Source organism: Pseudomonas sp. AC070 (assembly GCF_979258635.1).
Window position 1 is genome coordinate 1 of the sequence record NZ_OZ409871.1, and the last position, 57,671, is coordinate 57,671.

Below are 57,671 nucleotides of genomic sequence, written 5' to 3' on the forward strand. Positions count from 1 at the left end.
GGGCGGTGTTCACCTCCGGTCTGCAATCCCATGGCACTGGTGGCATCAACTTCCAGTGGGGCGGCCAGCTCGCCGACAACCCTGGCCTTTCGCTAGACAGCCTTAAAGTCCAAAGCGCGTTCGCCTCGCCCAGCTGCGGCAGCAAAAACTGCACGGCCAGCGGCCAGGCAGCCGGTGATTTGCTTACCCTGAAATTGCCCACCGTTAGCGGCCAATACGATCTGCGCCTGGGCTACTTGGGCAACGGCGAAGCCGGCGGCGACGAAGTAAACCGCTACCGCACCATCGAGCTGGAAAGCGCCGCCACCCTCAGCTTTAACCCGCGTCATCAGGCCTATTACATCGAGCGCCTGAGCCTTGGCTATGGCGCCAAGGTTACCCTGGCACCGGGCCGTTACTGGATCGGTCAGCTGGACATGGCCAGCAACAGCCAACTGCGCGTGGCCAGCGGCACCGCAAAAATCATGGTCGGCAGCGCCGTGAACCTGCCGTATCAGGCGCGCCTCAACGCGGGTGACGACGGCAGCGGGCGCCCGGAAGGCCTGCAACTGTTTGTGCGTGGCAACGTGGTGCAGGAATCGGCCAGCGTTATCAACGGCCTGGTGTATGCCGAGGGCGAATACCGCTCGGCCTTTGCCGCACGGCTGACCGGCGCCCTGAATGCCCGCAGCGTTGACGTTGGCAGTGCCGCGCGCATCGAAACGCGCATGGCCGCCATCAACAGCGCCAGCTGGAATACCCAGTGCCAGGAACGCGCGGACCTCGACGGCGACGGCATCCTCGACCTGCTCGACGACGACACTGACGGCGACAGCTACGACGACGAACGCGAGCGCGTCGCCGGCAGTAACCCGCTCAATGCGCAAAGCATCCCCACCGTGGCGCCGCCGGCCGTGCAGCCGAGCCTGTGCGTGGCCTCCTTTGCCAAAGGCCTGCAAACCCACGGCAGCGGCGGGCGTATCAGCTTTGCCCTGAACGCCCAATTGCGCGATGCGCCGTCGGCGTACCTGGCCACCAACCGCGTCGATAACAGCTTCGCCTCCAGCGTGCGCAGCTGCGGCACGCAAGATTGCCAAGCGAGCTTCAGCCCCGCGCCAGTGCCGGCCATGCCGAGCTTCCGCGCCACCAGCAGCACCTTCAAACAAGACGTCGCCTACGCCGGCAACCTGACCCTCGACGGCAGCCGCAAAGAGTGGCAACGCCTTAACGTCAACGGCACGGCCAAGGTGCGTTTCAACGTGGCCGGCGAATACCTGCTCAAAGAACTGGAACTGGGTTACCGCAGCACCCTGGAACTGGCACCTGGCGATTACTGGATCGACAAACTGACCCTGGGCAGCGAGTCGAAAATTACGCCCATTGGTAACGGCACCGTGCGCCTGCACGTGCTGAAGAACCTCGAACTGCCGTGGCTGGCGTTGATGAACGCCACGGCTTACGAAACCCCCGGCGATGCCTCGCGCCTGCTGGTGCTGGCCGAAGGCAACGTCACCCTTGGCTCCAACGCTACCCTGGCCGGTTTCGTCTACGCCAAGGGCAGCGTCACCCAGCAATACGCTTCGCGGCTTTATGGCGGCGCGGTCGCCAGCACTGTCACGCTCGACACCCTGGCGCGCACCACCCATAACGCGGCGCAACTGAGCCAGGTCGACTTCGGCTTGCTGTGCGACCTGGACGGCGACGGTATCGGCGATAACACCGATCCGGACCGCGACGGCGACGGCATTTCCAACGACTACGAAGAGCAGGTCGGCACCAACCCCAACGACGCCAGCAGCGTGCCGCCCGACATGGACCGCGACGGCATTCCCGACGCCGTGGACAGCGACCGTGACGGCGACGGCGCGGCGAATGACGTTGACGCCTTCCCGAATGACCCCAGCGAAAGCAAAGACCTCGATGGCGACGGAATCGGCGACAACAAAGATGCCGACCGCGACGGCGACGGCATTTCCAACGACTACGAAACCCAGTTGGGCACCAACCCCAACGACAAGACCAGCGTGCCGCCCGACTTGGATCGCGACGGTATTCCCGACGCGCTGGACAGCGACCGTGACGGCGATGGCGTAGCCAACGATGTTGATGCATTCCCCAACGATGCGGCCGAAAGCAAAGACCTCGACGGCGACGGCATCGGCGACAACGCCGACCTCGATCGTGACGGCGACGGTATTTCCAACGCCTACGAAACTCAACTGGGCACCGACCCGAACGACAAAGCCAGCGTGCCGCCGGACCTCGACCGCGACGGCATTCCCGACCCGCTCGACTTCGACCGCGACGGCGACGGCGTAGACAACGACAAAGACGCCTTCCCCAACGACCCACGCGAAACCCGCGACCTGGACGGCGACGGCATTGGCGACAACGCCGACCTCGACCGCGACGGCGACGGCATCTCCAACGACTACGAAGTGCAGGCCGGCAGCAACCCGGACGACAAAACCAGCGTGCCCGCCGACCTCGACAAAGATGGCATTCCCGACGCGCTGGACAGCGACCGTGACGGCGACGGCGTGGCCAACGACGTTGATGCATTCCCCAACGACCCGACTGAAAGCCGCGACCTCGATGGCGACGGCATCGGCGACGGCAAAGATCCGGACCGCGACGGCGACGGCATTTCCAACGACTACGAAGTGCAAGCCGGCACCAATCCGGACGACAAAACCAGCGTGCCCGCCGACCTCGACAAAGACGGTATTCCCGACGCCGTGGACGACGACCGCGACGGTGACAGCGTGGCCAACACTGTCGACGCGTTTCCGAACGACCCGAGCGAAAGCCGCGACCTCGACGGCGACGGCATCGGCGACAACAAAGACGCCGACCGCGATGGCGACGGCGTGTCCAACGACTACGAAACCCAGCTGGGCACCAACCCGGACGACAAAGCCAGCGTGCCGGCCGACCTCGACAAAGACGGCATTCCCGATGCACTGGATGACGACCGCGACGGCGACGGCGTGGCCAACGACGCGGACGCGTTCCCCAACGATGCAGCCGAAAGCCGCGACCTCGACGGCGACGGCATTGGCGACAACGCCGACACCGACCGCGATGGCGATGGCATTTCCAACGACTACGAAACCCAGGTCGGCACAGACCCGAACGACAAAACCAGCGTGCCCGCCGACCTCGACAAAGATGGCATCCCGGACAGCCTCGACAGCGACAGCGACCGTGACGGCGATGGTGTCGCCAATGACGCCGATGCGTTCCCAGACAACGCCAGCGAAAGCCGCGATTTCGACGGCGACGGCATTGGCGACAACGCCGACACCGACCGCGACGGCGACGGTATTTCCAACGACTACGAAACACAGGCGGGCACCGACCCGAACGACAAAACCAGCACGCCCCCAGACTTGGACAAAGACGGCATTCCCGACAGCCTCGACGATGACCGCGACGGCGATGGCGTGCGCAACCCAGACGACCTGTTTCCGGACAACCCTGCCGAAGCAAAAGACCAGGACGGCGACGGCATTGGCGACAACGCCGACACCGACCGCGACGGCGATGGTATTTCCAACGACTACGAAATTCAGCTGGGCACCAATCCCGACGATAAAACCAGCGTGCCGGCCGACCTCGACAAGGACGGCATTCCCGACGCGCTGGACAATGACCGTGACGGCGACGGCGTAGCCAACGAGCAAGACGCACTGCCCGACGACCCAAGCGAAACCCGCGACCAGGACGGCGACGGTATTGGCGACAATAAAGATGCCGACCGCGATGGCGACGGCATCTCCAACGACTACGAAATTCAGGTCGGCACCAATCCGGACGACAAGGCCAGCGTGCCCGCCGACCTCGACAAAGACGGCATCCCTGACAGCCTCGACACCGACCGTGACGGCGACGGCGTGGCCAACGAGGCCGACGCCTTCCCGGACAACGCCAGCGAAAGCAAAGACCTCGACGGCGATGGCATTGGCGACAACGCCGATACCGACCGCGATGGCGACGGTATTTCCAACGACTACGAAACCCAGGCCGGCACCGACCCGAACGACAAAACCAGCACGCCGCCAGACCTCGACAAAGACGGCATCCCCGACAGCCTCGACAGCGACCGAGATGGCGACGGCGTGGCCAACGACGCCGATGCCTTCCCCGACAACGCCAGCGAAAGCCGCGACCTCGACGGCGACGGCGTTGGCGATAACGCCGATACCGACCGCGACGGCGACGGCATCTCCAACGACTACGAAGTGCAAGCCGGCACTAACCCGAACGACAAAACCAGTACGCCGCCTGACTTGGACAAAGACGGCATTCCCGACAGCCTCGACAGCGATATCGACGGCGACGGCGTGCCCAATGCCCAGGACGCATTCCCGAATGACCCGAGCGAAAGCCGCGACCTCGACAGCGACGGCATCGGCGACAGCAAAGACCCGGACCGCGACGGCGACGGCATCTCCAACGACTACGAAGTGCAAGCCGGCACCAACCCCGACGACAAAACCAGCGTGCCCGCCGACCTCGACAAAGACGGTATTCCCGACGCGCTGGATAGCGACCGTGACGGCGATGGCGTAGCCAACGACGTCGACGCCTTCCCCAACGACCCAACGGAAACCCGCGACCTCGACAAAGACGGCATCGGCGACAACAAAGACCCAGACCGTGACGGCGATGGCGTCAGCAACGCAGACGAAGCGGCCGCCGGCACCAACCCCGACGACGCCACCAGCTTCCCGGACCGTGTAGCGCCCGTGGTGACCATCGAAGGCGCCGACAACGCCAGCGTCAGCGAAGACAGCATCACCCTGCGCGGTACCGCGACAGACGCCGGCGTTGGCGTGGCGCGTCTGGAATTCACCTCCGACCGCTTCGCCACCAGCCGCTTTGCCGTGACCCTGCAAGGCAGCAGTTGGACCGCCACCGTGCCCCTGCAGGAAGGCGCGAACACGCTCACGCTCACCGCCTTCGACAAAGCCGGTAATCAGGCCAGCGTGGTACGCCACGTCGAGCGCGTGGCGGTGTCCAGCGACATCGGCTTGACCATCGACTACCCGAGCGCTGGCGCCACCGTCAAAGACGCCACCGTGGTGGTGCGCGGCGTGCTGCGTAGCGACAAGGCTGCGCAGCGCATGGAAGTGCTAATCAACGGCCAGGCCGCGACCCTGACCGCCACCAGCCAGGTCACCGAGTTCGCCTACCAGTCGGCGCCCATCAACCTGCAAGTCGGCCCCAACACCCTGGTGGTTCAGGCCTGGGTCGACCAACGCAGCACCCAGCGCAGCGTCTTGGTCACCTACCAGCCCGCGCAAACCACCTTCAAACCGCCACGCTTCGACAGCCTGAGCCCGGCCAGCGGCAGCCTGCTGCCCGGCAATGGTTTTGTATTGCGCGGCCAGGTGTACGCCGAAGCCGGTCTGGACAGCGTGCGGCTCAACGGTCGCAACCTGGTGCTGCGCGAAGCCGGCACCCAACTGCTCGACCTCAAAGAAACCCTCGGCGTGCCGGTCGGCCACTCCAGCTACAGCGTCGAACTGCTGGCCCGCGACCGCAGCGGCCAGGAAACCCGCCAAACCCTCAGCTGGCAGCTCGACCAGACCGCGCCGGTGATCCAGCTCGACACTCCACTGGTGGAATTGCCCGCCGAAAACCGCGTGAGCGAGCAGCCGTTCCCGGTCAAAGGCACCCTGCGTGAAGCCAACCCCGGCAGCTTCCAAATCAATGGGAGCGACGTAACCCTGGAACCCGGCGCCAGCGCCGGCGAATTCCGCTTCGCCACCAGCCTGAGTCTGCCCTTGGGCAAAAGCGTGGAACTGACCCTGGAAGCGCGTGACCAGGCCGGCAATCTGACCCGTCAGGCCTACAGCCTGGAGCTCAACAGCCAGGCCGCCATCAACTGGGTTATCCCCACCGAAGGCACCGAACTGCTCAACCTCGGCGAGCCGATCAGCCTGCAAGTGGCCGCACGGATCGAAGACCTCAGCGGCCAACTGTTCCCACGCGCCTTGTTGCTGGGTAGCAACGGCGACAACCTCGCCGACGCCGCCCTCACCGGCGACACCACGCTCAAAAGCGCCAACCTGCAAGTACCGGCCGCTGCCGGCCAATACCGCCTGCTCGCCGTGCTGCAAAACAGCAGCGGGCAGGTGGTGGCGCAGAGCAGCCGCAGCATCACCGTGGTCACCCCGCAGCAAGTGCCGGTGGCCCTGGAGCGCATCGAACCGGCCAGCGGCGAGCGCAACGCCAACCCCAACGACTTCATCAGCCTGTACTTCAATCAGGCCATCGACATCAGCAAGCTGCAGCTCAAAGTCTTCGAAACCGCCCACGGCAAAACCTACGTAGACCTCGATGGCCTCGGCACCAGCGAGCTACAAGCCCAGGGCTACCAACTAATCGACGTCAACCGCGACTACCTGCCCGTGGCCGGCAACCTCGCCGAACTGCCCGGCAGCCAGGTGGTGGCCTTCTACCCAAGCCAAGACCTGGCCTACAACGCCGAGGTGTCGGTGGAAGTGACCTACGACGGCCAGGAACTCAGCCGCATTCGCTACCACACGCGCCCGCTGCCGACCTTTATCAGCGGCGTGGTCATGGACCAGCTGCAGCAACCGGTGGCCGGCGTGCAAGTACGCATCGACGAACTCGACCGCAGCGTGCAAACCAACGGCGACGGTGCCTTCAACTTCGGCTTCGGCGACAGTGCCGCGCAAAACATTCCGGCCGGGCGCTACAGCCTGCAACTCAACCCCGGCCAGGGCGTGCGCAGCTACGGCAGCGACAGCCGCACCATTAGCGTTCAGAACGGCGTGCTTAACGAACTCGGCCAACTGCAACTGGCCCAGCTCAACACCACGCTGCCGTACGTACCGGTCAAAGGCGGCAGCCAACTGAGCCTGCTCAGCGGCGAACTCAAACTCGACCTCAGCAACGCCAAACTGCAATTCCCCGACGGCCGCCAGGAAGGCGACCTGCACGTGCAAATGCTCCAGTTCAGCGAACTGGCGTACCCGGTCGATCCGATGGCTATGCCGTACTGGATGTATGCGCTGCAACCGGCTGGCGTAAGCGTGCAAGGCAACCTCAGCGTTGATATCGCCGCGCTGAAATATGCCGACAGCTACGACTACCTGCCAGACGACGGCGCTTACGTGGTGCTGGTTGGCCTCGACCGCACCGCTGGCCGTGTGGTGCCAGTGGGCGTTGGCCAGATCGCCAACCTGCGCATCCGCAGTAAAGGCCCATTGCAACCCGGCAACCTCGACCTATTCGGCTTCGCCCTGGCCGGTATCGAAGCGCAGCCCGCATTGCAGGCCTACGCCGACGGACAAATGAACTTGCGTCAGCTGCAAGCTGAGCTCTACCGCTTGAGTAAGAGCCGCTGAGGCGGCTCAAGGAATCACTGACAGATGGATATGTTGCGTATGCCAACCACCGCCTCCAGTTCGCGCACTAACGTGCGCCGTACGGTCTCGTTGTTTGCCCTGGCATTTGGCCTGGTGTTGGGTGGGGCGGCGATGACTGCGCAGGCGTTTAGCCTTGGGCACCTGCCTGGGTATTTCATTCCGCAGCAGTATTTCAAACACGGGGCTGTGTACACGCGGGCTATCGTGCTCAACGAGTCCGGAAAGCCGACTTGGGTGGAATACGACAGCAGCGGCAAGGAAGGCCGGGAGATTGGCGAAGCTGTTGGCCAATATGGGACTGCCAAAGTCATGGCCGGTGATACCTACCGGGCCTACTTGAAGCGCCAGACTGAGATTCGTGCGCTCTATCCCGATGCGCAGGTAATGACCGATTCGGCGTACCGCAGTCGTGCTTTCAAGACCGTAACCGGACAAACCATCGACAAACCGGACATGGACGATTCCACGCTGACCGTGATGGTGCGCGCAGACAAGGATCTGTTCAGCACAACGGGCAAGGATCTGGTGCTGCTGGAAATGCCGATCAAGGACGGCGTGACACCCGATGCGTCGAGCAAGTCGCTACTCCTGGCTACCGACGGCAGCATCCTTCATCAGAGCGCCAACAGCATTGCCTTTCGTGTGGGGTTCTTCGGCAAGGACGGGCAGGTAGCCACCAAGACCTCGCGCGATCGCGATGCGAAGATCTATGGCCCTATGTCTGGCGTTGTAGTTGGCGTCGGCGGCTGGGGGTTCTTCGGTGGGGGTGTCAGCGACAAAGACGGCAAATACGGCTTTAGCTACTGGCTGCCGCCCTGCCCAGGGTTCGACATCCAGTTCACCACGCCGTTGACTCTGGAGCTGCGCTACAAGCGCTTCAGCCCACGTGGCAGCTCGATGATGCCGTATTACATGAGCCGCCCGGACTACGACTACTGCAACGGTCTGGGCGTATGGGATCTGAACGCGGCCAACATTATTGCCACCGCAGCCACTCCGGTTAAGCCCAATCTGGATTTTCCGGTCGATCTGATGGTGCTGGATGCCAGCGCCAAGCTCAAAGACGTCAAGGTGGGTGGCAGCACCACCTACAACGCGGAGACCAGTGATCGCGAGCATTTCCTGCAAGAAAAGTACGATTTCGACGGCGACGAGAAACCGGACTTCGTGGTGCCCGGCAAGAAGGTGAAAAAGGACGTCAATGGCGTCGAGAAGGAGGTGTTCGTCAAGACTAGCCTGGAGGAGGCGCAACTGCAGGGCATCTACCTGTCCAGCAAGTACAGCAGCGTGCCTGAGAACACCGAGGAAAAAGGTCCTGACTTTACCCGTTTGATCGATACTGCGCCGGACTTCAAAGACCGCGGCCTGCTCAAGGACATCAGCGAAAAAAATCTGAAAGACACCGATATCTACGTGTTCCGCGAATCCACTGGGCAACTGGTGGCGGAGCGTCGTGGTCTGAAAGACCAGGAGCTAAACAATAGCTCCGGTTTGGATAGCAAGAACGACGCTTTCCGATTCACCATCCAACTGCGTGGCTCGGTGGAAAGCCTGTACAACGATACCGCCCGTGGCGACGCCAACTTCAAAAAATGGCAGAGCGTTGGCGGTTTCAAGGACGAATTTCAAAAGCGCACGGCGAACCACTTAAAGGCTGGCGAGAATGTCCGCCTGATTGCCATCAACCGCCCCACCGGTTACGTCGGCAGTAAGGTGGTGCAGCTCAAGACAGGCCTGAGCGGCAACGCTATCAACCTCAACACCGAGGTTATTACGCTCAAGGCGCCCAACCTGAAAATCTGGGCTGAGCGCAAAAACAAGATCGATAAAGGCTCCACCAAAGGCACCGAGAAGAAGCAGCTGATAGGCAACGAAGGCGCGGGCCTCGGTAGCGATGTGAGCATCGCCATCTACACCGACTGGCGCGACGCCGACGGCACTGCGCTGCCGGAGGAGCTGGGCGATTACGGCTACACCGGCCGCCTGGCCAAGATTGTTGCCGCCAACCAACTGGCGCCGGTGGGTGCGAACAATCTGTCGCAGTTCAAAATCAAGCCGGGTCAACAAGTGCAGGTGATCCAGCTACCGGAAAAGGTGCTGGCTAAACAGCATCTGTATCTGCAAGTGGCGGGGCAGCCGGAGAGTCGCAACCCCGACTTCTCCTCCGACGGATCGGGCAGCGGCATTCTCAAATACCGTCCGACTCGTTATGTACCGGTGAAAGTGGCGCTGCATGACGAAGAGGCCAGCGAGCTGGCGCGCCAAGCGTATCGCAAGGCCACAAATCAATTCCCTGAGCAGACGTTCAAGGCGCCGCAGCCTATCTACTCCTGGCAGTACCGGCCGGAGATGCAGTTCAGTTTGTATGAACTCAATGTCAATCAGGTTCGTGCGGGTGATGCTGCCGGCACGATCTATGACCTTACCGATGAAGATAAGCCGGAAGTTTGGAATTCCGATAAATACTTTGGCATTGTTTACGACTTGATCAAATCGTCCTTTGGTACGTTGGAATCGTGGGGTCACAAGGGCGAGCGCGACCTAGTTTTTTCGTTTGGCGGGGAAGAGATCAAGGCGAAGTTGGGTGAAGCTCAAAATATCCAGATCGACGATGTTGCCAAACTGGCCAGTGCCACGGCCGTCGATTTTCTGAGCTTGCGCATCTACGCCAACAACGATGCGGGGAACATGCTTTGGGAGTATGTATTCAACACCGAGTTAGTGGGTGAGGCGCCACAATCTTATATAAGTGTAGATGAAAGGGATGTCGAGCTGGTGGCTTATCTTCCCGTAGCATTTGATGAAAACAATCCGCGAAAGGTAAAAGTGCAATGGACCGTCACGGATGGCGGTAATTTGTCTAACAGCATTACTGAATCCACAGATGGAATATTCCAGAATACGTTAACAGCTTCCACCAAGGCGGGAGCGGTACATGTCGTGACCGCTAAAGTTGTCGCAACCGACGACGCCCGTATTCGAATTGGTGCGCAGGTGGAATATGCGCCCATGACAGTACTGGCGGGGAAACCGACTGCAATTACCCTGACTACCGATAAACCGGAAATGCTAAGTTCTGGAGTGGATAAAGCCAAGATCACCGGCGAGATACGCGACCAGTACGACAACTTTGTGGAAGAGGGTACTGCGGTCAACTGGCAGTTGGGCTATAGCGGGAACCTGGAAAAGTCAGACTATGCGGTGGGTAGTGATGGTCTGGTTACGGCGGAATATCAAGTTGGTCTGGAAACAGCTCCGACCGATATCACGTTATCTGCCGGGGATGTGAAATCAACGCTGACGATTGAGAAAAAGGCACTGGATTATACCTTGTCCGTTTCTTCTCCCAACTTCAAACCTGGCGATATTGGTACCGTTACGGTAACACTGAACCAGGCGCCGCAATCGGCTATTGACGTGGTTTGGAATAACACCGGTGGTGCGGTTTCCGGGGCGGAAACCATCGAAGGTACAACGGCCCAGGCACAATTCAAGATTGATGATGAAATGGCTTCTGACGGCCATGTCTCGGTCAATATCGGCGGCGTGATAAAAGACCTTAGTTACAGTATTACGCCCATTGATCCTGACGGCTCGATGCAATTCGAGCATGCCGCGGTGGCTGCCGGTTATGCGTCCGCTTACGAGGTCGAAACGCTGCAAGGCTCTTCCAGCGAAGAGGTGGTCAAGTCGACCAACGCAACGGTTTATGGCAAACCTGGTACGACCGTTACGCTTAGCGCAGGTGGCTTCTTTACACCGAACCAAGCGCCTGTTGCGCTATTCCCCATGTCTGGAATTGATTTGAATGCCAGCGGCGCCAAAGTAGTTCTGGATACCTTAGGTGGGTTGGAAGCAAAAGTTGTAGGTGACGTAGATTGGGATCAGACCGACTCTTATGCCAAACCCGGCAGTAGCATGAAGTTCCAAGGTGGCCACCTTCTGGTCGCTGACAGCGACACCTTGGATTACAACTCAGACTACTACGTAAACGCTCGCTTCAAGCCCGGAGTTCTCCAGGCTGGTGGGGGCGTAATTCTGCGCAAGGGCAGCAACCTCTCAAGTGGCTATGAGTTGAGTGTCGTAGAGAAAGACGGCGCCGCCCATCTACAAGCTCGTGTGTCTACAGACCAAGGCGATTTTGTCGCAGTTTCCACAGCGCCAATTCGTACCAACTCCTGGTATCTGGCGGGTTTGCAGCTCAAGAATGGCGTATTGACGGTGGGTTTGGATGCTGAGCGTGTATCGGTCGCTGCGCCAGGTGTACCGAACAACTCAGGCTTCGCCAATAGTTTCATTATTGGCGAAGGGTTCTCCGGCAATATCAGTGAAATCAAGATTGGCCAGCTCCATAGCTCGCGTGGCTCGCTGGTGTTGATCGATGGCGAAGCGGAAAAACAAGTCACCTTTGATAGAGACGGTAAAGCCCGCGTTTCAATCTCAGGCGGCACTGCTCGGCTAAATGGCCTTGGCTCACGGGTCGGCTTCACTGTGTACGAAGATGCCGGCGTGGGAGTAGCGCGTGTGGATGGCAGGGAGATGCGCTATCGCAATGCCATCGACCGGTTAACCTGGTTTGGCAATTCCCTACAACAAGCCAATGCAGCTGAAGAGCAGGCTGCCCCATCGAAAAGCCAGGAAGGCGGTGTCGCAGTTGTAGACGGGCAGGCCATGGCAGAAGCCATCGACATGCTGAAGAAAGCAGGAAAATCAGCATACGATGCGCTTAAAAGTGCTACCCAGTTCCTGTTTGAGATGACCAGCGTCTCGGATCTGTACCAATTGACCAAGGCCGCTTATTTGTGGGCCAACAACCGCTTCGATGAAGTGGACAAAATTGAGCTGGCATTTGCCGGCATAGGCGTCACGTTAACCATTGTTACAGTGGCGGTCAGTATTGGCAGCGGTGGTACCGGGGCACCCGGCTCGATTGCTTCAATGATCTCCGTTAAAGGTGCCTTGAAAGTTTTAAAGTCGACCTTGAAAGAGATCTTTATCAAAGAGCCGGGGCAGATACTTAAAATAGGTGGCACTGCGGCGCGCTGGTCGTTTGATCTGGTTGCCAAGATTCTCAGCGGTAAAGAAGGTCGCGAGGCGGCTATCAAGCAGTTGGTGGAATTCAAAGACGTATTTATCGAGCTCATTCAAAGTGGTACTGCAGCCACTTGGAATTTTCTCAAAGCGATTGCTACCTCGCCCGCAGGGCTTGTCGCATTCATAAAGATGAGGAGATTGCGTGAGGTTTCCTGCCCGATTGCAGCCACTATCAATTCGGGCGATACGCTTTACGCACGGCTAACGCCGCTGAGCGGCGCCGTAGATGGCGCCAACGCTGCTACGCTGTGCGGAATACCGCTGGAGACCAAGGCTACCAAGGTATTAGAGCTTCACAAGGCAATGACCGAAGCGCAGCAAAGAACCTTTGCTGACATCATGACGGAGGCAACCCGAAAAGCGGAGTTGGGTAAAAGTGGCGGTTTGATTATGTCGGATCGAACAATTGAAAATATTGCCTTTTTTACCGCCGTGGAGGGCAAAAATTACGGTGACTCCATTCTGACTTTTATCAGGAATATGGAAAATCCAAATTTCGGTCGTATGGGCGATTTTCGCTTTGATAACCTCAATCATATGGTCGATGGCGAAACCCCGTTCGACATCCTTCTGGACGCGCTGAAGTATTATCCCGAAGCAGATTGGCAAAAAGCCTTCAACCAACTGGCGGGTAAAACCCAGAGTAACGTTCGCGGTATTTATGGCGAGGCAAGAACCTTCAAGGATTTGAAAGAGAATCCGAGGATAATGCGCGCTGATGGCACCTCACTCACGCTTGATCCGAAAAGTCTGGAATTGGGTAAGACTGTCTCTGTGCCGGCAAGTAAAGACGTTATAAAAGAAGGCGAGAAGCAGCTTAAAAAGAGCCATACAAGAAAGGTTTTAGGTGTGGACGGTGAAGCCAGGATCCTGAGCGAAGAGGTATTGGTAGATACTTCGCTGCAGGTCGTAATGGCCAGCAACAAATTGTTTGTTGAAATCAAGAACTTCACCTCGAAATTTGACGTCAAGTCCATGGCGGCGCAATCGGATAAGCATTTCAAGAGCAATATTCTTGCTCAGATGGACGAGAGCAAAAAGGGTTGGAAGAAAAATCAAAGGCCTCATCTGCATTACGAGTGGATGGGTGATGCTTTCAAAGATGCTGATAAAGTAAAAGGCTTGAAGGCTGCAGTTCTTGAAAGCTGTGAGCGAATAATGAGGGCCAAGACTGTGGTCCATCTCGGTTTTGACTGTGAAAGGGATATTACTTTTAGGATTCTAGAAGAATCCATTTCCCCGTTGACCTCAAAGGTGCGTTAAATATGAGTGCTGGATTACCCGCTAAAAAAGCAGTGCATCGGTTGGTGCAGAGTTACGACGGGTACGTATCTGCCACGATGCGCAATAACTCGCTTTATGCGCTGTATACGCCTTCTGTTAGTGGTGAAGTAAGTTTTATTCGTGAGTTCAAACTGAATGACTTTGATGGTGACGAGTCAGCCGTTGTGCAGATTTATACGCAAAGCGGTTCAGCATCTCTGCGCGCTTTTTTCTATTCAGACCAAAAACTCTATATGTTTGGTGAGCGCCCTGAGGTCTTCGATCTGGAGACGAATGAAACCGTTTACAGCGAGTACATAGCTAAGGCCAATCCCGAATGGTCTGAATTAGGCTCTGTTTTTATGTACGACGGGACTGTATACCGGCCTTTTGGCTGGAGCGATTACAGCCAAGGTCTTGATGTTGTACGGGACTATAAGGTGGTGGGGCATCTGCCGTTGGATCTTGAGTTCGATCGCCCGTTCGCTGATCAGTATTTTTACGGGTTCAGTGTTTCTCGCGAGGTGTTCTGTGTTTACTCCCTTGACACGCAGACCATACTGCTTGAGCTGGAGCTAGAGCCTTATCGTATTGACCAGTTGCCAATCGATAAGCAGGTGGTCAGGTGTGGAAATAGGCTTTTTGTTTTAGCCGGGAGTTCGGTTCTTCTTATCGACCTTGAGCTGAACAGACTGGTTGCCGAGTTTAATCATGTTGAGCAGGAGGCTTTTCAGGCCCTGCGATCGGCTGGGTATATTTATAGCAACGCCTATGCATACAAGATCAGTGTGGCGCACGACGGCTTCGTACTTTCATATGCCAGCTCGCCTTCATTCATGATGTACGTCACTGTCTGCGGGACGGATATGCGGTTTGCCTGGATCTCGCATTCGAGGTCTGAAGTAACCGTGGTCAACACTGAGGGCGACCTGCTTTTTGGTATCGAGGACGCACGTCCGAAGGCATGGGACAAGTTCACCGGTGAAGAAATATGGCAAGCCTCCGCCGGCACCATGGCCAGCGGCATTGAGCTCGGCGACAACTGGGTGGTATATACCCACCCGTCGGGGGATCTCCAATGCTTCAAATGGAAGAAGCCCTACCTGTCTCCTCATCGTCCGAGCTGATCAACATGTCTGTTGTAACGCCCCTATTGAAGTCTGCCGAGTGGGCAGAGCAGGCCCCGCAACGGGGGCTGTTGTTTTCCCCGTTGAATACGGCCTTTGCCTCGGTGCCCGCTATGGCACCCGCGATCGCCTATGCGATAGACCAAGGCGAAACCGTAGCCTTTATGCCGGCCACCGAAACCAACCAACAGTCTCTTTCCGAGATCCAGGCTTCTGCGTTTGCATCGTTGCGCCAGCGCCTGAGTGGTGTTGACTGGCAGCACGTGGACGAAACCGACACGTTGAAAAACGTCTTGGTCTTCGGCGGAGACTTCAACGCGGCCGAGTGCTTGCTGTTGCCGGAACGTTTGCAGGAAGCTCACGCCATTGCCCAGTCGCCGTCACTGTTGGCCTGTACGCCCACGCGTGGAGTGCTATTGGTATGGCCTTACGCGAAAGAAGATAAGCCAGCGCTGGAAGCGTTTCTCGATCTTTGCCACCAGCTTTATTACGACGAAGACAACGAGTCCATTTCTCCTGTGATCTGGGGCGTTGTAGAGGGTGAACTCAAAGATGCGATGAAAATCGATGAGGCCTACTTACAGTATTTGCGAAGACGCTTTTCTTCGCATGAGCCACCTGAAAGTTCCGCCTTGGCAAGTCAGATTGAGCAGCCGGTAAAGCAGGATCCGAGGCGTGTCTATTCGACAGGCCAGGTCGTTTTCATGAGTTTGTTCGGCACTATTTTCGCCGGGCTATTTGGCATGTATCGAAACTACCGAACGCTTGGCGCTTTCGCCGCAGCACGCAATACGTTATTGGCGGGGGTTGTGTTGGTGCCGCTAAATATCTGGCTATTCCTCGAAGTGCCGCGAGGCGCCTATGACAAGTTGTTCCCCTTATTTCCGGCGTTGTTCATGGGCGCGGCCTGTGCATTATTCCAACGGCGTGCGTTGCGGGCGGCGTTGAATAGCGGCGCGCTGTCGCGAAAAGTCTGGGACCAGTGCCTGGTCGTTGCCGCTTCACTGTTGCTAATGCTGCCTATAGTGGCGCTGGTCGTGTCGTTTGTTCCACCGCTGGCCAGCTAGTCTCTAGAGCCCTGATATAGAAATTCTTACAGATAGCGGGGCCGGTGTTGATGTTGCCGCCGAACGGCACCCCAACCCTGCGTACTCCCGCACCAAATCCCCCCTCTACCTGTGATTTAATTGCTGGCACTTAGCCGGCCCCCCGTCTGGCGCTGTTTAGCGGGCTGTTCTGCCCGTGTTCCCGTCGCTGTTTTCACATGGATTGTGCAATGTCGGTTCTCCCTTCTCTCGATTCGCTCGACACCCCCGCTGAAGCGGTGGCGGTGCGTCGTTTGCCGTTTGCGTTTGCCAAGCGCCATGGCGTGTTGTTGCAGGCGGGGCGGGTGGTGTATCGGCCGGGGGCGGCGTTGATGGCGGTGGCGGAGGCGTTGCGGTTTGCGGGTGGGCCGCTGGATGTGGCTGAGGTGGATAACGCGGCGTTCGATCAGGCGTTGAGCGAGGCGTATCAGCAGGATTCGTCCGCGGCCATGCAAATGGTAGAGGGCCTGGGTGATGACATGGATCTGGCCAGCCTGGCCGAGCGCTTGCCGGAAACTGAAGACTTGATGGAGCAGGAGGACGACGCGCCGATCATTCGCTTGATCAACGCCATTCTCTCGGAGGCGGTGAAGGAAAACGCGTCCGACATCCATGTCGAAACCTTTGAGAAACGCTTGGTGGTGCGCTTTCGTATCGACGGCATTTTGCGCGAGATGGTGCAGCCGCGCCGGGAGTTGGCCGGGCTGCTGGTGTCGCGGATCAAGGTAATGGCCAAGCTGGATATCGCCGAGAAGCGTGTACCGCAGGACGGGCGTATTTCTCTGCGCGTCGGCGGGCGTGAGGTGGATGTGCGGGTATCCACGTTGCCGTCGGCCAATGGCGAGCGGGTGGTGTTGCGGTTGCTGGATAAGCAGGCCGGGCGCCTGACCCTGACGCACTTGGGCATGAGCCAGCGCGATCAGCGGTTGATGGAAGACACGGTGCGCAAGCCTCACGGCATCATCTTGGTCACCGGCCCGACCGGTTCGGGTAAAACCACCACGCTGTATGCCAGCCTCGTCAGCCTGAACACTGGCACGCGCAATATCCTCACGGTGGAAGATCCCATTGAGTACCACCTTGAAGGCATCGGCCAGACCCAGGTGAATTCAAAAGTCGACATGACCTTTGCTCGCGGCCTGCGGGCGATTCTGCGGCAAGACCCGGACGTGGTGATGGTCGGCGAAATCCGCGACAAAGAAACCGCCGAAATCGCTGTGCAGGCTTCGCTTACCGGGCACTTGGTGTTGTCCACGCTGCACACCAACAGCGCCATCGGCGCGATCACGCGGTTGGTTGATATGGGCATTGAGCCCTTTCTGTTGTCGTCTTCGTTGCTGGGCGTATTGGCCCAGCGTCTGGTGCGTACGTTGTGCCCGGTGTGCAAGGTGCCGTATCAGGCCGACGCCGCCGAATGCGCATTGCTGGGCATCGACCCGGCCACCACGCTGACGCTGCATCGCGCCAAGGGTTGCAGCGAGTGCAACCAGATTGGCTATCGCGGGCGTACCGGTATTTATGAGTTGGTGGTGTTCGATGACCACATGCGCACGCTGGTGCACAACGCCGCCTCCGAGCAGGAAATGACCCGCCACGCCCGCACCAGCGGCCCGAGCATTCGCGATGACGGCCGGCGCAACGTGCTGGCCGGCGTTACTACGGTGGAAGAAGTGTTGCGCGTGAGCCGGGAGGAGTAATGGCGGCTTTCGAATATGTGGCGCTGGACCTGCGCGGGCAGCAGCGGCGCGGTGTGATGGAGGGCGACAGCGCTCGTCAGGTGCGTCAGTTGCTGCGCGATAAACAACTGGCGCCGCTGGATGTAAAGCCCACGCGCAGCCACAAAGAGCACAGCGCAGGCGGCAGTTTTCGTTTTCAGCGCGGCTTGTCGGCGGCGGACCTGGCCTTGCTGACGCGGCAGATGGCAACACTGGTGCAAGCGGCCATGCCGATTGAGGAAGCGCTGTCGGCGGTGGCGGAGCAGAGTGAAACGCCGCGCGTTAAGTCGATGATGCTGGCGGTGCGTTCGCGGGTGCTGGAGGGCAACAGCCTGGCGGCCAGCCTCAAGGAATACCCGTCGGCCTTTCCCGAGTTGTACCGCGCCACCGTCGCGGCCGGGGAGCACGCGGGGCATTTGTCGTTGGTGCTGGAGCAGTTGGCGGATTACACCGAGCAGCGCCAGCAGTCGCGCCAGCGTGTGCAGTTGGCGCTGTTGTATCCACTGATTCTCATGGCAACGTCGCTGATCATCGTCGGGTTTTTGCTCGGCTATGTGGTGCCGGACGTGGTCAAGGTGTTCCTCGATTCCGGGCAGAAACTGCCGGCGCTTACCCGTGGCCTGATCGCCGCCAGCGATCTGGTGAAGAACTGGGGTTGGCTGTTTGTGGTGGCGGGCGTGGCGGGCACGGTAATGGCTCGCGCGGCCTTGCGGCAGGAGGCCACGCGCCTGCGCTGGCACATCATTTTGCTGCGCTTGCCGGTGATCGGCCGCCTGGCACGCGCCACCGATACCGCGCGCTTCGCCTCGACCCTGGCGATTCTCACCCGCAGCGGCGTTCCGTTGGTGGATGCGCTGGGTATTTCTTCGCAGGTGATTACCAACCGTTCCATCCGCGCCAAGGTGCAAGTGGCCGCGCAAAAAGTGCGCGAGGGCGGCAGCCTGACGCGCAGTCTGGAGCAGACCAATGAATTCCCGCCGATGATGCGGCACATGATCGCCAGCGGCGAAAAGTCGGGCGAGCTCGACCAGATGCTGTCGCGCACCGCGCGTAATCAGGAGAACGACCTGGCGGCGCGCATTGCCATGATGGTCGGCCTGTTCGAGCCGTTCATGCTGGTGTTTATGGGCGCGGTGGTCCTGGTGATCGTGCTGGCCATCCTGCTGCCGATTCTTTCTCTTAACCAACTTGTGGGGTAGCTGAGTGAAACAACGCGTTAAACAGGCCGGCTTTACGCTGATTGAAATCATGGTGGTGGTGGTGATTCTCGGCATTCTCGCCGCGCTTATCGTGCCGCAGGTAATGAGCCGTCCGGACCAGGCCAAAGTCACCGTGGCCGGTGGCGACGTGAAGGCCATTTCCGCTGCGCTGGACATGTACAAGCTCGACAACTTCGCCTACCCCAGCACCCAGCAAGGCCTCGATGCGCTGGTGAAAAAACCGAGTGGCAACCCGGCGCCGAAGAACTGGAACAAAGACGGTTACCTAAAGCGATTGCCGGTCGACCCGTGGGGCAACCCGTATCAGTACCTGGCGCCGGGCACCAAAGGCCCGTTCGATTTGTACTCGCTGGGCGCCGACGGCAAAGAAGGCGGCAACGACAGCGACGCCGACATCGGCAACTGGGACAACTAAGCCGCCATGCGCGCCGCCCGTGGGTTCACCCTGATCGAGTTGCTGGTGGTGCTCGTCATCATCGGCACGATGGTGGGCCTGGCCGTGCTCTCGATGGGCAACGGCACCGGCAGCCGCGAGCTGCGCAATGAAGCCGAGCGCCTGGCGGCACTGATCGGCGTGCTGGCCGATGAGGCCGTGCTCGACGGCCAGGAATACGGCCTGCTGGTGAATGCAGAAGGCTACCGCGTGCTCAGCTACGACAACCTCTCCGGCACCTGGGCCGACGCCGCTACCCAAAAGGAACACCGCACCCCGGCCACCCTGCGTCTGGTGCTTGAGCTGGATGGCGAAGCGCTAAAACTACCCGAGCCTGAAGCGCAGGACGACCAGCCCGGCCTGGCGAAAAGCAGCGAAGAAAAGAAAGACCCGCTGGTGCCGCAGCTGCTGATTCTGTCCAGCGGCGAGCTCTCGCCCTTTCGCCTGCGGCTGGAAGAACGGCGCGCTGGCGGCAACGCCTATGCGCTGGCCAGCGATGGCTACCAATTGCCGAGTGCAGAAATGGACAGTTCGCCATGACTCAGCAGCGCGGTTTTACCTTGCTGGAAGTGTTGGTGGCGTTGGCCATTTTCGCCACGGTTGCCGCGTCTGTATTAACCGCCAGCAGCCGCAGCCTGGTGGTGGCCCAGCAGCTTGAGGCGAAAACCCTGGCGGGCTGGATTGCGGAAAACCGCGTGACCGAATTGCAGCTCAAAGTGCCGACCCCCGGTGAAGGGCGCGACGACAAGAGTCTCGAGTTCGGCGGTCGCGAATGGGAAACCCACAGCGAAATCGAGAGCACCAGCGACAAGGGCATGCGCCGCGTCACCGTATGGGTCGCGCCCAAGGCCGAGCGCGGCAGCACCGGGCCGGTGAAAGACCGTGCGGTGCAAAGCCTTACCGGTTTTCTTTCGGTGCGCAGTTGATGAAGCGCGCGGCGCAACGGGGTTTTACCCTGCTGGAAGTGATGATCGCCGTGGCGATTTTCTCCCTGCTGGCCATGGGCACGTACCGCATGTTGTCCACCGTGCTGAAAACCGATGAAGTCACGCGCCAACACGAGCGCGACCTGCGCGAGCTGAGCCGCGCCTTCGCCTCGCTCGACCGCGACATTACCCAAACTCTGAACCGCAGCGTGCGTGATGCCTACGGCGACGAGCGCGCCACGCTGATCGGCGAGCTGGGCGCCAGCGATGGCGACGCGGCGCTGGAGTTCAGTCGCAACGGCTGGCGCAATCCCCTGGGTAGCACGCGGTCGCAGGTGCAGCGCGTGCGCTGGCGGCTGGCCGGTGGGAATCTGGAGCGCCTGTACTGGAACGTGCTCGATCAGGCGGTGGACAGCCAGCCGCGCATTCAAAAAGTGCTCACCGGCGTGCAGGCCATGCACCTGCGCTTTATGGATGACAAAGGCGAGTGGCAGGAGCAGTGGCCCTCCAGCCAGAACAATGTCAGTGCCGACGAGGCGAAAAAGCTGATGCCGCTGGCGGTGGAAGTGAAGCTTGAACATCGCCACTACGGTGAACTGACCCGCCTGTATCGCTTGCCTGAGCCTGGCATGAAAGAAGAAGCCAGCGACGCGCCGGCTAACCCTGATGGCGGCGGTGCAGGTGATAAAAAGAACGACGAAAACACCGAGGGCAAAACCCCGGTCTCCTCGCCTGAAAAAGGCAGCGAGAGCGAGGCCGCGCTATGAAACAACAGCGTGGCGTGGCGCTGATTACCGTGTTGCTGGTGGTGGCCATTGTCACGCTGGTGTGCGCGGGTTTGATTGCACGTCAGCAACTGTCGATCCGCAATGCTGGCAATCAATTGGTCATCAGCCAGGCCCGGCAGTACGCGCTAGGTGGCGAGGCGTTGGGCCAGGCGGTGCTGTTGCGCGACCTCAAGGGTAAGGGCGTGGACCCGCGCGCCACCATCGATCATCCGCTTGAAGCCTGGGCCAAACCGCTGCCGGTGTTTCCCATCGACGGTGGGGAAATTGGCGTGGCCATTGAAGACCTCGCCGGGCGCTTCAACCTCAACAGCCTGGTGATCGACGAGCGCGCCAACGACCCGGCCGTGAAGCGCTTCAAGCGCTTGCTGCTGCGCCTGAAAATCGAGCAGCCGTATGCCGAGCGCCTGGTTGATTGGCTCGACAAAGACCAGGAGCCCAACGGCGAGTTCGGCGCCGAAGACAACGCCTATCTACTCATGCAGCCGCCTTACCGCACCGCCGGCCACGCCATGCAAGACATCTCCGAACTGCGTCTGCTGCTGGGCATGACCGAGCAGGACTACCGCCGCTTGCTGCCCTACGTGGCGGTGCTGCCGGCCAAGGTGGCGCTGAACGTGAACACGGCCAGCGCCATGGTGCTGTCGTGCCTGAGCGACAGTCTGGATCCGGCCTCGGCGCAAGGCCTGCTCGCCGGCCGTGGGCGCGAAGGCTACAAAGAGATTCGCAGTTTCCTCGACCAGCCGGCTTTGGCTGGCACCGGGGTGACCGCTGCGGGCCTGACCGTGGGAAGTGCCTACTTTCAGGTGCGCAGCGAAGTGCGCCTTGGCGACCGCCGCCAGGTATTGCTCAGCACCCTGCAACGCGACCCCAAGGGCGTGGTGCGCGTGTTGCGCCGAGACACAGGCCAGCCGGGCTACCTCAGCCCGGTGGCCGAGCAACCGGGAGAATGACCATGGACTGCCTTTTCTTGCCGCCCGCCTGTGGCCGCGAACTGGGCGAACAGGCCGCGCTGTACTGGCAGCCTGAAAACGGCATCGGCCAGTGGTTGCCCGCCAGCGAATGCGCTGCCAGCCTGGAAGGCCGCGCGGTGGCGCTGGTGCTGCCGATGGAAGCGGCGAGCGCGTTTGTGATCAGCTTGCCGACGCAAAAGGCGCGGTGGATGCGTCAGGCCTTGCCTTACGCCGTTGAAGAATTGCTCGCCGAAGAGGTCGAGTTGTTTCACCTGGCGCTGGGCGACATGACCGCCGAGGGCCGTTACCGCGTGTTCGCCATTCGCCGCGCGCTGCTGGGCGGCTGGCTGGATGAGCTGCAAGAGATCGGCCTGAACATCACCGCCATTTACCTCGACGCCGACCTGCTGCCGCGCTCCGGCGAACAGGCGCTGGCGATGGGCGAGCGCGTGTTGCTCGGCGGCGAACTGGATACGCGACTGGCGATTGCCGCCGAGCGCTGGCCGCAGTTCCAGCCCTTCTTCGACACCCTGGTGCAGCCGGCAACCAGCGAAGACCCCTACACGCTGTTGGCCCAAGGCCGTGGCAGGGCCGTTGACTTAGCCCAAGGCGAATTCGCCCCGCGCAGCGACAACAAAGCCTGGACCATCTGGCGCCCGTTCGTGGCCGTGCTGGGCGTGTGGGCGGTGCTGTATCTGGGCACGTGCCTGGTGCAGGCCTGGCAACTGGAACGGCGCGGCGATGCGTTCAACGACGCGAGCGTGGCGCTTTACAAAGAGCTGTTCCCCGAGGACAAACGCATCGTCAACCTCAAGGCGCAGTTCGCCGAGCATTTGAGCCAGGGGCAGCAAAGCGAAGGCGGGTTTATCAGCATGCTGGAGCAGGCGTCCGGCGCGATTGCCGAAGCCAAGTCGCCGCTGTCGGTGGTGCAAGTGGATTACAGCCAGGTGCGCGGTGACCTGGCCTTGCAAATTCGCGCCAAAGATTTCGCCGCGCTTGAGCAACTTCGCCAGCGCCTGGTGGAAGGCGGCATGAAAGTGCAGCTCGGCTCTGCCAGTCGCGAAGAAGAAGGCATTACGGCGCGCGTTGTGCTGGGAGGTGGCGCATGAACGCCTTGAGCTTATGGAAAGAACAGGCGCTGGCGCAGTGGCGCCAATCGTCGCTGGGCCAGCGCTGGCAGCATTTGCCCAGCCGCGAACGGGTGGCGTTGTCGGCCCTGGCCGGCTTTCTTGCGCTGGTGCTGCTGTACATGTTCGTTTGGCAGCCGATTGTTCAGCGGCTGGAGCGCGCGCGCAGCTACTACGAAAGTCAGCAGGTGCTTTACGCGTACATCCAGGAAAACGCCCCTCGTGCACGCGGCCTGGCCCAGACCAAAACCGTGCTTGCGCCGGAACAACTGCAAGGGCTGGTCACCACCAGCGCCCAGCAGCGCGGCTTGAACCTGGAGCGCCTGGACAACGACGGCAGCAGCGGTTTGCTGATCTCGCTGGCCAAGGCGCCCTTCGAACCGTTGCTGCTGTGGCTGAGCGAATTGCAAAGCCAGGGCGTGCGCTTGAGCGAAGTAAACTTCGACAAGGCCGAGACCGGAAAGGTGGATGCCAAGGTGACGCTGCAAGCAGGTGAGTGACAGCGGGCGTTGCTCGGCGGGGAACAGAGGGTTCCTAGGGCAGGCGTTCTCTCGCGGGGGTGGATGCGCGAAGGTGGCGTGCGGCGTATCTGAGGGTTCGGAATTCAGAATGACGCGGGTGACGCCTAGTTTCGAACACGCGATACGCCGCCAGTCTTATCCAGCGTTCCCACCCCTAGCTCACTGCCCATTCTTGAAAAGTCAGTGAATTTTCCTCAGCAGTCGCGCTCAAAACCCGCAGTAACTCGTGGGTCTGGTGCAGGTTTTAGGGGTAGGACGATGTCGTTTTTGATGGAGAGCCATGCATGCGCAGGCTGGGGAGGCGAGATGGCCGAGCGCATTCGTGCGTTCGACTGGTCGAGCACCGGCTTGGAGGCCATCGACACCTGGTCTAAAAGTTTGTGTACCAACGTGCAAATGCTGCTGGCATCTCCCGTGCCGCTGGTGATGCTCTGGGACCAGCCCGGTTACATGATTTACAACGACGCCTACGCCGAGTTCGCCGGCGGCCGTCACCCTTATTTGCTCGGTACGCCGGTCGAGTTGGGTTGGCCGGAAGTGGCCGATTTCAACCGCAACATCATGAATGTCTGCCTCGGCGGCGGCACCCTGGAATACCAGAAGAAAGACCTGATTCTGCTGCGCAACGGCCAGCCCGAAGAAGTGTGGCTGGACCTCTACTACAGCCCGGTATGCGACGACATCGGCACCCCGGCCGGGGTACTGGCGATTGTGGTGGAAACCACGGCCCACGTGATTTCCGAGCGCCAGCGCAGTGCAGCTCAAGCGGCGTTTGACGCGGCAAACGAGCGCCTGCAACTGGCCCTTAACGCCGGCGCCTTGTTGGGGTCATTCGTGTGGGATGTGGCCAACGATCAGCTGTCTGGCGATGAGCGTTTTGCCCGCACGTTTTCGTATCCGCTGGACCAGTCGCTGGACAACCTGCCCATTGCGCTAGCCAACGCGGTGATTCACCCCGACGACTTCCCGCGTGTTGAGCGGCTGGTGCATTACACCCTCACTCAAGGCGGCCCCTACAACGCCGAGTACCGAATTCGCCGCGCCGATGGCGAGTACCTGTGGGTGCAAGCCAGCGGCCGCTGCGAGTTCGACGAGGCCGGCAAGCCGCAGCGTTTCCCGGGTCTGATTTTCGATATTCACGAACGCAAGGTGGCGGAAGAGTCGCTGCTGCAACTGACCCACACGCTCGAGCAACGCGTGGAAGCGGAAGTGCAGGCGCGGGCCGACGCCGAGGCGCGCTTGCGTCAGGCACAAAAGCTTGAAGCCATAGGCGGCCTGACCGGCGGGGTGGCGCACGATTTCAACAACCTGCTGCAAGTGATCGCCTCCAACCTGCACCTGCTCGCTCGCCAGGAACCGGACAACGCCAACGTGCAGCGTCGCCTGGGTTCGGCGTTGGCGGCGGTAGAGCGCGGTGCCAAGCTGTCGTCGCAGTTGCTAGCCTTTGCCCGTCAGCAGCCGCTGTCGCCTGCGGTGTACAGCCTCACCAGCCTGTACGACGGCTTGGGCGAGGTGCTGCAGCGGGCGTTGGGCGAAATGATTCGTGTCGACCTGCAGCTGGTCGACGAGCCGTGGAGCGTGCACGTCGACCGCAATCAGCTGGAAAACGCGCTGCTGAACCTGGCGCTGAACGCGCGCGACGCCATGCAGGGCGAGGGCACCATCCGCATTCACGCCGACAACGTGGCGCTCGACCAAGCCTATTGCCAAGGCAAGGAAATCAGCCCCGGCGATTACGTACATCTGTCCATCAGCGACAGCGGCAGCGGTATGAGTCCTGACGTGCTCGGTCATGCCTTCGAGCCGTTCTTCACCACCAAACCCAACGGGCACGGCACCGGCCTGGGCTTGAGCATGGTGTTCGGCTTCGTCAAACAGAGCGGCGGCCACATCGATATGACCAGCGAGCTGGGGCAGGGCACCACCGTGCACCTGTACTTCCCGCGCAGCACCCTGGAAGAAAATCCTCAACCCGCCACCGAGCTCAACCAGGCGGGCAGCGCCGGCGGCGAACGGATTCTGGTGGTGGAAGACAACCCGGACGTGCGCTGCACTGTGGATGAGCTGTTACAGCAGCTGGGCTACAAAGTGCTGCTGGCGGCCAATGGCGACGCCGCCATGGACGTGCTGCAAAGCGGCGCGGAGGTCGACCTGATCTTCACCGACGTGGTGATGCCGGGCACCATCAAAAGCGCCGACCTGGCCGCGTGGGCCAAGCTGCAACAACCGGCTATCCCCGTGGTGTTCACCTCCGGCCACACGCGCGACATCATTTCGCGCAACCACCAGCTCACCCCCGACATTCATCTGCTGAGCAAACCGTACGGCCCGCAAGCGTTGATGGACATGTTGCAGAGCGTTTTGAGCAAGTCGGCCTGAGCAAAACCCGCGATTTTGAGCCGTCGGCTTAACCGACTTCACATTTTTGCCCTGCTGTTGGTCGATCTGCCTGAACTCCTGAGCGAATTGGCGAGTCCCAGTCGGGTGTACAGAATTCTGGACCAACGTTGTGGAAAGAAGATTTGCAGCGACCCGGCCGGGAGCGCCGGTAAGCAGAGGGAAACCAATGACCGAATTACAAAGCACCGATGAACTGCTCGAAGAGCTCTTCGGCGACCCCCAAGCCGCTGCCGCAGCGGCCCGCGCACGCATGGCTAAGCCAGCGCAGCGCCACGAACCGGAAGACGTGCAACTGCAACTCGACCCCGCCGTGCTCAAAGCCTTCCGCGCCGCTGGCGGCGACTGGCAACAGCGCATCAACCTGGCCCTCAGCACCTGGTTGGTCGAGAACGATCCGAAGCAGATGCACAGCGCTTAAGCGCAGCTTTCACAAAAAACGGAGCCTTTGAGGCTCCGTTTTTTTTGGCTACGGCAAATGCGTTTTTGGTGCGCGCTTTTCTCACAGCGTTTTCTCGGGTTGCCTTCACTACGTGCTGCCGGCGTCGGATTGTGGTGCCCACTTATGACGAGCCTAATAGGGAAAATATTTCCCTAGCAGGATCATCATGGCTACGTTAGAAAGTACCGACAGCTGGAAGATAAAAATTTACCCGCACGATCACCCGCCACCCCATTTTCATGTGCAAACGGCAGACGGTGAGTCGTTAGTCGATATCGCCACGCTGACGGAGCGCCGAAGCGGGGCTAACAAGCGCGCGCTCAAAGCCGAGCTGGTGTGGGCTAATCATAATCACGCCACGTTAGTGCGCGTGTGGAATGAACAGAACTATGGGAGCGCCGCATGAACAAGAAGCTGCGTATAACCGGGGCTGAGGCGAGTGGACGAGCGACGCTGCGCATTACCTGGAGCGATGGCCGGGCACTGACCGTTAATCTGGCCGAGCCAATCCACACATTCAGCGTGCTACGGCCATTGCTTGATGCCGCATTGTTCAGCCAGGTGCGGGTGGGCGAATGGGGTTTTGATGTGATGTGGCCGGACGACATCGAGCTCTCTGCCACCACGCTATATCGCCTGGCCATGGAGCAGGCGGGGCAGGCCATGCCCAAGAATGCATTCAAGGAATGGATGCGCCGACACGGACTGTCGCTGACGGGGGCGGCCGAAGCGCTGCACCTGACCCGGCGAACCATTACCGCATACAGCTCGGGCCCTAATCCCATTCCGTATCACATCGCGTTGGCATGCAAAGGCTGGGAAGTGATGCAGGGGGGCGCTGAAGTACGCGAGTCGCAAGGAGGGTATGGGGTAGAGCCTGATGTCAGCCAAGGTAATAAGTCGGTTGAAACAGTGCGAGGCGCCAAGCGAGGCTAACTCGGCCGAAGGCTATTGTACGCGCCTGACGGTACCCTCATTGATGAGGGTACCATCGGTTAACGAATTGAAAATTAACGGGTTATCTGAATTTTTGGCCCTAAATCTTCTCGTGAATCTTCACAAATCGTAGCCCTTCTTCGCTACTCGCCTGGGTGACAGGCATCCACCACAGCTTTAGCCATTTCGTTCAGGTATTGCACCGCCGTCGTTTCTACGGATTTGCCTGAGCTGTTGAGTACAAGCCATTCCACGCAAGCCAGCAGGTTGGAGGCTTGTTCCAGTGCGTAGGCGACGGGCACGCCGGCACTTACCCGGAAGAGCGCTTTGCCGTCGGATTTGCAGAAGGGAACGGAGAGGGTGGTGGGTTTGGTGATTTCTGATGCAGTCATGGTGTAACTCCTAGTGTTAACGGAGTCGCCAGATCACTTCCACGTGATGGGTGGCGACTGTACGCGGGTGTGGAAGACCGGACACTAGATAACCGGCATACCCGAGGGTATCCCCGCGCACAGCCGCCATAACGCAGCAGGCATAAAAAAAGCGCCTGCTTGGTTCGCGGCGCTTGTGCGCCTAGTGTTCCGATGGGCTTCCACACCCAATCACTGAATTTGCAGTGACTGCCGGAATATGGGTTGCCTTCGAAACACTGGCAACCCAAGGGTAGCTGTGTGCAACTTTTTCCACAGCATTTTTTCTCGGATCCGTTGCAGCTTCACCCAAACACCGATTCCACTCGCCTTCAAATCACCTTTACCGCCCGCCCAATAAACTGAATCGGCCCGGTCGGTTTGCCAATGGGCGAGCCGGTTTTCTGTTCCAGGGTCAGTTCGAACAACTGGTTGTCTTGCAGCGGCGGCAGTTTATCCAGCGGCACGTGCAGGGTTTGTCCTGGCTTGACCAGGCCCAGCGATACCGGGCCTTGCCAGCCATCGCCCTTGGTCCAGAACTCCAGCGCTTTGTCGCTTGGCACCTCGGCGACGCCCAGCGGGATCAGCTGGATTTCGTTCGGGTTGCTGGCTTGCACCACCCAGCCGGGGGCGTTGCTTTGCGGGGCGACCAGAACAACGAGATAAGTCGGCGTGGCGGATGGCACGGTCTGCGTGGCAAGCAACACGGCGAGCACCAGCGAGGCGCTCAGACCCACCAGCGTCAGGCCGCGCCACAGGGCCAGCAGGTTCCACCACGGCGTGGCGGGTGGCGTTTGTCGATTGGCCAGCAGGCTGCGTTCGATACGCGCCCATAGCTGGCGCGACGGTGTGTGCGGTTTGGCCAGCGCGGTCAGCGGGTGCAAGCGCTGCTCCCATTGGTCTACCGCTCGGCGCAGCGCGGGTTCGAAGGGTAACCGGGCCTGCACCTGGGCGCGTTCTTCTGCCGGCAGGGTGCCGAGCACGTACTCGCCGGCCAGTTCATTGAGGGCGTCGTCGTCTGTTTCGTGGTGTGTGGTCATCCCATGCACCCTCGTAAAGCCACCAGGCTGCGTTTAATCCAGGCTTTGACGGTGCCCAGCGGCGTCGCCAGCTTGTGTGAAATTTCTGCGTGGGAGTAACCGTCGACGTAGGCGTGAATCACGCACTGGCGGCGTTCGGGTTCCAGTTGTTCCAGGCAGCCGTGGATGCGTTCGGCTTGCATCAGGCCATCCCAATTGTCGGCGCTGTCGTTGCTGCCGGCGTGGTCGGCGAGCGCCTCCAGCGTGTGCGCATCGTCTACCTGAACGTCGCGGCCGTGGTTGCGCAGGTAGTTGAGCGCCAGGTGCCGGGTAACGCTGTAGATCCAGCCGCGCGCGGAGCCGCGTTCGGCGTCGAAGCTGCCGGCACCTGCCCAAATTTTCAGGAAGGCGTCGTGCACGATGTCTTCGGCCAAGGCGGTGTCGCGCACCAACTGGCGGGCTACGCCGAGCAGGCGCGGGCTCTCCTGTTGGTACAGGTGGTGCAACGCCTCGCGTTCGCCCCGGGCGCAGGCGGCCAGCGCGGCGGCGTAGTCAAAAGTAGGTTCGGACAAGGTGTGGGTCGTCAGCAGAGGGAAAGGGCACGCGCCAGCCTAGACGACTTTAAGCGTGCCCATACGGCACGATCGTTTCCGCTTATTTGGCGGCCCAGAAAATGTAGTCGGCCTGGTAGCTCACCACTTCCTGTTTGCCTTTGTTGGCGGCGGTGCACGCGGTGGCCGGCGCAACGCCGCCTTTGAGTGCCACGCGCTGAATGTAGGCCACGCCGGTCATGGCGCCTTTGCCTTCGGCCGGGTTGGCTTTAACCAGTTGGTACGGCAGGTTCCCGGCGCCCGACGGCGCGACGGCCACTTGGGTGCCGGTTACTTTCGAGCCGTCCTGAGCTTGCCACGTGGCGGGCGGGCCAAAGTAGGTGCCGACCTGCTTGCCACTGCGGTCGCTGAGCACGGCTTTGGGGCCGACGAAGAACCATTCCATTTGCCCGGCTGCATCAACCTTGTCGCGGCATTCGTAGGTGATCTCACCCTTGCCGACGGTTTCCAGGGCCACTTTGTGGCCCTCCGGTACTTTCACGCTGTCGGGCAGTTCCATGGCGGCGTGCGCAGCGGGGGCCAGCAGGCAGCTGGATAGCAGGGCGAGGCCAAGCAGGTTTTTGCTGTTCATGCGGTTATCTCCAGTAGGGATCAGCGGGCAGCGCAATCGGCTGCTGGAGGTACTACACGTGGGAGGGGCGATTGGATGCAGCAGCGGAAAAATATTTTTCGCCCATGGTTTTTACCGCTCAGTGTGGATAGCGGCGCATGCCCAGCAACGCCTCGGTCAAGGGTTGCGGGCGACCCAGCAAGTAGCCCTGAACCTTGTGCACGCCTAAGGCGCGCAGGGTTTCCAGTTCTTGCTGGGTTTCCACGCCTTCGGCTACCACGCTGCTGCCGGTTTCACGGGCGAAGGCGATAAGGGAGGAGGCCAGGGCGCGACGTTTGAAGTCGTTGTCGATGCCTTGGGTGATGCTCATGTCGAGCTTGATGATGTCGGGGCTCAGTTCCAGGATGTGCCGCATGCTGGCGTAGCCCGCGCCGGTGTCGTCGATAGACAGCCGCACCCCGCGCTGACGCAGCGGCGCCAGCGCTTGCTCCAGGCGCACGTAATCGGCCACGGCCGCGTGCTCGGTAATTTCCAGCACCAGGCGGCGCGGCGGCAGGTTTTGCAGCAGCGGCGTCAGGCGCCCGCTGTACACCAGTTGCGGCGAACAGTTGAGGGCTAGATACGTGTGGCCGGGCGACTCGGTAAGCGCTTTGACGGCCAGCTGAATGGCGCGCAGTTCCAAGTCGACGCCCAGGCCGGCTTCGGCGGCTTCGATAAACCATTGGTCCGGTGTTTGCGGCGGCTGGGTGCTGAAGCGCGACAGGCATTCCCAGCCGCACAGCTCCAGACTCTGCGCCGCCAGAATGGGCTGGTAAACGATGGTGGGCTGGTCACTGGCCAGCACTTCGGAAATGCGGCGGTGCTTGTGCACGCGGTCGCGTACGCGTTTGAGTTCGCTGTCGAGCTGGTCGGCGATCAGCTCGGCAAACACGCGCATTACCTGCACGTCGCGCTCGCTCAAGGTGTCGTCGGCGGTGTAGCCAAAGCAGCAGAGGGTGCCGTAGAGGCGGCCGTCGCTGAGCCAAATGGGCACGCTCAGGTGCGCGCCAATGGGCAGCTCGGCCGTTTCGGGCAGTTCCTGGGCGAGCGGGCACATGGCCGTGTCGGCGATTAATTCTGGCAGTAGCCCGTCAACCACGCGCTGGCAGTAGCCGGCCTCCGGTCCCAGGGTGTCGCCGGGGCTGATGGGCGGCTCGCCCTCGGCATCCACATGGGTGAACACGCGGTCCTCCACGCGAAACTGGGCGATGAACGCGACATCCATGCCCAGGTGGGTGCGCAGCGCTTTGAGCACGCGGTCGATGTAGCTGGAGTCGGACACGCCCTGAGGGCGCAGCGCGATCAATTCAGCGAGTTGTACGGCGGTCATTCCCTGAGCCTCCTTACCAATCGCCTGAAACTAAAGCCGGAAAAACAATGGCTGGCCATGGCTGCCAGCTGCATGAGCAGTGCGTGCGGCCGAATGCAGGCGAAGGTTCAAACGGCGCGGGCCTCTCTTGGCTGTGGAACACGCCGGGCGCGGAAAGTTGGAGGTTTCGGGCCGTCAGCCTTTAGCGCAGCGGCGGGAAATGGCCCTGCAACCATTGGCTGAACAGCTGAGCGCTGGGGCTGGCGCGCTGCGCTTCGGCGACCACCAGACAAAAGGTGTCGGTGAGCACCACGCGCTGTCCGAACGGCGCGACCAGCACGCCGGCGGCCAGATAATCGGCGCAGGTCAGCGGGTCGCCAATGGCGATGCCCTGGCCGTCGATGGCCATGGTCAGGCAGGTGAGCGAGTCGTGGGCGGTGGTCGCCTTCGTGCTCTCGTAGGGCAGCGCGTCAGCAGCGGCCAGCCAGCGGCGCCAGGTGCGGCGGTCGCCTTCGTGGATCAGCGTGTGGTTGGGCAAGTCGGCCGGCGTTTTCAGCGGCACGGCGCCGGCCAACAACGCCGGACTGCACACCGGAAATTCCTCCATGCGCAGCAGCGGCTGCGCCTGGAAGCCGCGCCACGGCGGCGAGCCAAAAATAATCTGCACCGCGCCGCTGGCACCGAGCTGGCTGCCGGTGAGCGAATGCATGGAGGCGCCGAGCTTCAGTTCCAGTTCGATGTCCGGGTGCTGGGCGCGAAACTGCGGCAGGCGCTTGACCAGCCAGGTGTGGGCGAAAGCGCCGTCGACAAACAGGCTGAGCGTCGACACACGCGGCAGCAGCTCGGCCGTGGCGCGTTGAATCTGCTGCAGCGGTTTTTGCACCTGCGACAGGTACTTCTGCCCGCTGTCCGTCAGCGCCAGGCCCCGGTTGGTGCGGTGAAACAGTTGCACGTCGAGCTGTACTTCCAACTGCTTGAGCTGACGACTGACGGCCGATTGCGTCAGGCACAGTTCTTCAGCGGTGCGGCTGACGTTGAGGTAGGTGGCCGCCAGCACGAAGGTGCGCAGGGCATCGAGGGAAGGAAAGCGCGTCATGGCGGGCTCGGTGGCGAGGTCTGGTATGCGTGCCAGTCATACCAGCCATGCGCATTTTTTGATATCCCCCGGCCCATCGTTTTTGCCACGCTGGGTTATCGAGCCATAGCGGTAGTGGGGGGAATCGACGTGTTGCATCTGTTCAAGGAAACGCGGGGCGCGGTCTGTCATGGCCTGGCGCTCACTTATGCGTTAGTGGGCTATGGCCTGGGGCTTGCCGGTTTATTCAGCGCCAACCTGCTGGTCAATCTTTTGGCCACGTTGTGGCTGGCGCACGCCATGGTTATCGCCGGTTATTTGCTGCACGAGTGCGCGCATAACACCGTGTTCAAGCGCAACGAGCACAACGCTCGGCTGGGCAAACTGCTGACGTGGGTAACTGGTAGTTGCTACGGCACGTATGAGGACATTCGCTTCAAACACTTTCGCCACCACGTCGATAACGCCGACGTGATCTGGTTCGAGCATGACCAATGGCTGGCCCGCCATCCGCGCGTGCTGAAAACCATCGAAGCGCTGGAGTGGCTATACATCCCCGCCCACGACCTGTTGATGCACGCCGTCATGGTGTTCAGCGCGTTCATCATTGCTCAGCGCAACAGCCAGCGCGCCCGCAATCTCGCGTTTGTGCTGGTGCGCGGCGGTTTGTTCGCGGCGCTGCTGTGGTTCGCTCCGTTCGCCGCGCTGCTGTATGCGGTCGCGTACCTGCTGATGATGACCGTGCTGCGCTTTATGGATGCGCCGCAACACGACTACGGCAACTCGCCCACGCTGTTCGACAAAACCCCAGCGCCTCACAAGGGCGACCGTGATTACGAGCACCTGCACACCTTCAGCAACGTGCTGTCGATGAAACACCCGTGGGTGAATGTGCTGGTGCTGAACTTCGGCTATCACAATGCCCATCACGTAAAACCGACCACGCCGTGGTATCGCCTGCCGGCTGTGCACCGTGAGTTGTATGGCGAGGAGCAATCGATGCTGCTGCCGTTGCGCGCGCAGCTCAAAAGCTTTCACCGCTTTCGGGTGGCGCGCGTCGCCGGCACGGGCGACGGCCCGGAGCCGGCTGCGGCGGATTACATGACCATGATGCGCAACGGCGAGATTCGCGGCGGTAACGCAGCGTCCTTTCTGACCTCTTTCTAACGGTGCCCACCATGCAAAAGCTCGAAGTCTTTCAGTCGCTGTGGGGCATGGAACTCAAGCACCCGACGCAGCCCGAACGCAGCCATGAAGAAAACTTCGCCATGGCCGCCGAAGCGGGATTCGCCGGCATATGTCTAGACCCCAATACCGACGAATTGCCCTACTACCGCGAGACCCTGCCGCTGTTTGAAAAGTACGGTTTGAAAAGCATGGTCAACCTGTTCCCACGCCGCGTGAGCGATATGCGCCCCTTGCTGGAGTTCGCCCGCGAAGTGAACGCAGTGAAGGTCAACACCATCGCCCAGGTGATGCCGGTGAGCGTGGCCGGCGCGGTGCCGTTGATTAATCGCTGGCTGGATGAGGCGCAAAGCATGGGTATCGAGCTGCTGTTCGAAACCCACCGCAACGGCATCCTCAACGACCTGTACTTCACCCTCGAAGTGCTCGACGCCATTCCCCAACTGCAGCTCACCGCCGACCTCTCGCACTTCGTGGTCGACCGGGAATTCCCCTTGCCCATTAGCGCGCGCGACCAAGGCTTCATCCAGCGCATTCACGAACGCACCGACTGCTTGCAGGGCCGCATCGCCACGGCCGAGCAGGTGCAAATTCAAATCGATTTTGCGCAACACCAGGCCTGGGTCGAGCAATTCAAAGTCTGGTGGAAACAAGGCATGGCCAGCTGGCGCGCGCGCAATGCGGCGGATGCGAGCTGCGTGTTTCTCTGTGAGCTAGGGCCGCCGCCGTATGCGATTACCGGGCGCGATGGGTTGGAGCTGTCGGATCGGTGGCAGGAGGCGTTGGTGATAAAGAGGTGGGCGGAGCAATTGTGGCGGGAATTGGAGGCGTAGCAGTTGCCCACGTAAGGGCAGTGGCGCGGCTAAGACGGCCGCGCCGCCCGGTATTACCCCTCCCGATACAACCGATTCAGCAAGCCCAACAGCTGCTCCCTCTCCTGCGCACTTAACGCCGCCGTGGCGTCCAGGTCGCTCTGCACCACCACGTCTTTCAACGTCTTCAACAACTGCTCTCCGGCTTTGCTAAGAAACAGGCCGTAGGAGCGTTTGTCCGGGTTGCTGCGTACGCGCATGGCCAGGCCGCGTTCTTCGAGTTTGTTGACCATCAGCACCGCTTGCGGCGGCTCGATGGCCAGCGCTTTGGCGAGGTCGGCCTGCATCAGGCCCGGCGACTGCTCGATGATGCTCAGCGCGGTGAATTGCGCGGGGCGGATGGCGTGTTCTTCGAGGCGCGTGGTCAGGTGTTGGAAGATTTTCAGCTGCACCCGCCGCATCACATAACCCACCAAATTATCCAGCGCAGCGTCGAGCGTCGTCGGGTCGGCGGGCGCTGCCTGGGTTTTGGCTTTGCGGGGCATGGTGGCGTCCTGATGAGAAATGGTTAGGCATGTTAATAATTTTTCCGCCCCGATGCACAATCGGGACGAATATTTAGTTATTGGCATTAACCGGTTAGGCTCGCGATTTCCCTGTATTTAAGGCTAGGGCCAGCGTTTCTGCGGACCTCCAGCTGAAGGTGTCGGTAGTTCTTCGAAACCCAGAACCAATTTATAGTTAATTGACATAACTAAAAATCCAGCTTAAGTTCGCCTCATCCAACCCAGACATGAGGCAGTGACATGAGTACCTACGAAGGCCGGTGGCAAACCGTGAAGGTGGAAGTGGACGAAGGAATCGCCTGGGTCATTCTCAACCGCCCGGAAAAACGCAACGCCATGAGCCCAACGCTCAACCGCGAAATGGCCGACGTGCTGGAAACCCTTGAACAAGACGCCGACGCCCGCGTGCTGGTGCTCACCGGCGCTGGTGAGTCGTGGACCGCCGGCATGGACCTCAAGGAATACTTCCGCGAAGTGGACGCCGGGCCGGAAATTCTTCAAGAGAAAATCCGCCGCGAAGCCTCGTACTGGCAATGGAAGCTGCTGCGCATGTACAGCAAGCCGACCATCGCTATGGTCAACGGCTGGTGTTTCGGTGGCGGCTTCAGCCCGTTGGTGGCGTGTGATCTGGCGATCTGCGCCGACGAAGCGACCTTTGGCCTGTCGGAAATCAACTGGGGCATTCCGCCGGGCAACCTGGTGAGCAAAGCCATGGCCGACACCTGCGGCCACCGCGAGTCGCTGTACTACATCATGACCGGCAAGACCTTTGGCGGGCAGAAAGCCGCCGCCATGGGCTTGGTCAACCAGAGCGTGCCGCTGGCGCAGTTGCGCGAAACCACAGTCGAGTTGGCGAAGAACCTGCTGGAGAAAAATCCGGTGGTGTTGCGTGCCGCGAAGGTCGGCTTCAAGCGCTGCCGTGAACTCACCTGGGAGCAAAACGAGGATTACCTCTACGCCAAGCTCGACCAGTCGCGGTTGCTCGACACCGAAGGCGGTCGCGAAGAAGGCATGAAGCAATTCCTCGACGACAAAAGCATCAAGCCCGGCCTGCAAGCCTACAAACGCTGATTCCGGAGGTGTTCCATGTTCGACGTGCCTTTACTGATTGCCGGCCTGGCCCGGCCCGCCGCTGACGGTCGCACCTTCGACCGCTTGAGCCCGTTCACCGGTGAGGTGGTGTCACGCGTGGCCGCCGCCACGCTGGAAGATGCCGATGCTGCGGTGGCAGCGGCCCATGCCGCGTTCCCGGCTTGGGCCGCCTTGGCGCCAGGCGAGCGACGGCTGCGGTTGTTAAAGGCCGCCGAACTGATGGAAGCACGCGCCCCCGAGTTTATGGCCGCCGCCAGTGAAACCGGCGCCGCCGCTAACTGGTACGGCTTCAACGTACAACTGGCCGCCGGCATGTTGCGTGAAGCAGCGGCGATGACCACGCAGATTCTCGGCGAGGTCATCCCGTCCAACGTGCCCGGCAGCTTCGCCATGGGCCTGCGCCAACCGTGCGGCGTGGTGCTTGGCATTGCGCCGTGGAATGCGCCGGTGATTCTCGGCGTGCGTGCCCTGGCCATGCCGTTGGCCTGCGGCAACACCGTGGTGCTCAAGGCCTCGGAAGCCAGCCCGTTCACCCACCGCTTGATCGGCCAGGTCCTGCATGACGCCGGCTTGGGTGACGGCGTGGTGAATGTCATCTGCAATGCACCGGAAGATGCGCCCGCCATCGTCGCCCGGCTGATCGCCAACCCGGCGGTGCGGCGGGTGAATTTCACCGGCTCCACACACGTCGGCCGCATCGTCGCCGAGCTGTGTGCGCGGCAGTTGAAGCCGGCCTTGCTGGAACTGGGTGGCAAGGCGCCGCTGCTGGTGCTGGACGATGCCGACCTGGACGCCGCTGTAGCCGCCGCTGCCTTTGGTGCGTATTTCAACCAAGGGCAGATTTGCATGAGCACCGAACGCCTGATCGTCGATGCCAAGGTGGCCGATGCCTTTGTCAGCAAGCTGGCTGCCAAGGTCGCGCAACTGCGCGCCGGCCCGGCGGACGAAAGCGGTGCCGTGCTCGGTTCGCTGATCGACGCCGCCGCCGGTGAGCGCATTCAAGTCCTGGTGGACGACGCCCTTGGCAAAGGCGCGACGCTGGCAGCTGGTGGCGGTGTGCAGGGCAGCATCATGCAGCCGGTGCTGCTCGATAACGTCACCGACAGCATGCGTTTGTACCGCGAAGAGTCGTTCGGCCCGGTGGCCGTGGTGGTGCGTGGCGAGGGCGATGAAGACCTGTTGCGCCTGGCCAACGACTCGGAGTTCGGTCTGTCGGCGGCCATTTTCAGCCGCGATGTGTCCCGCGCATTGGCCTTGGCGCAACGGGTGGAGTCGGGCATTTGCCACATCAACGGGCCGACCGTTCACGACGAAGCGCAAATGCCTTTCGGCGGGGTGAAATCCAGCGGCTACGGCAGCTTCGGCAGTCGCGCTTCGATTGAGCATTTCACCCAGCTGCGCTGGGTCACGGTGCAGAACGGGCCGCGCCATTATCCGATCTGAAACAGGCCGGTCCATCCCGCAATAACAAGAACAAACAAGCCCCCCGCCGCCACCCCGGCGCGGGCGGGCGCGCACAGAGGAAAGGCTCGTGAATGGAGAATTCGTAGCAACCCGCGCTGACCACGTGGTGCGCTATCGCCAGGTGGCCATTGGCAATCCAGGGGTGAACATCACCCAGGCAGACGACGGCACCATCTACCTGCGCGCGCAGGAGTCGCTCAAGCCTGCCCCGGCGCGCCTGCTCGACCGGCTGCTGCACTGGGCGCAGGTGAAACCACAGGCCACCTTTGCTGCCCAGCGCGGTGATGACGGCAAATGGCACACGCTCAGCTACGGCGAAATGCTCAGCAACGTGCGCGCCCTCGGCCAGGCGCTGCTGCGCTACGACCTGAGCGCGCAGCGGCCGCTGATGATTCTGTCTGGCAACGACCTGGAGCACCTGCAACTGGCCTTTGCCGCCATGTACATCGGCGTGCCGTATTGCCCAGTGTCGCCGGCCTATTCGCTGCTGTCGCAAGACCTGGAAAAGCTGCGCCACATTGTCGGCCTTTTGCAGCCAGGCCTGGTGTTTGCCGCCGAGGCGCAGCCGTTCCAACGCGCCATCGAACAGGTGCTGGCCGATGACGTCGCGCTGGTGTTTACCCGTGGCACGCTGCCAGATCGGCGTAGCGAGCGCTTTGCCGATCTGCTCGCCACCGCCAACGTCGAGGCGGCCGACATCGCCTTTGACGCTACCGGCCCACACACCATCGCCAAGTTCCTGTTTACCTCCGGCTCCACCAAGCTGCCCAAAGCCGTGCCCACCACCCAGCGCATGCTCTGCGCCAACCAGCAAATGCTGCTGCAAACCTTCCCCGAATTCGCTGCGCAGCCGCCTGTGCTGGTCGACTGGCTGCCGTGGAACCACACCTTTGGCGGCAGCCATAACGTCGGCATCGTGCTCTACAACGGCGGCAGCCTGTACATCGACAACGGCAAGCCAACGCCCAACGGCATGGCCGAAACCCTGCGTAACCTCAAAGACATTTCTCCCACCGCTTACCTCACCGTGCCCAAAGGCTGGGAAGAATTGGTCACCGCCCTGGAGCAAGACGCCGAGCTGCGCGCGCGTTTTTTCGCCAAGGTCACGCTGTTCTTTTTCGCCGCTGCGGGTTTGTCGCAAAGCATCTGGGATCGCCTCGACCGCATCGCCGAACAGCACTGCGGCGAGCGCATCCGCATGATGGCCGGGCTGGGCATGACCGAAGCCTCACCTTCGTGCACCTTCACCACCGGGCCGCTTTCCGTGGCCGGCTACGTCGGTCTGCCGGCGCCGGGCTGCGAGACCAAGCTGGTACCGGTAGACGGCAAGCTTGAAGCGCGTTTTCGCGGGCCGCACATCATGGCCGGCTACTGGGGCTCGCCGCAGCAGACCCTCGACGCGTTTGATGCCGAAGGCTTTTACCGCTCCGGCGATGCGCTGAAATTTGCCGACCCCGAGCGGCCTGAGCTGGGCCTGATGTTCGATGGCCGCATCGCCGAAGACTTCAAATTGTCGTCTGGCGTGTTCGTCAGCGTCGGCCCGCTGCGCAACCGCGCCGTGCTCGACGGCACGCCCTATGTGCAAGACGTGGTCGTCGCCGCACCGGACCGCGAGTGCCTGGGCTTGCTGGTGTTTCCGCGCCTGGCCGACTGCCGCATGTTATCCGGCCTTCCCAGCGTGGCCAGCGACGCGCAAGTGCTGGCCCACGAGCGCGTGCGCAGCTGGTTTGCCGACTGGCTCAAGCGCCTGAACCAACACGCCACCGGCAACGCCACGCGACTGGAATGGATCAGCCTGTTGAGCGAACCACCCTCCATTGACCGGGGCGAAATCACCGACAAAGGCTCGCTCAACCAGCGCGCGGTGTTGCAGCACCGCAGCGCTCTGGTGGAAGCGCTGTACCGAGGCCAGGCGCCGCAGATCATCCGTTACAGCGCCTAAGCAAACGCCGCACACAACAATAAAAACTCGAGGTTCACATGCCCACTTCTACCGCGCAGAACGACGCGTCGCTGCGCACCATTGCCCTGTGTTTTATCGTCGCCATGCTTGAAGGCCTCGACCTGCAAGCCGTCGGCGTCGCAGCGCCGGCCATGGCCCAGCACTTCGCCCTGAACGCGTCGGCGTTGGGTTGGGTGTTCAGCGCCGGCTTGTTCGGCCTGCTGCCTGGCGCGGTGTTTGGCGGTTGGCTGGCCGACCGCTTCGGGCGCAAAAGCGTGTTGGTGGTGGCCGTGGTGTTGTTTGGTGTGTTTTCCCTGCTCACCGCCCACAGCGCCACCTACGAGCAATTGCTGGCGGCGCGTTTGGTCACCGGGTTGGGCATGGGCGCCGCGCTGCCGATTTTGATCGCGCTGTCTTCGGAAGTGGCCAGCCCTGGCCTGCGCAACCTGGCCGTCAGCCTCACCTACTGCGGCGTGCCGCTGGGTGGTGCGGTGGCGGCGCTGCTGGGCATTTTTTCGGTGTCGGGCGACTGGCGGTTGGTATTTTACGTCGGCGGATTTGCGCCGCTGGTGATCGCCTTGCTGCTGATGCGCTGGCTGCCAACGCCCGCCGCACGCCAGGGGCAGACGTTGCCGGTGGGCGCCATCACCCGCGAGCTGCTCGGCCAGCGCCGTGGCGCATCGACCTTGCTGCTATGGGGCGCCTGTTTCTGCACGCTGACCATTCTCTACATGCTGCTCAACTGGCTGCCAACCTTGCTCATCCAGCGCGGCCTCAGCCGCCTGGACACCGCCACCATTCAAGTGCTGTTCAACATCGGCGGCGTTGCCGGCTCGCTGCTGGCCGGGCGGCTGATGGACAGCGGCAAGGCGCTGCTCGCGGTGCTGTTGGCCTACGTCGGCATGCTCGCCGCCTTGCTGGCGCTGGGCAGCGTTGAACAGGCGCAAGGGCTGTACCTCGCTGGCCTGGCGGCGGGCGCCTGCGCGGTGGGTGGGCAACTGATTCTCTACGCCCTGGCGCCGCGTCTGTATCCCGCCAACGTGCGCGCCACGGGCGTTGGCGTGGCCGTGGCGGTTGGGCGTTTGGGTTCGATGAGTGGGCCATTGGCGGCCGGCCAGTTGCTGGCGGCCGGTGCTGGCGTCAGCGGCTTATTGCTGGCTGCTACGCCGTTGGTGGCGATCGCGGCGTGTGCCGCCGCCGTGCTGCTCAAGCGTGACGTGAATAGCTGATTTCCCGAGCGACACATCCTCAGCTCCACTGGACTCCACTGAGGATGATTTTTACCGCGCCGCAGCCTTAAGCCCGCTACGGCGCGGTTTTTTTTCGCGTTTTTTATTGCGCCGAATAACGCGGACGCGGCGTGGCCACTGGAATCGGGCTGGTGCCATCGAGCGGCAGAAACTCGGCACGCTCGGCGTCGTAAGCGCGAATCTCGCAGGTGTCGATGCTGTACACCCAACCGTGAATAAACAACTGACCGCTGGCCATGCGCGAAGCCACCGAAGGGTGGGTGCGCAAATGCTGCAACTGCGCGACCACGTTTTCTTCGGTCAGCACGCCCAGGGTTTCGTGCTCCGTGCCGCAATTGCAGTTATCCGCCACCATGATTTTTGCCACTTCGGAATGACGCAACCAGGCTTTGACCGTGGGCATTTTTTCCAGCGTATCGGGGTTCATCACCGCGCGCATGGCGCCGCAATCGGAGTGGCCGCACACGATGATGTGGTGTACGCCCAGAGCCAACACCGCGTACTCGATGGCAGTGGAAACGCCGCCGTTCATTTGCCCATACGGCGGCACCACGTTGCCCACGTTACGGGTGACGAACAGATCGCCCGGCGAGCTTTGCGTGATCAATTCGGGAACGATGCGTGAGTCGGCGCACGTAATAAACATGGCGCGCGGGCGTTGCGCGGTGGCGAGCTTTTGAAAGAGTTCTTCCTGCTCGGGAAACACTTCGGTGCGAAAGCGTTGAAAGCCGGAAACGATCTGCTGCAACGCCTCATCGGCGCCCTCGCCTTCGGCCTGGTCGAGGCGATCGAGGTTCTGTTGGTCGCGCGTGTTCATAAAAAACTCCTGAGCGAAAAACGGGGCCTGGATGACTATAGGCGGCTATTGTTCCAGCTTCGCCGTTAAGCGGCTATCTTCGGTCGGCTGATCGAACTAACCGCACCACCAAGCTAGCGGTGTGACGAGTTTTTGGCATTGGCGTTCTGTTGTGAGTACAGTCCCTCCAGCCTATTTCACTGCGAGCGCCCCATGCCGTCGATTTACGACCTCAAACCCCGCTTCCAGAACCTGCTGCGCCCCTCCGTTACCCGTCTGCATCAGCGTGGCGTCACTGCCAACCAGGTGACGCTGTTTGCCTGTGCCATTTCCATTCTGGTCGGCGCGGTGGTGGCGATATTCGCGGAACACCGCGCGGTGTTTGCGCTCTTACCGCTGTGGATGCTGCTGCGCATGGGCCTGAACGCCGTAGACGGCATGTTGGCCCGCGAGTTTGGTCAGCAATCGCGCCTGGGTGCTTACCTCAATGAAATAACCGATCTGGTTGCCGATGCCGCGCTGTATCTGCCGTTTGCCTGTCTGGCTGGGGTGTCTGGCGCTGCTGTCGGCGCCGTGGTGCTGTTGGCCTGGCTAACTGAATACGCCGGCGTGCTGGGGCTGATGGTCGGCGCCTCGCGCCGTTACGACGGCCCGATGGGCAAGAGTGACCGCGCTTTTGTTTTCGGCCTGCTGGGCTTTCTGTTGGCCCTGGGCCTGCCGCTTGAGCCCTGGCTGACATCAGTCATGGCAGTGCTCGCCGCCTTGCTCGTCTTCACCACCTACAACCGCGTAAAGCGCGGGCTGGCAGAGCAACCTGCCAGCTAACCTCGATTCGCTACTGGAGTTCTACGGATGGAAACTCAACGCCCGCAACACAACGCAACCTTTCCCACCCATGACGGCGTAGAGCTGTTTTACCGCCACTGGCCTGCCGCCGACGCCGTCTCTGACGCCCCGGGCAAAGCCATCGTTTTGCTGCACCGTGGCCATGAACATTCCGCGCGTATGGCGCACCTGGTGGACGAACTCAATCTGCCGGATTTCAGCTTTTTCGCCTGGGACGCCCGTGGCCATGGCCACTCGCCCGGCGAGCGCGGCGACAGCCCGAGCTTTGCCGCCAGCGTGCGAGACGTGGAAGACTTCGTCGCCTTCATCCAGCGCGAACATGGCATCGCCATTGAAGACATTGCCGTGGTGGCGCAAAGCGTCGGTGCCGTGCTTGCCGCTACCTGGGCCCATGATTACGCACCACGCATCCGCTGCATGGTGCTGGCCTCGCCGGCCTTCGACATCAACCTGTACGTGCCCCTGGCGCGCCCCGGCCTGACCTTGCTGCGCAAGCTCAAAGGCAACTTCTTCGTCAAAAGCTACGTGCGCCCCGGCATGCTCACCCATGACAAGGCGCGCGCCGACAGCTATGCCAACGACCCGTTGATTGCCAAGGCGATTTCGGTCAATCAGCTGCTCGGTCTGTACGAGGCCGCTGATCGCGTGGTGGCCGACGCCGAGGCGATTCAGGTGCCGACTCAACTGCTGATTTCCGGCGCCGATTTTGTGGTCAAGCGCAAACCTCAAGAGCTGTTTTTCCAGCGTCTGGGCACGCTGCAAAAAGAGCGTCATCTGCTCCCCGGTTTTTATCACGACACCCTCGGTGAGGCTGATCGCCACCTGGCTGTGAACAAGGCGCGTGGCTTTATCGAACTGCTGTTCAGCCAACCGTCGAGCCGGCCGGAACTGCTCACGGCCGACCGCATCGGCTTTACCAAGGCCGAAGCCGAAGGCCTGGCCACACCGCTGCCGCCGCTGTCGCCAACCGGCCTGTATTGGCGCGCCACCCGCGCCTCGATGGGCCTGGGCGCCAAGTTGTCGGCCGGGGTAAAGCTGGGTTTCGACACCGGCTTCGACTCGGGCAGCACTCTGGATTACGTGTACCGCAACACCCCGACCGGCACCGGTTCGCTTGGCCGAATGATCGATACCAACTACCTCAACTCCATCGGTTGGCGCGGCATTCGTCAGCGCAAGCTGCATATCGAGGAGCTGCTGCGCGACACCCTGAAAACGTTGCAGGCGCAGGGCAAGCCGACGCGTATCGTCGACATTGCCGCGGGCCACGGCCGCTACGTACTCGAAGCGCTGCAAGATCTTGCCCAGCGTCCGGACTCGATCCTGCTGCGCGACTACAGCGACCTCAACGTCAGCCAGGGCCAGGCGCTGATTAGCGAAAAAGGTTTGAGCGATGTCGCTACGTTTGTAAAAGGCGATGCCTTTGATCCGGCCAGCTTGGCGAGCCTGGATCCCAAGCCGACCCTGGCGATTGTTTCCGGCCTGTATGAGTTGTTCGGTGATAACAGCATGGTCAGCGCTTCGCTGGGTGGCCTGGCGCAAGCCGTGGAGCCAGGCGGTTATCTGATTTACACCGGTCAGCCATGGCACCCGCAGTTGCAATTGATTGCCCGCGCGCTGACCAGCCACCGCGGCGGTCAGGCCTGGGTGATGCGCCGTCGTACGCAGGCGGAAATGGACCAATTGGTCGAAGCCGCCGGCTTTCGCAAGGTGACTCAGCGCATCGATCAATGGGGCATTTTCAGCGTCAGCCTGGCGCAGCGGATCGAGGCATGAGCGAAGCCCTCACCCTGACGCCGGTTTATCCGCAACTGAGCGTGCGCCAGCGTTTTCCCCGGGCGCTGGTGTGGCTGCTGATTCTGGCGCCACTGTTTTTCGCCACCTACAGTTTGGCCAACTGGTTCACCAGCCAGCGTGCGGACGTCGGCACCCTGGTGTTTGCCTGGGAACAGCACACCCCGTTTTGGGCCTGGACCATCGTGCCCTACTGGTCCATCGACTTGCTCTACGGCTTGTCGCTGCTGCTGTGCAGTAGCCGTCATGAGCTGGATATCCATGCCCGGCGCTTGCTCAGCGCGCAGGTTCTGGCGATTGCCGGGTTCTTGTTATTTCCGCTCACATACACCTTTTCCCGCCCGGAAATGACCGGCTTTTTCGCCTGGATGTTTGAGGTGTTGATGGGTTTTGACAAACCTTTCAACCAGGCGCCGTCGCTGCATATCGTGCTGCTGATTGTGCTGTGGGTGCGCTACGCCGCTCACACGCCGAAAGGCTTGATGCGGTGGTTGCTGCACCTCTGGTTTGGGCTGATCGGCCTGTCGGTACTGACCACCTACCAGCACCATTTCATCGACTTGCCCACCGGCGTTCTGGTGGGCTGGCTGTGCATCTGGCTGTGGCCCCTTGACCGCCCCAGCCCGCTGGCGACCTTGCGCTGGCAGCCGCAGGCCAAAGGGCGCCGCCTGGCGTTGTATTACGCGCTTGGCGGCGTGGCGCTCGGTGCGCTGGGGGTCAGTGTCGGAGGTCTGGGTTGGTGGCTGACCTGGCCGGCCACGGCGCTGTGCCTGGTGGCCCTGAATTACCTGATGGTGGGCGCGACCGGTTTCCAGAAGCACAGCGACGGCACGCTCAGTTGGGCCTCGAACTTTCTGTTCGGGCCCTACCTGATTGGCGCCTGGGTGAACTCGCGGTTGTGGACCGCGCGCCAGCCGGCGCCGGTTTTGATCATGGACGATGTATGGCTGGGGCGAGTTCCCAACAAAGGCGAGCTGGACGCCACGCCAATCCAAGCCATTGTCGACCTGTGCGCCGAATTGCCGTGCGCCAGCGGCGGCCGCGCTTACCGAAGCCTGCCCACGCTCGACCTATTGCCGCCAAGCCCCGAGTTGCTGCGCGCTGCTGCCATGGCCATTGAGCAGGCGCGGCAGCAAGGCCCGGTGCTGGTGTGCTGCGCCCTTGGTTATTCGCGCAGCGCCGCAGCGGTAGCCGCCTGGCTGTTGCACAGCGGCCGTGCTGCCAACCCGCAAGCAGCCGAAGCGATACTGCGTCAGGTCCGCCCCGGCGTAGTGCTGCGCGAAGGGCACCTGCGCAATTTGGCTGCGATGGAAGCCGGCACATGAGCGACCTGCGTTTGCTCAGTTGCGCGCGCTTGCTGGAGCAGGGGCAGCGTCTGGATCAGTTGTCCACCGGCCTTAGCGTCGTGGCATTGGCCAGCGCCTTGCTGGTGACCATTCACTACCAACTGCTGCTGGTCGCCGGGTTGCTGGTGCTCACGTTGCTGGCAGGCGCGTTGGAAAAATACTGGGCCATGCGCGTGGCCTTCGACGCGGCGCTGTTTGCCCGTCTGGCCGATGCCGCTGACCTGAGCGCGGCCACTGTGGAACTGGACAACGGCTTGCTCGGCCTGGGCCTGATGCCGGCCGCCAACGTCGGACGTGACTGGACCCTGCGCTGCAAGGGCGCCTTGGGGCTGCTGCGCAAACAGGGCCTGGCGCTCGCTGTACAACTGCTGTTAGCGGTGGCCGCAGTGGCGGCTGGCGCGTTTGCCTAGAGGACGGCACATGTCACGTGTATCGCAATACAGCTGGCGCGGCGCCTTTGTCGCCCGCCTGATCATCGGTTTTGCTGCGGCAATCACCGGCGCCCGCGCGCTGTGGGTGGGCTGCATGCCTGAGCCCAAAGCACGGGTGTACTTCGCCAACCACAACAGCCATGGCGACTTCGTGCTGCTGTGGTCGTCGCTGCCCAGCCACATGCGCGGCAGCACCCGGCCAGTGGCCGGCGCCGATTACTGGGCCAAGGGCGCTGTGCGCAGCTTTCTGATCAACAAGGTGTTTCGTGGCGTGTTGATCGCGCGCTCGCCCACCGCGACCGACCCCAACCCCATCGACCAGATGGCCGCGGTGCTCGAAGGCGGCGAGTCGCTGATTTTGTTCCCCGAGGGCACGCGCAACCTTGAAGACGGTTTGCTGCCGTTCAAAAGCGGCCTGTTCCACCTCGCCAGCCGTTGCCCGGACGTCGAGCTGGTGCCCGTCTGGATCGATAACCTAAAACGCGTGATGCCCAAAGGCCGCACGTTGCCGTTGCCGTTGCTGTGCACCCTGACCTTCGGCACGCCCCTGCAGTTGCTCGAAGGCGAAGCCAAGGCGGACTTTCTCACCCGCAGCCGTGAGGCATTGCTGGCCCTGACGCCCAAGGAGTCCTGACGTGGATCGGCAAACGCTCAACGTATTTATCGCTGTCGGTTTGTTCCTCGCACTGGCCTCGCTGGTGGGGCAAATCCTCAAGTGGAAAAAAGGCGCAACGCCAGTCATCGACAACCTCAACGCACGGATCAACGCGTGGTGGGTGATGGTCGCGGTGCTGGGCGTTGCATTCTTCTTCGGCAAGCCCGGGGTGTTGCTGCTGTTCTACTTGTTGTCGTTCTTCGCCCTGCGCGAATTCATCACCCTGACGCAAACCCGTGGCGGCGATTACCCGGCACTGGTGGCCGCGTTCTACTGCGTGCTGCCGTTTCAGTACTTTCTGGTGTACATCGAGTGGTATGGGATGTTCAGCATCTTCATCCCCGTGTTCGTGTTCCTGCTGATGCCATTTCTGGCGTCACTGGGCGGCGACACCACGCGCTTTCTGGAGCGTACGGCCAAGGTGCAGTGGGGGCTGATGATTTGCGTGTTCAGCATTTCCCATGTGCCGGCGTTACTGACCCTGAACATCGCCGGCTACGAAGGCCGCAACTTGCTGCTGATCGCCTTCCTGGTGCTGGTGGTGCAGTCCTCGGACGTACTGCAATACATCTGGGGCAAGCTGATGGGCAAAACCAAAGTGGCGCCAAACCTGTCGCCCTCGAAAACCCTGGAAGGCCTGATCGGCGGCGTGGTGTCGGCCACCCTGCTGGGTGGTGCGCTGTTCTGGATGACGCCGTTCAGCTTCCTGGGTGCGCTGGCCTTGGCGTTTGTGATTTGCCTGATGGGCTTTATCGGTGGGCTGGTGATGTCGGCGATCAAGCGTGACCGTGGGGTGAAAGACTGGGGCCATATGATCGAAGGCCACGGCGGCATGCTCGACCGCCTCGACTCCGTGTGTTTCGCCGCCCCGGTGTTCTTCCACCTGGTGCGCTACAACTTCACCTGAGCCTGGGCGATCGTCTGCCGAGGGCGTTGAGGCCGGTTAAACCACCACCTCATGCGCCCTGGGCAGATCCGGCCCGGTGCGCGAGCAGGTGACGGCAGCGGCTGCCACCGCGTAGCTCAGCAACGCATCGAGCTGCTCCCGGCTCAACCGCGCCATTCCTTCCGGGCTGTCCAGCCCCGCCTGCGTCAGCCATGCCAACAGCGCCGCCTGAAAGGTATCGCCAGCGCCGACGGTGTCGCGCACGTCAATGCGCCGTGACGGCACCGACACAACGCCATGCTCACGGCTAAACGCGGTGGCGCCTTGGCTGCCACGGGTCATCACCACCAACTGGCAACGGCCACCGAGCCAGCGCTGAATAATCTGTTCCGGCTCAATGCCGGGGTAGAGCAAGCCCAGGTCTTCGTCGCTCACTTTGATCAGGTCGGCCAGCTGCGCCAGTTCTTCCACACGCTCGCGCCACAGCGCGGCATCAGGTTGGGGGTTGAGGCGTACGTTTGGGTCGAGGCTGATCAAGCGCGTGCCGCTTTCGCGGCGCACCAGCTCCAGCAGGGTGTCGCCGATGGGTTGCACCACGAGCGAGAACGAGCCCACGTGTACACCGCGCACCTCGCCGCTCAAGGCCGGCAGATGTTCCGGGCGCACGGCGCGGTCTGCGCAGCCTTCGCCGCGAAAGGAGTAGTGCGGGTGGCCGTTGCCGTCGAGGGCCACCATGGCCATGGTCGTGGGGCAGTCGCTGGCGATCAGAAAATCGTCGCGCACGCCTTCTTCTTCCAGTACCCGGCGCAGGCGGGCGCCGAGAAAGTCGGTGGACAGACCGCCGAACAGCGCCGATTCCACGCCCAAGCGGCGCAGGCCGACGGCCACGTTGAAGGGCGAGCCACCGGCGATGGCTTTGTAGTCCAGCTCGCTGCTGCGCGCGCCGGCCGCCTGGGTGAAAAAGTCGAACAACGCTTCGCCGCAAACCAGGTACATGTCGAACTCCTGAAACAAAAGGGATTGGCTGTTTTTACGCCTGTTGCACCTGCATCACCTGCTGGCGGTAACGCTGGTAGACCGGCTCGTACGCGGCGCTGGCTGCGGGGTTCGGCTCGGTGCGCGTGCGCAGGTCGAGGCTCACGCAGCGGTCGCACAACGCGTGCAAGCTGCCTTCGCCGCCGCTCCATGCCGCCTGGATCGCCGCGCCCAGGGCCGCCGCTTCGGTGTGCTGCGGGCAGACCAGCGGGGTGGCCATGATATCGGCGACTACTTGCCGCCACACCGAGCTTTTTGCGGCGCCGCCGATCAAGCGAATTTCCCGGCTTTCGATGCCGCTGGCACGCAGCAAATCCAGGCCGTAACGCAGGCCGAAGCACACGCCTTCCAGTACGGCACGACAGAGGTTAGAGCGGTTCAGGTTATCGCTGGTCAGCCCCAGCAAACTGGCGCTGGCGTTGGGCAGGGCCGGTACCCGTTCGCCGTTGAGGAAGGGCAGCATCAACACGCCGTCGGCGCCAATCGGCGCTTGCATGGCCAGGGCGCCGAAGCTGGCGAGGTCCAGTTCCAACAGTTCCTGAATAGCGCCGGTGGCGTTGGTCAGGTTCATGGTGCAGATCAAGGGCAGCCAGCCGCCGGACGATGAACAGAACGTGGCGACCGAGGCGTGCGGGCTTACCTGTGGTTGGTCGGCGAAGGCGTACAGCGTGCCCGACGTGCCGAGGCTCATGGTGATGGCGCCCGGGCGGATGTTGCCGGTGCCGATGGCGCCCATCATGTTGTCGCCGCCGCCACTGGCCACCTGCGCGCGCGGGTTCAGGCCCAGCCGCTCGGCGACGTCGGGCAGCAGGGTGCCGACCGATTCGTTGGCGCCGATCAGGGCGGGCAACGCAGTGTTCAACCGCCCGCTGGGGTCGATCAGGCGCAGCAGGTCGTGGTCCCAGTCGCGGGTGCGCACGTTGAAATAGCCGGTGCCGGAGGCGTCGCCGTATTCGCTGCAGGCGCGGCCGGTGAGCCAGAAGTTCAGGTAGTCGTGGGGCAGCAGAATGTGGGCGATGCGCTTGTAAATGGCCGGGTGGTGTTTTTGCGTCCAGAGCAGTTTCGACACGGTGTAGCCCGGCGCAATGGCCACGCCAAGCCGTTCCAACGAGCCCTGCTCGCCGCCGAGAAAATCCAGCAATTGCTGGTTTTCGGCGGCCGATTCGGTGTCGCACCACAGCTTGGCCGGGCGCAGCACCTGGCCCTGGGCGTCGAGCAGCACCAAGCCGTGCTGTTGGCCAGAAACACCGATGCCGGCAATCGCCTCACCGCTGATACCTGCATCGGCAAGTGCCGCGCGAGTGGCCTGTCCGAAGGCGCTGAGCCAGTCGGCCGGTTGCTGTTCGCGATGGCCGTTGGGCCCGCTGATCAGCCGGTGCGGCGCGCCGCCTGCGCCCAGCACCTGCCCGCTGCTGGCGTCGAGCACCAGCGCCTTGGTGCCTTGGGTGCCGCAATCAATGCCGAGGTACAAGGCCATGGCCGGACCTCAGCGCTGCTGGTTCAACGGATCGACACGCCCATCGCCGTCGAGCAACGCCTGCAACGTGCCGGTCACGCCGAGGGTGCGCAGGTTATGCAGCTGGCGCTCGAAGGCGGCAACAAACGCAGCGGACGCTGGAATGGCCGGACCGAACACGCGGTCGGCGCCAAGCAAGCGCGTGGTGAGGGCGGCCTTGTCAGTCACCAGACCTTGCGCCCATTCGCCGTGCGGATCGGGAATGCCGTACGCGGTGCCGTTTTCGTCCACACCATCGAGGTACACCGCCCAGGCCGCCACCACTAACGCGGCGCGGTCGAGTTCGGCGCCGTCGGCGATCAAGCGGTTCAGCGTCGGCACAATGAATTTGGGGAATTTCGAGGTGCCGTCGGAGCACACGCGCTCCAGTTGGTCGGCGATGGCCTGGTTGGAAAAGCGCTCGATCAGCGTGTCTTTGTAATCGGTCAGGTCGATGCCGGGCACGGGTGCCAGCTGGGGGGTCACGTCCAGGTCCATAAAGCGCCGCACGTAACGGCGGAACAGCTCGTCGTTCATGGCTTCGTGCACGAAGCGGTAGCCCTTGATAAAGCCCAGGTAGGTCAGCGCCAGGTGACTGCCGTTGAGCAGTTTTATTTTCATCTCTTCATACGGCGACACGTCGTCGGTGAACTGCACGCCCACCGCTTCCCATGCCGGGCGGCCGTTGACGAATTTGTCTTCGAGCACCCATTGCAGAAACGGCTCGCACACCACCGGCCAGGCGTCGTCGATGCCATGTTCGCGGGCTAATTGCTGGCGGTGGGCGTCGCTGGTCATGGGCGTGATGCGGTCGACCATGGCGTTGGGAAAGCTGACGTTGGCGTCGATCCATGCGGCCAGTTCGGCGTCGGCCAGCCGCGCGTAACTGAGCAGCGCTTTGCGGGTGACGGCGCCGTTGTGCGGCAGGTTATCGCACGACATCAACGTGAACGCCGGCGTGCCTTCGGCGCGGCGTTTGGCCAGGGCGGCGCAGAGAAAGCCGAACACGGTGGTCGGTGCCTGCGGGTTCGCCAGGTCGTGTTGAATGGCCGGCAAGTCGGCGAGAAATTCGCCGCTGGCGTCGTCGATGCAGTAGCCGCCCTCGGTGATGGTCAGCGAGACGATGCGAATGGCCGGCTCGGCCAGTTTGTTAATCACGGCCTGCGCGCCGTCGGCAGCCAGCAGCATGTCGCCAATGACGCCGACCACACGCACTTCCAGGCTGGGCACGTCGCCCAGTTCCACTTGCGTGTAGAGGTAATCCTGGCCGGCGAGTGCGTCGCGCATGGCTTTGTCTTCGGCGCGCAGGCCGATGCCGCAGATGCCCCAGTTCATGTCCTGGCCGCTGTTGTGCAGCGCTTCGGTGTAGATGGCTTGATGGGCGCGGTGAAAGCCGCCGACGCCAAGATGGGCGATGCCTTGCTGGCGCGCGCCCAGGTCATAGGTGGGCACGGCGATGTAGGGCACCAGGCGGGACAACGTGGAGCGACTGAGTTTCATAAAAGTCCTTACGCCGCCTGCTCGGTAGCGCTGCGTTTGTCGATGGCGGTGCCATTGGCGTCGAAGAGGTGGCAGTGGGCAGTGTCGAAGGCCAGTTCCAGCGGCTGGCCGTAGGCCGGGCCGAAGTCGCCGCGCACGCGGATGGTCAGCGCCTCGCCGGAGGCGGTACGTACGTGGCAATAGGTGTCGCTGCCCAGGCGTTCGCTGACATCGGCGACCACCTGCAACTGGCCTTGCCCGGCCGGCACGATATTGAAGTGTTCCGGCCGCACGCCCAGGGTCACGCTGGCGCCGGTCGACAACGCGCAGGCCTCACGCGGCAGATGCAGGTTGGCGCCGGCGTCGAGTTGCACTTCGCAGCTGCCGCCATCTACCTGGCCAACCGTGCCGCGCAAAAAGCCCATCTTTGGCGTGCCGAGGAAACCGGCAACAAACAGGTTGGCCGGGTGGTTGTACAGCTCCAGCGGCGAGCCCACTTGCTCCACGCGGCCGCCGTTGAGCACCACCACTTTGTCGGCCAGGGTCATGGCTTCAACCTGGTCGTGGGTCACGTAAATCATCGTGGCCTTCAGCTCTTTATGCAGGCGCGCCAGTTCCAGGCGGGTTTGCACGCGCAGCGCGGCGTCGAGGTTGGACAGCGGTTCGTCGAAGAGGAAAATTTTCGGGTTGCGCACAATCGCCCGGCCGATGGCCACGCGCTGACGCTGCCCGCCGGAGAGCTGTTTGGGCTTGCGCTCCAGCAGCCGCTCCAGTTCGAGAATGCGCGCGGCGTTGTCGACTTTGGCTTGCACGGTGGCCTTGTCGACACGCGCCAGGTCGAGGGCGAACGACAGGTTTTTGCGCACGGTCATGTGCGGGTACAGCGCATAAGTCTGGAACACCATAGCCAGGTCGCGCTTGGCCGGGGCGAGGTCGGTGATGTCTTTGCCGTCCAGCGAGATGGTGCCGCTGCTGACTTCTTCCAGGCCGGCGATCAGGCGCAGCAAGGTGGATTTGCCGCAGCCCGACGGGCCGACAAACACCACGAATTCGCGGTCGCGTACATCGAGGTCGATGCCTTGGATGATGGCGTGGCCATCAAAGCCTTTTTGCAGATTGCGGATGCTGAGGTCAGCCATGTGAGCACTCCTTGGAAACCAGGCCGGTCATTTCACGGCACCAAAAGACAGGCCACGCACCAGCTGCTTCTGGCTGATCCAGCCGAAAATCAGAATGGGCGCGCAGGCGAGGGTCGAGACGGCGGATAACTTGGCCCAGAACAAGCCTTCCGGGCTGGAATAGGACGCCACCAGCGCAGTGAGCGGGGCGGCGGCAGACGAGGTGAGGTTGAGCGACCAGAACGCTTCGTTCCAACACAAGATCAGCGACAGCAACATGGTCGAGGCCAGGCCGCCACGGGCGATGGGCAGCAGCACGCGGCCGATTTCCTGAAAGGTGGTGGCCCCGTCCAGCCGTGCCGCTTCGAGGATATCCACCGGAATATCTTTGAAGTACGTGTAAACCATCCACACCACGATCGGCAGGTTGATCAGGGTGTAGATCACGATCAGCGCCAGGCGCGAATCGAGCAGGCCCATGCTTTTGCACAGCAGGTAAATAGGCATGAGCACGCCCACCGGCGGCAGCATTTTGGTCGACAGCATCCACAGCAGCGTGCGCTTGGTGTGGCGGCTTTCATGGAAGGCCATGGAGTACGCCGCCGGCACCGCAATCAGCATGCACAGCGCTGTGGCGGCGAAGGAAATCAGTACCGAGTTCCAGGCAAAACTGAAGTAGTCGCTGCGCTCGTTAATGTGCAGGTAGTTCTCCAGCGTCGGCACAAAGAACAGCTGCGGCGGCGTGGCGATGGCGTCCATTTCGGTTTTGAAACTGGTGAGAATCATCCAGAAAATCGGGAAGAACACCAGCAGCGCCACCGCCCAGGAAAGCGTGCCCACGACCACGCTTTGCAGGCGCCGGGATTGCTTCAAGGTCAGCATCGTCAGGCTCCTTTTTACGGTTGGTCGGTGAGGTTTTTGCCAATCATCCGCACCAGGATGATGGCGGCGATGTTGGCGATCAGCACGGCAATCAAGCCGCCCGCCGAGGCCATGCCCACGTCGAATTGCAGCAGCGCCTGGTTGTAGATCAGGTACGCCAGGTTGGTCGATTCGTAGCCCGGCCCGCCGCTGGTCGTGGTGAAGATTTCCGCGAATACCGAGAGCAGAAAAATGGTCTCGATCATCACCACCACGGCAATCGGACGCGCCAGGTGCGGCAGGGTCAGGTGCCAGAAAATCGCGATGGGCCCGGCGCCGTCGAGGCGCGCGGCTTCTTTCTGGTCTTGGTCGAGGGACTGCATGGCCGTCATCAAAATCAGAATGGCGAACGGCAGCCACTGCCACGACACGATAAAGATGATCGACAGCAGCGGATGGTGCGCCAGCCAGTCCACCGGCTGGGCGCCGAAGAAGCGCCACACGGCGGCGAGAATGCCGGACACCGGGTGGAAGATCAGGTTCTTCCACAGCAGGGCACTGACGGTTGGCATGATGAAAAAAGGCGAGATCAACAGCACGCGCACAATGCCGCGACCCCAGAATTCGCAGGCCTCCAGCAACGCGCTAATCAGCACGCCGAAGATCACGCTTATGGCCAATACGCTGCCCACCAGGGTTAGGGTGTGCAGCGCGCCGGGCATAAAACCGGGGTCGGTGACGAAGAACTCGAAGTTCTCCAGGCCGACGAATTCGTTCTCGCCGGGCGACAACAGGTTGTAGCGGATCAGTGAGAAATACACAGTCATGCCCAGCGGCACGATCATCCACAACAGCAGCAGGGCGACGGAGGGGCTGACCAGAAACCAGCCCGGCTTCAGCGCCCGCCGCTTGGCGCGCGGCGCAGCGGGTGCGTGGGCAACGGTGTCGAGAACCGAGGAACTCATGGCGACTCCATGACAGGGTTAGAACGCCGGCGCGGGGAAGCGCGCCGGCGGGGTGCCTCTACGGGGGAAAGAAGGCGTTACGTCGGCGGACTATTTCGGGTAGCCCGCGCGCTTCATCTCACGCACGGTGCTGGCCTGCGCGGCGCTCAACGCCTGGTCCACCTGCATCTGCCCGGTCAGAGCGGCGGCGAACAACTTGCCCACCTGGGTGCCGATGGCCTGGAACTCAGGGATGGTCACCAATTGAATGCCCACGTACGGCACCGGGCGCACGCCAGGGGCGGTCGGGTCGGCAGCTTTCAGCGATTCCAGGGTGACCTTGGCGAACGGCGCGGCGCTCATGTAGGCGTCGTTGTAGGTCGAGGCGCGGGTGCCTGGCGGCACGTTGGCGACGCCGTCTTTCTCGGCGACCAGCGCGCCGTATTCCTTGGAAGTTGCCCAGGCGCTGAACAGCTTGGCGGCGTCTTTGGCTTTGGAGCTGGTGGGAATGGCCAGTGCCCAGGAGTACAGCCAAGTCGCGCCTTTGTCGGTGACTTGCTTGGGCGCGAAGGTGAAGCCCACGTGGTCGGCGACCTTGCTTTGCGCTTTGTCGGTCACGAACGATCCGGCCACGCTGGCGTCGACCCACATGCCGCATTTGCCACTGTTGAACAGCGCCAGGTTTTCGTTGAAACCGTTGCTCGACGCGCCGGGCGGGCCGAACTTATTCATGGTGGTGACGTAGAAATTCAGCGCGTTTTTCCATTCGCTGCCGTCGAATTCCGGCTGCCATTTTTCATCGAACCAGCGCGCACCGTAGGCGTTGCCGATGGTGGTGATCAGCGCCATGTTCTCGCCCCAACCGGCTTTGCCGCGCAGGCAGATGCCGTACTGGCCCTGGTCAGGCTTGTGCAGTTTTTCAGCGAAGCTGGCGATTTGTTCCCAGGTCGGGTGCTCGGGCATTTCCAGGCCGGCGGCCTTGAACAGGTCGGTGCGGTAATAGGTGATGGAGGCTTCGGCGTAGAACGGCAAGGCGTATAGCTGACCCTTGGCCGACAGCCCTTCGCGCACGGAAGGGAATACGTCGTCGAGGTCGTAGCTGGCGGGCAGGTCTTTCATCGGTTCGAGCCAACCCTTTGCACCCCACAGCGAGGCTTCGTACATGCCGATGGTCAGCACGTCGAACTGGCCGCCCTCGGTGGCGATGTCAGTGGTCAGGCGTTGGCGCAGGACGTTCTCTTCGAGAACCACCCACTTCAATTTGATATCGGGATGCTGCTCTTCGAAGGTTTTCGAGAGCTTTTGCATGCGGATCATGTCGCTGTTGTTGACCGTGGCGATGGTCAGGGTTTCGCCCGCCAGGGTAACGGCGGACGACGACAAGCAGAGGGCGGCAACCAGTGCCTTGAGCGTGTGGTTCATGGTGTTGAACTCCTCTTGGCAGCCAGGTCGGCGGCGCAAGACATTATTGTTTTTGTTTGACCGGGGTCGATTACACGCCGCCTCGCCAGCGCAAACAACGCCTTGCCTGCACCGAGACCGATACTTTTTTGCAGTCCGTCTGTAGGGCGATTCGCGCAAAAGTGTACGCCGCGCCGCTTTAGCACGCTGATTTGAGGCAGAAGTGGCGAGTCAGGCGGTGTGAATCAGTACCGGTTTTGCTCGGTCATGCGTTGCGTGACCAACCGTCGGTAACCGGACGGCGTCATGCCTTTGAGCTGCTGGAAGCGCCGGTTGAAGTTCGACACGTTGCTGAAGCCGGATTCGAAGCACACGTCGGTCACCGGCTTGTCGCTGGTGCTGAGCAGCTCGCAGGATTTGCTCACCCGCAGGCGATTAACAAACTCCACGAAACCGCGCCCGGTGGCCTGCTTGAAGAAGCGCGAGAAGTACGTTGGCGTCATGCCCAACTGCTCGGCGACTTGCTCTTGGGTGAGGTCTTGCACGTAGTGCTGAAAGATAAAATCCACCGCGCGGTTGATGCGTTCCACATTGCTCTCGTCGGCCAGTTGCGTGGCCCGCACGCCGGAGAGCAGTTGGTAATCCTCGGTGGCGGCGAGCAGCTCCATCAGAATCAAAAAATGGCCCAGGCGCGTCATGCCGCTGGACTCGGCAATGCGCTGCATCAGGCCGCGCGCTTCGCTGATCAAACGCGGGCAGCGAAATTCGATGCCGTATTGCGCACGCCCCAGAAGCGGCGCCAAGCCCTGAAGTTCCGAGAACACTGCGCTGCCGCTGTCGAGTACTTGGTCCGTGAAATTCACCAGCATGTCGCGCTGCGGATACACCTCATCGGCTGCCACCTGGCTGATCCAGTTGTGCGGCAAATTGGGGCCGGTGAGAAACAGCGTGTCGGGGGCGAAGTTGCCGATGTAGTCGCCGATAAACGCCTTGCCCGAGCTGGCCACGATCAGGTGCAGCTCGTACTCCTTGTGGAAGTGCCAACGCACCAGCGGGCTGGGGAAACCGTGCTGGCGATAGATCAGCGAATGACCTTCGTGGTCATCCATCAACTCGTAGGAGGGGTCGGTAATTCGCGACGTACGGGCCATGCTGCGCTACCAGAAACAGAGAGGCTGAGGCGCTAAACCTTAGCGCGAGCCGCCTGCGCTGCCCAGCGCTTAGATCAGCGACATTTGTGCGCCGGGCGGGCAAAACTGCGTGCAATCCAGGCCGTAGTCGCCGCGTCGGTTGAGGTCCAGGCGCTTGATGGCCAGTTTGAAACGCTGGCTTAGCAGTTCGGCGAATACGCCTTCGCCTTTCATGCGCACGCCGAAACGGCTGTCGTAGTTTTTGCCACCGCGCGACTGGCGTATCAGGCTCATTACATGGGCGGCGCGGTCGGGGAAATGGCTGGTCAGCCACTCCTCAAACAGCTCGGCGATTTCCAGCGGCAGGCGCAGCAGAACGTAACCGGCCGAGCGTGCGCCGGCCTCTTTGGCGGCGGCGAGAATCTGCTCCAACTCCATGTCGGTAATCATCGGAATCACCGGCGCCACCATGGCGCTCACCGGCACGCCGGCTTCGTGCAGCTCTTTCATGGCCCGCAAGCGCGCCTTTGGCGAGGCGGCGCGCGGTTCCATGATGCGTTTCAGTTCGTCGTCCAGCGTGGTCAGGCTAAAGGCCACGCTCACCAAGTTGCGGCTGGCCAGTTCGCTGAGTAGATCGAGGTCGCGCAGGATCAGCGAACTCTTGGTGATGATGTGCACCGGGTGACGGTAGCGCAGCATGATCTCCAGGCTGCGGCGGGTCAGC

The 57,671-nt window shown here is 61.7% G+C and carries 46 protein-coding genes (1 of these 46 running past the window's edge); 29 read left to right on the plus strand and 17 right to left on the minus strand.

Going from position 1 to position 57,671, the window contains the following annotated elements:
* The 17 genes from ACZZ0Q_RS00005 to ACZZ0Q_RS00085 form a co-directional block, all read left to right on the plus strand.
* Nucleotides 1-7,361 (plus strand): thrombospondin type 3 repeat-containing protein (locus ACZZ0Q_RS00005; RefSeq protein WP_463560173.1); only part of this gene is annotated, 7,361 nt, incomplete at its 5' end.
* Between the two features lie 24 nt (nucleotides 7,362-7,385).
* Nucleotides 7,386-13,739 carry a TrbJ/VirB5 family protein gene (locus tag ACZZ0Q_RS00010; RefSeq protein ID WP_463540534.1) on the plus strand — a complete coding sequence of 2,118 codons (6,354 nt, stop codon included), beginning with the start codon at nucleotides 7,386-7,388 and terminating at the stop codon, nucleotides 13,737-13,739.
* 2 nt (nucleotides 13,740-13,741) lie between these two features.
* Entirely contained in the window at nucleotides 13,742-14,866 is a 1,125-nt protein-coding gene (locus ACZZ0Q_RS00015) for a hypothetical protein (protein ID WP_463540533.1), read from the plus strand.
* Complete coding sequence (locus ACZZ0Q_RS00020) at nucleotides 14,818-15,933, plus strand: hypothetical protein (RefSeq protein WP_463540532.1); 1,116 nt, start codon at nucleotides 14,818-14,820, stop codon at nucleotides 15,931-15,933. Before ACZZ0Q_RS00015 ends, ACZZ0Q_RS00020 begins: the two co-directional genes overlap by 49 nt.
* Before the next feature lie 209 nt (nucleotides 15,934-16,142).
* Nucleotides 16,143-17,648 carry a type II secretion system ATPase GspE gene (gene gspE / locus ACZZ0Q_RS00025; protein WP_463540531.1) on the plus strand — a complete coding sequence of 502 codons (1,506 nt, stop codon included), beginning with the start codon at nucleotides 16,143-16,145 and terminating at the stop codon, nucleotides 17,646-17,648.
* Entirely contained in the window at nucleotides 17,648-18,865 is a 1,218-nt protein-coding gene (gspF, locus tag ACZZ0Q_RS00030; RefSeq protein WP_122450014.1) for a type II secretion system inner membrane protein GspF, read from the plus strand. Before gspE ends, gspF begins: the two co-directional genes overlap by 1 nt.
* A gap of 49 nt (nucleotides 18,866-18,914) precedes the next feature.
* The gene (gspG, locus tag ACZZ0Q_RS00035; protein ID WP_240994389.1) at nucleotides 18,915-19,301 is read left to right on the plus strand and encodes a type II secretion system major pseudopilin GspG; all 387 of its coding nucleotides are present in this window, start codon (nucleotides 18,915-18,917) and stop codon (nucleotides 19,299-19,301) included.
* A 6-nt stretch (nucleotides 19,302-19,307) separates the two neighbouring features.
* On the plus strand, nucleotides 19,308-19,859 hold the full coding sequence (gene gspH, locus ACZZ0Q_RS00040; protein WP_463540530.1) for a type II secretion system minor pseudopilin GspH: 552 nt from the start codon (nucleotides 19,308-19,310) through the stop codon (nucleotides 19,857-19,859).
* Nucleotides 19,856-20,245: a type II secretion system minor pseudopilin GspI gene (gene gspI / locus ACZZ0Q_RS00045; RefSeq protein WP_463540529.1), complete on the plus strand. Its 390-nt coding sequence runs from the start codon at nucleotides 19,856-19,858 to the stop codon at nucleotides 20,243-20,245. Before gspH ends, gspI begins: the two co-directional genes overlap by 4 nt.
* Nucleotides 20,245-21,012, plus strand: a complete 768-nt coding sequence (gene gspJ, locus ACZZ0Q_RS00050) for a type II secretion system minor pseudopilin GspJ (protein ID WP_463540528.1) — start codon at nucleotides 20,245-20,247, stop codon at nucleotides 21,010-21,012. The genes gspI and gspJ overlap by 1 nt, the downstream gene beginning before the upstream one ends.
* Nucleotides 21,009-21,983, plus strand: a complete 975-nt coding sequence (gspK, locus tag ACZZ0Q_RS00055) for a type II secretion system minor pseudopilin GspK (RefSeq protein ID WP_463540527.1) — start codon at nucleotides 21,009-21,011, stop codon at nucleotides 21,981-21,983. The genes gspJ and gspK overlap by 4 nt, the downstream gene beginning before the upstream one ends.
* Nucleotides 21,984-21,985: 2 nt before the next feature.
* On the plus strand, nucleotides 21,986-23,092 hold the full coding sequence (gene gspL / locus ACZZ0Q_RS00060; protein ID WP_463540526.1) for a type II secretion system protein GspL: 1,107 nt from the start codon (nucleotides 21,986-21,988) through the stop codon (nucleotides 23,090-23,092).
* Nucleotides 23,089-23,610, plus strand: coding sequence for a type II secretion system protein M (locus ACZZ0Q_RS00065; protein ID WP_463540525.1), 522 nt, complete (start codon nucleotides 23,089-23,091; stop codon nucleotides 23,608-23,610). The genes gspL and ACZZ0Q_RS00065 overlap by 4 nt, the downstream gene beginning before the upstream one ends.
* A 279-nt stretch (nucleotides 23,611-23,889) precedes the next feature.
* Nucleotides 23,890-26,010: an ATP-binding protein gene (locus tag ACZZ0Q_RS00070; protein ID WP_463540524.1), complete on the plus strand. Its 2,121-nt coding sequence runs from the start codon at nucleotides 23,890-23,892 to the stop codon at nucleotides 26,008-26,010.
* Nucleotides 26,011-26,197: 187 nt separating this feature from the next.
* Nucleotides 26,198-26,449, plus strand: coding sequence for a BrnA antitoxin family protein (locus tag ACZZ0Q_RS00075; RefSeq protein WP_122492203.1), 252 nt, complete (start codon nucleotides 26,198-26,200; stop codon nucleotides 26,447-26,449).
* A 187-nt stretch (nucleotides 26,450-26,636) separates the two neighbouring features.
* Nucleotides 26,637-26,876 carry a DUF4160 domain-containing protein gene (locus tag ACZZ0Q_RS00080; RefSeq protein ID WP_463540523.1) on the plus strand — a complete coding sequence of 80 codons (240 nt, stop codon included), beginning with the start codon at nucleotides 26,637-26,639 and terminating at the stop codon, nucleotides 26,874-26,876.
* Nucleotides 26,873-27,406 (plus strand): DUF2442 domain-containing protein, encoded by a 534-nt coding sequence (locus ACZZ0Q_RS00085; RefSeq protein WP_463560177.1) that lies wholly within the window; start codon nucleotides 26,873-26,875, stop codon nucleotides 27,404-27,406. Before ACZZ0Q_RS00080 ends, ACZZ0Q_RS00085 begins: the two co-directional genes overlap by 4 nt.
* A gap of 143 nt (nucleotides 27,407-27,549) precedes the next feature.
* On the opposite strand, the gene ACZZ0Q_RS00090 is transcribed toward ACZZ0Q_RS00085, so the two are convergent.
* From ACZZ0Q_RS00090 to ACZZ0Q_RS00115, 6 genes are all read right to left on the minus strand, one after another.
* Nucleotides 27,550-27,798, minus strand: coding sequence for a DUF3077 domain-containing protein (locus ACZZ0Q_RS00090; protein WP_463540521.1), 249 nt, complete (start codon nucleotides 27,796-27,798; stop codon nucleotides 27,550-27,552).
* Between the two features lie 350 nt (nucleotides 27,799-28,148).
* Entirely contained in the window at nucleotides 28,149-28,856 is a 708-nt protein-coding gene (locus ACZZ0Q_RS00095) for an anti-sigma factor (RefSeq protein ID WP_463540520.1), read from the minus strand.
* Nucleotides 28,853-29,407 carry a sigma-70 family RNA polymerase sigma factor gene (locus tag ACZZ0Q_RS00100; RefSeq protein WP_463540519.1) on the minus strand — a complete coding sequence of 185 codons (555 nt, stop codon included), beginning with the start codon at nucleotides 29,405-29,407 and terminating at the stop codon, nucleotides 28,853-28,855. The genes ACZZ0Q_RS00095 and ACZZ0Q_RS00100 overlap by 4 nt, the downstream gene beginning before the upstream one ends.
* 82 nt (nucleotides 29,408-29,489) lie before the next feature.
* Complete coding sequence (locus ACZZ0Q_RS00105; RefSeq protein WP_463560181.1) at nucleotides 29,490-30,017, minus strand: DUF3455 domain-containing protein; 528 nt, start codon at nucleotides 30,015-30,017, stop codon at nucleotides 29,490-29,492.
* Nucleotides 30,018-30,135: 118 nt separating this feature from the next.
* Complete coding sequence (locus ACZZ0Q_RS00110; protein WP_463540518.1) at nucleotides 30,136-31,365, minus strand: sensor domain-containing phosphodiesterase; 1,230 nt, start codon at nucleotides 31,363-31,365, stop codon at nucleotides 30,136-30,138.
* A gap of 181 nt (nucleotides 31,366-31,546) precedes the next feature.
* Nucleotides 31,547-32,440 carry a LysR substrate-binding domain-containing protein gene (locus tag ACZZ0Q_RS00115; protein WP_463540517.1) on the minus strand — a complete coding sequence of 298 codons (894 nt, stop codon included), beginning with the start codon at nucleotides 32,438-32,440 and terminating at the stop codon, nucleotides 31,547-31,549.
* 129 nt (nucleotides 32,441-32,569) lie between these two features.
* Here ACZZ0Q_RS00115 and ACZZ0Q_RS00120 point away from each other — a divergent pair, with 129 nt between their 5' ends.
* Together ACZZ0Q_RS00120 and ACZZ0Q_RS00125 are read left to right on the plus strand one after the other, a co-directional pair.
* The gene (locus ACZZ0Q_RS00120; RefSeq protein WP_463540516.1) at nucleotides 32,570-33,586 is read left to right on the plus strand and encodes a fatty acid desaturase family protein; all 1,017 of its coding nucleotides are present in this window, start codon (nucleotides 32,570-32,572) and stop codon (nucleotides 33,584-33,586) included.
* Nucleotides 33,587-33,597: 11 nt separating this feature from the next.
* A complete protein-coding gene (locus ACZZ0Q_RS00125; protein WP_463540515.1) occupies nucleotides 33,598-34,437 on the plus strand; it encodes a sugar phosphate isomerase/epimerase family protein in 840 nt (279 codons plus the stop codon).
* A 53-nt stretch (nucleotides 34,438-34,490) separates the two neighbouring features.
* Here ACZZ0Q_RS00125 and ACZZ0Q_RS00130 read toward each other — a convergent pair whose 3' ends face one another.
* On the minus strand, nucleotides 34,491-34,961 hold the full coding sequence (locus ACZZ0Q_RS00130; protein WP_463540514.1) for a MarR family winged helix-turn-helix transcriptional regulator: 471 nt from the start codon (nucleotides 34,959-34,961) through the stop codon (nucleotides 34,491-34,493).
* Nucleotides 34,962-35,222: 261 nt separating this feature from the next.
* Between ACZZ0Q_RS00130 and ACZZ0Q_RS00135 the strand changes: the two genes are divergently transcribed.
* The 4 genes from ACZZ0Q_RS00135 (at nucleotide 35,223) to mhpT (ending at nucleotide 40,709) form a co-directional block, all read left to right on the plus strand.
* Nucleotides 35,223-36,053: a p-hydroxycinnamoyl CoA hydratase/lyase gene (locus ACZZ0Q_RS00135; protein ID WP_122492194.1), complete on the plus strand. Its 831-nt coding sequence runs from the start codon at nucleotides 35,223-35,225 to the stop codon at nucleotides 36,051-36,053.
* A gap of 15 nt (nucleotides 36,054-36,068) precedes the next feature.
* Entirely contained in the window at nucleotides 36,069-37,517 is a 1,449-nt protein-coding gene (locus ACZZ0Q_RS00140) for an aldehyde dehydrogenase (protein WP_463540513.1), read from the plus strand.
* Nucleotides 37,518-37,605: 88 nt separating this feature from the next.
* Nucleotides 37,606-39,480, plus strand: a complete 1,875-nt coding sequence (locus ACZZ0Q_RS00145; protein WP_463540512.1) for a feruloyl-CoA synthase — start codon at nucleotides 37,606-37,608, stop codon at nucleotides 39,478-39,480.
* A 38-nt stretch (nucleotides 39,481-39,518) separates the two neighbouring features.
* Complete coding sequence (mhpT, locus tag ACZZ0Q_RS00150; protein ID WP_463540511.1) at nucleotides 39,519-40,709, plus strand: 3-(3-hydroxy-phenyl)propionate transporter MhpT; 1,191 nt, start codon at nucleotides 39,519-39,521, stop codon at nucleotides 40,707-40,709.
* 103 nt (nucleotides 40,710-40,812) lie between these two features.
* On the opposite strand, the gene ACZZ0Q_RS00155 is transcribed toward mhpT, so the two are convergent.
* Entirely contained in the window at nucleotides 40,813-41,547 is a 735-nt protein-coding gene (locus ACZZ0Q_RS00155; RefSeq protein WP_122492190.1) for a carbonic anhydrase, read from the minus strand.
* Nucleotides 41,548-41,739: 192 nt separating this feature from the next.
* Here ACZZ0Q_RS00155 and ACZZ0Q_RS00160 point away from each other — a divergent pair, with 192 nt between their 5' ends.
* Genes ACZZ0Q_RS00160 through ACZZ0Q_RS00185 form a run of 6 tightly spaced genes read left to right on the plus strand, consistent with a single transcriptional unit; the run spans nucleotide 41,740 to nucleotide 47,505 of the window.
* The gene (locus ACZZ0Q_RS00160; RefSeq protein WP_463540510.1) at nucleotides 41,740-42,351 is read left to right on the plus strand and encodes a CDP-alcohol phosphatidyltransferase family protein; all 612 of its coding nucleotides are present in this window, start codon (nucleotides 41,740-41,742) and stop codon (nucleotides 42,349-42,351) included.
* A gap of 27 nt (nucleotides 42,352-42,378) precedes the next feature.
* Entirely contained in the window at nucleotides 42,379-44,148 is a 1,770-nt protein-coding gene (locus ACZZ0Q_RS00165; protein WP_463540509.1) for a bifunctional alpha/beta hydrolase/class I SAM-dependent methyltransferase, read from the plus strand.
* Nucleotides 44,145-45,491: a phosphatase PAP2/dual specificity phosphatase family protein gene (locus ACZZ0Q_RS00170; RefSeq protein WP_463540508.1), complete on the plus strand. Its 1,347-nt coding sequence runs from the start codon at nucleotides 44,145-44,147 to the stop codon at nucleotides 45,489-45,491. Before ACZZ0Q_RS00165 ends, ACZZ0Q_RS00170 begins: the two co-directional genes overlap by 4 nt.
* Nucleotides 45,488-45,922 (plus strand): hypothetical protein, encoded by a 435-nt coding sequence (locus ACZZ0Q_RS00175; protein WP_463540507.1) that lies wholly within the window; start codon nucleotides 45,488-45,490, stop codon nucleotides 45,920-45,922. The genes ACZZ0Q_RS00170 and ACZZ0Q_RS00175 overlap by 4 nt, the downstream gene beginning before the upstream one ends.
* Before the next feature lie 10 nt (nucleotides 45,923-45,932).
* On the plus strand, nucleotides 45,933-46,577 hold the full coding sequence (locus ACZZ0Q_RS00180; protein ID WP_463540506.1) for a lysophospholipid acyltransferase family protein: 645 nt from the start codon (nucleotides 45,933-45,935) through the stop codon (nucleotides 46,575-46,577).
* A gap of 1 nt (nucleotide 46,578) precedes the next feature.
* Entirely contained in the window at nucleotides 46,579-47,505 is a 927-nt protein-coding gene (locus tag ACZZ0Q_RS00185) for a phosphatidate cytidylyltransferase (protein ID WP_122492185.1), read from the plus strand.
* 36 nt (nucleotides 47,506-47,541) lie between these two features.
* On the opposite strand, the gene ACZZ0Q_RS00190 is transcribed toward ACZZ0Q_RS00185, so the two are convergent.
* From ACZZ0Q_RS00190 to ACZZ0Q_RS00230, 9 genes are all read right to left on the minus strand, one after another.
* The gene (locus ACZZ0Q_RS00190; RefSeq protein WP_463540505.1) at nucleotides 47,542-48,480 is read right to left on the minus strand and encodes a carbohydrate kinase family protein; all 939 of its coding nucleotides are present in this window, start codon (nucleotides 48,478-48,480) and stop codon (nucleotides 47,542-47,544) included.
* 34 nt (nucleotides 48,481-48,514) lie between these two features.
* Nucleotides 48,515-49,996 carry a xylulokinase gene (gene xylB / locus ACZZ0Q_RS00195; protein ID WP_463540504.1) on the minus strand — a complete coding sequence of 494 codons (1,482 nt, stop codon included), beginning with the start codon at nucleotides 49,994-49,996 and terminating at the stop codon, nucleotides 48,515-48,517.
* Between the two features lie 9 nt (nucleotides 49,997-50,005).
* Nucleotides 50,006-51,514, minus strand: a complete 1,509-nt coding sequence (locus ACZZ0Q_RS00200; RefSeq protein ID WP_463540503.1) for a mannitol dehydrogenase family protein — start codon at nucleotides 51,512-51,514, stop codon at nucleotides 50,006-50,008.
* An 8-nt stretch (nucleotides 51,515-51,522) separates the two neighbouring features.
* Nucleotides 51,523-52,632: an ABC transporter ATP-binding protein gene (locus tag ACZZ0Q_RS00205; protein ID WP_463560183.1), complete on the minus strand. Its 1,110-nt coding sequence runs from the start codon at nucleotides 52,630-52,632 to the stop codon at nucleotides 51,523-51,525.
* Between the two features lie 27 nt (nucleotides 52,633-52,659).
* The gene (locus ACZZ0Q_RS00210; protein ID WP_122492180.1) at nucleotides 52,660-53,493 is read right to left on the minus strand and encodes a carbohydrate ABC transporter permease; all 834 of its coding nucleotides are present in this window, start codon (nucleotides 53,491-53,493) and stop codon (nucleotides 52,660-52,662) included.
* 14 nt (nucleotides 53,494-53,507) lie between these two features.
* The gene (locus ACZZ0Q_RS00215; protein ID WP_463540502.1) at nucleotides 53,508-54,437 is read right to left on the minus strand and encodes a carbohydrate ABC transporter permease; all 930 of its coding nucleotides are present in this window, start codon (nucleotides 54,435-54,437) and stop codon (nucleotides 53,508-53,510) included.
* A 90-nt stretch (nucleotides 54,438-54,527) separates the two neighbouring features.
* Nucleotides 54,528-55,838 (minus strand): ABC transporter substrate-binding protein, encoded by a 1,311-nt coding sequence (locus tag ACZZ0Q_RS00220; RefSeq protein ID WP_463540501.1) that lies wholly within the window; start codon nucleotides 55,836-55,838, stop codon nucleotides 54,528-54,530.
* A 224-nt stretch (nucleotides 55,839-56,062) separates the two neighbouring features.
* The gene (locus ACZZ0Q_RS00225) at nucleotides 56,063-56,968 is read right to left on the minus strand and encodes a helix-turn-helix domain-containing protein (RefSeq protein WP_463540500.1); all 906 of its coding nucleotides are present in this window, start codon (nucleotides 56,966-56,968) and stop codon (nucleotides 56,063-56,065) included.
* Between the two features lie 69 nt (nucleotides 56,969-57,037).
* Nucleotides 57,038-57,671, minus strand: partial view of a PA0069 family radical SAM protein gene (locus tag ACZZ0Q_RS00230; RefSeq protein WP_463540499.1) — the 3' portion only. 428 nt of this gene lie beyond the right edge of the window; 634 of the gene's 1,062 nt are visible here — the last part of the coding sequence; its start codon lies beyond the right edge, outside the window; the stop codon is at nucleotides 57,038-57,040.

Excerpts from the sequence above, each read along its gene's own strand:
- ACZZ0Q_RS00105 (WP_463560181.1), bottom strand. The coding sequence starts at position 30,017 with ATGAACAGCAAAAACCTGCTTGGCCTCGCCCTGCTATCCAGCTGCCTG.
- ACZZ0Q_RS00020 (WP_463540532.1), top strand. The coding sequence starts at position 14,818 with ATGCTTCAAATGGAAGAAGCCCTACCTGTCTCCTCATCGTCCGAGCTG.
- ACZZ0Q_RS00160 (WP_463540510.1), top strand. The coding sequence starts at position 41,740 with ATGCCGTCGATTTACGACCTCAAACCCCGCTTCCAGAACCTGCTGCGC.
- gspI (WP_463540529.1), top strand. The coding sequence starts at position 19,856 with ATGACTCAGCAGCGCGGTTTTACCTTGCTGGAAGTGTTGGTGGCGTTG.
- gspG (WP_240994389.1), top strand. The coding sequence starts at position 18,915 with ATGGTGGTGGTGGTGATTCTCGGCATTCTCGCCGCGCTTATCGTGCCG.
- ACZZ0Q_RS00095 (WP_463540520.1), bottom strand. The coding sequence starts at position 28,856 with ATGACCACACACCACGAAACAGACGACGACGCCCTCAATGAACTGGCC.
- gspE (WP_463540531.1), top strand. The coding sequence starts at position 16,143 with ATGTCGGTTCTCCCTTCTCTCGATTCGCTCGACACCCCCGCTGAAGCG.
- ACZZ0Q_RS00170 (WP_463540508.1), top strand. The coding sequence starts at position 44,145 with ATGAGCGAAGCCCTCACCCTGACGCCGGTTTATCCGCAACTGAGCGTG.
- ACZZ0Q_RS00135 (WP_122492194.1), top strand. The coding sequence starts at position 35,223 with ATGAGTACCTACGAAGGCCGGTGGCAAACCGTGAAGGTGGAAGTGGAC.
- ACZZ0Q_RS00225 (WP_463540500.1), bottom strand. The coding sequence starts at position 56,968 with ATGGCCCGTACGTCGCGAATTACCGACCCCTCCTACGAGTTGATGGAT.
- ACZZ0Q_RS00155 (WP_122492190.1), bottom strand. The coding sequence starts at position 41,547 with ATGAACACGCGCGACCAACAGAACCTCGATCGCCTCGACCAGGCCGAA.
- gspH (WP_463540530.1), top strand. The coding sequence starts at position 19,308 with ATGCGCGCCGCCCGTGGGTTCACCCTGATCGAGTTGCTGGTGGTGCTC.
- ACZZ0Q_RS00010 (WP_463540534.1), top strand. The coding sequence starts at position 7,386 with ATGGATATGTTGCGTATGCCAACCACCGCCTCCAGTTCGCGCACTAAC.
- ACZZ0Q_RS00075 (WP_122492203.1), top strand. The coding sequence starts at position 26,198 with ATGACCGAATTACAAAGCACCGATGAACTGCTCGAAGAGCTCTTCGGC.
- ACZZ0Q_RS00190 (WP_463540505.1), bottom strand. The coding sequence starts at position 48,480 with ATGTACCTGGTTTGCGGCGAAGCGTTGTTCGACTTTTTCACCCAGGCG.
- ACZZ0Q_RS00180 (WP_463540506.1), top strand. The coding sequence starts at position 45,933 with ATGTCACGTGTATCGCAATACAGCTGGCGCGGCGCCTTTGTCGCCCGC.
- ACZZ0Q_RS00090 (WP_463540521.1), bottom strand. The coding sequence starts at position 27,798 with ATGACTGCATCAGAAATCACCAAACCCACCACCCTCTCCGTTCCCTTC.
- gspL (WP_463540526.1), top strand. The coding sequence starts at position 21,986 with ATGGACTGCCTTTTCTTGCCGCCCGCCTGTGGCCGCGAACTGGGCGAA.
- ACZZ0Q_RS00015 (WP_463540533.1), top strand. The coding sequence starts at position 13,742 with ATGAGTGCTGGATTACCCGCTAAAAAAGCAGTGCATCGGTTGGTGCAG.
- ACZZ0Q_RS00085 (WP_463560177.1), top strand. The coding sequence starts at position 26,873 with ATGAACAAGAAGCTGCGTATAACCGGGGCTGAGGCGAGTGGACGAGCG.
- xylB (WP_463540504.1), bottom strand. The coding sequence starts at position 49,996 with ATGGCCTTGTACCTCGGCATTGATTGCGGCACCCAAGGCACCAAGGCG.
- ACZZ0Q_RS00080 (WP_463540523.1), top strand. The coding sequence starts at position 26,637 with ATGGCTACGTTAGAAAGTACCGACAGCTGGAAGATAAAAATTTACCCG.
- ACZZ0Q_RS00115 (WP_463540517.1), bottom strand. The coding sequence starts at position 32,440 with ATGACGCGCTTTCCTTCCCTCGATGCCCTGCGCACCTTCGTGCTGGCG.
- ACZZ0Q_RS00200 (WP_463540503.1), bottom strand. The coding sequence starts at position 51,514 with ATGAAACTCAGTCGCTCCACGTTGTCCCGCCTGGTGCCCTACATCGCC.
- ACZZ0Q_RS00065 (WP_463540525.1), top strand. The coding sequence starts at position 23,089 with ATGAACGCCTTGAGCTTATGGAAAGAACAGGCGCTGGCGCAGTGGCGC.
- mhpT (WP_463540511.1), top strand. The coding sequence starts at position 39,519 with ATGCCCACTTCTACCGCGCAGAACGACGCGTCGCTGCGCACCATTGCC.
- gspJ (WP_463540528.1), top strand. The coding sequence starts at position 20,245 with ATGAAGCGCGCGGCGCAACGGGGTTTTACCCTGCTGGAAGTGATGATC.
- ACZZ0Q_RS00175 (WP_463540507.1), top strand. The coding sequence starts at position 45,488 with ATGAGCGACCTGCGTTTGCTCAGTTGCGCGCGCTTGCTGGAGCAGGGG.
- ACZZ0Q_RS00205 (WP_463560183.1), bottom strand. The coding sequence starts at position 52,632 with ATGGCTGACCTCAGCATCCGCAATCTGCAAAAAGGCTTTGATGGCCAC.
- gspK (WP_463540527.1), top strand. The coding sequence starts at position 21,009 with ATGAAACAACAGCGTGGCGTGGCGCTGATTACCGTGTTGCTGGTGGTG.
- ACZZ0Q_RS00220 (WP_463540501.1), bottom strand. The coding sequence starts at position 55,838 with ATGAACCACACGCTCAAGGCACTGGTTGCCGCCCTCTGCTTGTCGTCG.
- ACZZ0Q_RS00125 (WP_463540515.1), top strand. The coding sequence starts at position 33,598 with ATGCAAAAGCTCGAAGTCTTTCAGTCGCTGTGGGGCATGGAACTCAAG.
- ACZZ0Q_RS00130 (WP_463540514.1), bottom strand. The coding sequence starts at position 34,961 with ATGCCCCGCAAAGCCAAAACCCAGGCAGCGCCCGCCGACCCGACGACG.
- ACZZ0Q_RS00070 (WP_463540524.1), top strand. The coding sequence starts at position 23,890 with ATGTCGTTTTTGATGGAGAGCCATGCATGCGCAGGCTGGGGAGGCGAG.
- ACZZ0Q_RS00140 (WP_463540513.1), top strand. The coding sequence starts at position 36,069 with ATGTTCGACGTGCCTTTACTGATTGCCGGCCTGGCCCGGCCCGCCGCT.
- ACZZ0Q_RS00210 (WP_122492180.1), bottom strand. The coding sequence starts at position 53,493 with ATGCTGACCTTGAAGCAATCCCGGCGCCTGCAAAGCGTGGTCGTGGGC.
- ACZZ0Q_RS00110 (WP_463540518.1), bottom strand. The coding sequence starts at position 31,365 with ATGACCGCCGTACAACTCGCTGAATTGATCGCGCTGCGCCCTCAGGGC.
- ACZZ0Q_RS00165 (WP_463540509.1), top strand. The coding sequence starts at position 42,379 with ATGGAAACTCAACGCCCGCAACACAACGCAACCTTTCCCACCCATGAC.
- gspF (WP_122450014.1), top strand. The coding sequence starts at position 17,648 with ATGGCGGCTTTCGAATATGTGGCGCTGGACCTGCGCGGGCAGCAGCGG.
- ACZZ0Q_RS00215 (WP_463540502.1), bottom strand. The coding sequence starts at position 54,437 with ATGAGTTCCTCGGTTCTCGACACCGTTGCCCACGCACCCGCTGCGCCG.